Origin of the sequence: Actinomyces sp., assembly GCF_030530635.1 — a bacterium.
In the GTDB taxonomy this organism is placed as follows: Bacteria; Actinomycetota; Actinomycetes; order Actinomycetales; family Actinomycetaceae; genus Actinomyces.
The window spans coordinates 1-44,885 of record NZ_JAUMUL010000023.1 but is presented as its reverse complement, the minus strand read 5'-3'; the positions used below and the strand labels follow the sequence as shown (position 1 = coordinate 44,885).

The following is a 44,885-nucleotide window of genomic DNA, read 5'->3' as shown; positions in this document are numbered from 1 at the left end:
TCGTGGGTCTCCTTCGTGAATCTTTGGACGGATGAACAACGGGCTCCCACGATGCCCCCCTACCAGAGGAAACCACCGCGGGAATTGCCACCACACTACGAGACCCACCCGCCAGGCGGGTTCTGCCCGCAAAGGCGACATCAACCGCGCCAAGTACATAGGACAGGAGCGCACTTCATGACCTCGCCCGACAACGCCAACTCTCCCGCACCGCGCGGCTCTATGCGGCGCATCGACTGGGAGACCTTTCGTCGCGTCGCAGCCGACGCCGGCACTACCCTGCCGATCGAACAGACGGCGGTCTGGGACGCCTTCGATGCCGCTATGGAGGATCGCGAGCCGTGGGGCCGCCTGGTTTATGAGAGTGCCGCCGGTACACCGCGCGCCCTGATCGCCCTGACACGCACGACAGTGCGCGGATTCCCCTACCTGTGGGCGCGTCATGCCCCGGTATGGCTCGGCGCTGCCCCGACCCCCGCCGAAGAGGCCGAGTTGCGCGAGTTGGTAGTCGAGGGAGTGCGTTTCCACGACCCCGCCGTCGTATTCGTCCGCCTACACTTCAACCACCCGGCTCCGCAGCTGCACGAGTTACTGCAGACCATGGCGTATGACCGGACCGTGATTCTTAACGTGGACCGTGAGGACGACGAGGCCTTCCTAGCCTCCTTCAAGCCGCGCGGACGTCGCGACGTGCGCAAGGCGCTGCGCAATGTTGAACTGACCTATCACGACGAGACCGATCATGCCGAGGAAGTCTTCGCAGAACTGTACGCAATCCTCATCGAGACCGGAGAACGTGACGGCTTCCACGCCGCACCGGAGGAGACCTACCGGACAATGCTGCGCACTCTCGGCCCGGAGCACTGCCGACTGTATGTGGCTCGTCGTGCCGGTGGCGAGGCGCTGGCCTGGAGCATAGACACCGTGTGGGGCGACGGTGCCGGCCGCTACTATGCCGCCTCAACCGCTGAGGGGCGCCGCGTGCGGGCCGCCGATGCACTGCTGTACAAGGAGGGCTGCTGGCTACGTGAACGCGGTGTGCGCACCTGGGACCTGATGGGATCCGGCTCCGAACGCACCCCCGAACTCAGCGGCGTCGGCTCCTTCAAGGCCAAGTTCACCCCGGACGGCGCGGTGGATATCGCCGGTCCCTGGGATGTGCCCGTGCGACCCCACGTCTACCGTGCCCTGGTGCGTGCCCTCGAACTCAAACACCGGGTGGAGACCCGTTCCGCCTCCTTACGCCAGCGCCTCGGCTCACTGCATCGCGGTCAGGACGACGACCCTGGGACCGCCGCCGACGGGGGGCACGCAGCAGTAGCTGCTCTCGCCCCCGAAGGGCGGCGTCCTTCACAGGCTTAGGTCGCGCGGGCGGGCTAGGACGGCGACCGACTCGTCCCCGACGACCTCGGCTAGAAGCCGGGTGCCGCCGTCGATTCCGGCGCCGGTGAGAACGTTGGTCCAAGTACCCTGCGGCAGCACGATCGTGTGGCCGGCCCAGCCGCCGAGCCGCTCGAGGCGGCGACCAAGGCGTCGCACTACCACGGCCACATCCGGTTCGCCGTCACACAGACGGGCGTAGGCGAAGGCACAGGCCGTGGTGGTCGGTAGCGGTTGGTAACCGGAGCGGTCGCCCACGAAGGTGTCGGGACGCTCGGCGCGCAGGCGACACAACCGAGAAGTCAGAGCGAGCTTCGCCTCGTCCAAGGTCATCTTGGTGTCGGAAGGCATCTGGGACACCCGTCCCAGGGCGGCACGCAGTCCGGAAACGCCGGTGTAGGCGACCGGGCGGCGGTTGTCCGGATCCACCAGCGATGTGCGCGTCACCTCGCTGCCCTGATAGACGTCGGCGACTCCGAGCCAGGTCAGCGTCATAGCCTTCTTCGCCAGAATCGTGTCCGTCACGGCGCGGGAGGTCAGCGCGGCGAACTCGTTGAGTTCCTCGGCCACGTCTGCGCGCGCCAACAGGCTGGACGCGTAATCGGCCAGTTGGCTCTCGCGCTCGGTGTCCGGGTCCGTCCAGGTGGTCCACGACTTCTGTTCCCGGGACGCCTTGATGAGATAGGCGGCGAGTCGTGCGCTGTCGAGCGGGTCGCCTGAGGCAGGTGCCCAGGCGCCCCACAGGGTCTGCCACAACAGGTTCTCGGTGACTCCATCCAGGTCGGCGGGGCGCACGTCGGCGGTCAGGTCGCGCAGCCGATGGACGAGCTCCACCCACTCGGCGCTGTAGGAGGCGAGCACGTCGATGCGGGCCCGTACGTCCTCACTACGCTTGGTGTCGTGGGTGGTGGAGGTGACCATGGTGGCGGGCCAGCTGTGCTGGACGCGCTGAGCCCAGGCGTGCGCCTCGTCAGCCGGCAAAGCGAAGCCTCCGGGGTCGCCGCCCACCTCGGTCAGGCTGGTCAGGTGCGTCCACCGGTAGAAGGTGGTGTCCTCCACGCCCTTGGCCGTCACCGCGCCGCACACCTGCTGGAAGCGAGTGATGATCTCGGCCCGCTCAGGTGAGTCGGAGGGTTCACCGGCGCCGACCTGCTCGCCCAGAAGAATCGCCACGACCAGGTCGAGTGTGGGGTACTGGTCGGCGGTGAGCCGTTCGCGCGCCTGCTGGGCGGTGGCCCGTAGCACCGCGGCCTGTTCAGCTTCCGCCTTCTGCCCCGGCAGCATGTATGCCCGGTAGCGGTCGGCGGCTACCAATAGCTCAACGACGCAGGCGCGCAGGTCCCGGAAAGTGTGATCGGACAGATACAGGTCCCGGGAGGTGATCGCGTGCAGCAGCTCCACCAGCCGGTTCACCTCCGCGGCCAGCGAGCCGGCGATGATCTCCCGCTTGGCGTCACCACAGACACGGTCATAGTCAATGGGAACGTTGCCGGTTAGTTCCCGCATCAACGAGCCGAGGGTGCGTGCACCGGCCGGATCGACCTGCAGCTGGTCGATCCGCCAAGAGGCGTCATAACCGGTGGTGCCGGCCGCATGCCACGAGGTCGGTAGTAGCTCGTCGGGGGCGAGAATCTTCTCGGCCGCGATCCAAGCCCCACCGGTGGCGTGCGATAGGCGTGCGAAATAACCCTCGGGGTCGGCGAGCCCGTCTGGGTGGTCCACGCGCAGCGCGTCAATAGTGCCGGACTCGAGCAGTTCAAGTATGAGTGCGTGGGAGCCGGCGAACACCTCCGGATCCTCCACCCGCACGGCCGCCAGCGTGGCGATGTCGAAGAAGCGCCGGTAGTTGAGCTCCTCGTCGCCGACCCGCCAGTAGGCGAGTCGGTAATGCTGCCGCTGCAGCAGTTCGGGCAACGTAAGGCTCTGCGTGCCCGCGGCCAGTGGAAAGACATGGTCGTAGTAGCGAAGCACCCACTGCTCGCCCCGTTCCGACTCGGTGGGAACGAGCATGCGCTCCACGGTGAACTCGCCGTCGGTCAGCGCCTGTCCGATGCGCTTACCGAGCACCGGCATCAGCAGCCTCTCGCCACGGGGCGCGTCGAACCAGTTCGCGTATGGTGAATCCGTCCCGTTGCGCAAGACGGACCAGAGCGGCGGGTTGTGCCACAGTGGAGTCGGCACTGACATGTGGTTGGGCACGATGTCCAACACGATGCCCATGCCCGCTGCGTGAGCATCCCGAGCCAGGCTCTCCAAGCCGTCCCTGCCGCCCATAACGCTACTGATGCGGGTGTGGTCGACGACGTCGTAGCCGTGGGTCGAGCCCGGGCTCGCCTCCAGGACGGGCGACAGGTACAGGTCGGTTACTCCCAGTTCACGCAGGTAGGGCAGTTGGGCACGGGCGTCGTCGAAGGTGAAGGATGCTCCCAGCTGCAGCCGATAGGTGGTGATCGGCAGGTGTCGCCCCGCTCTGGGTAGGTGCGTGTTCGGAGAGTGCATGGGGGCAGTGAAGTCTCGGTTCCGTTCGGCGTTGTTCATGCAACTCCTCCCTGCGGCTGTTCGGTCCCCGGGTGCGCGAGCGGGGGCGTGGATGGGGTCGGGCCCGGTTCAGGGACCGGGGGGACGGCGTCCTCGGACAGCGCGGAGTGGTTGCCGCGGTCGGGACCGGGCCGGTCGGGCTCGGGAATCGAAATGAGGAACAGCATGGAGTGGGCCTCGACGGTCACGTCCTGTCCGGCCTCCCGCTCCTCGCCGTATCCGGTCGCGACCTGCTCGGGACGTGGGGAGGCAGTCGGGGCGGTGTCGAGCACGGTGCGCCAACGGGGGGAGTGGTCTGGACCGGGCAGGGTGAAGACGATGTCCTCTCCTGAGGCATTGAACAGAGCGAGGAATGAGTCGTCGGTGATGCGCTGACCGCGTTCGTCCGGTTCATGAATTGCGTCACCGTTCAGAAAGACCGTCATGGCGCGGGCATACCAGGTGTCCCAGTCCTCGTCGGTCATACGGCCGCCCGATGGACTGAGCCACTCGATCTCACCGAGCTCGGATTCTCCTCCGTGGCCGGCCTCTCCCGTGAAGAAGCGGCGCCGACGCAGCACCGGATGCTCCTTGCGCATGCGGATCATGTTGCGGGTGAACCTCAACAGGTCCTCCTGCTCCTCGGTCAGGTCCCAGTTGACCCAGGTGGTCGCGTTGTCCTGGCAGTAGCCGTTGTTGTTGCCGCCCTGGGTGCGTCCCATCTCGTCCCCGTGGCAGAGCATGGGCACGCCCTGGCTGAACATCAAGGTGGCGATGAAGTTGCGCACCTGTCGGCCCCGCAACGTGAGCACCCCCGGATCGTCAGTGGGCCCCTCGGCTCCGCAGTTCCAGGAACGGTTGTCCGAGGCGCCGTCGGCGTTGTTCTCCCCGTTGGGCTCGTTGTGCTTCTCGTTGTAGGAGACCAGGTCGCTCAAGGTGAAGCCGTCATGCGCCGTGACGAAATTGATGGAGGACACCGGGGTGCGGCCCGAACGCTGGTACAGGTCCGAGGAGCCGGTGATACGGGCGGCGAACTCTCCCAGGGTGGACGGCTCGCCCCGCCAGAAGTCGCGTACTGTGTCCCGATACTTGCCGTTCCACTCGCTCCACAGGGCAGGGAACTCGCCGACGTTGTAGCCGCCCTCACCCACATCCCACGGCTCAGCAATGAGCTTGACCTGGGACAGGATCGGATCCTGGTGGATGATCTCGAAGAAGGCGGAGAGCTTGTCGACCTCGTGGAACTGGCGCGCCAGCGTGGAGGCCAGGTCGAAACGGAAGCCGTCCACATGCATCTCTGTGACCCAGTAGCGCAGCGAGTCCATGATCAGTTGCAGCACTGCCGGGGATCGCATGAGCAGTGAGTTGCCGGTGCCCGTGGTATCGAAGTAATGGGCCTGGTCTCCATCCACCAGCCGGTAGTAGGCGGCGTTATCAATTCCCCGGAAGGACAGGGTCGGGCCGAGATGGTTGCCCTCGGCGGTGTGGTTGTACACCACGTCCAGAAGAACCTCGATGTCGGCCTCGTGGAGGGCCTTGACCATAGCCTTGAACTCTTGCACCTGCTGGCCGTCGGTGCCGTGCGCCGCGTAGCCGTTGTGCGGAGCGAAGTAGCCGATGGTGTTGTATCCCCAATAATTCGATAGCCCCTTGTCCTGCAGGAAGGCGTCGTTTACGAACTGATGCACGGGCATCAGCTCGATCGCGGTGATGCCCAGCTTGCTGAGATGGTCGATGACGGCGGGTTCGGCCAGGCCCGCGTAGGTGCCGCGCAGGTGCTCCGGGATGCGTTGATTGAGTTCGGTCAGGCCCTTGACGTGAGCCTCATAGATGATCGTGTTGTGGTATTCGTGCCCCGGTGGCCGGTCCCTTCCCCAGTCGAAGTAGGGGGAGACCACCACCGAGCGCATGGTGACGGATGCGGAATCCTCCTGGTTGCGCGCCGCCGGGTCGTTGAAGTCGTAGGAGTACAACGCCGGCGAACCGGTCACCTGACCGGAGATGGCCTTGGCATAGGGATCCAGCAGCAGTTTGGACGGGTCGCAGCGGTGCCCCCTCGCCGGATCGTAGGGGCCGTGCACGCGGTAGCCGTAATGCTGCCCGGGCTGTACCGACGGCAGGTATGCGTGCCATACATCCGCGTCTTCCTCGGTCAAACGGATGCGGGTCTCCCGGCCGGCGTCGTCGAACAGGCACAGGTCAACGGCCTCGGCAGCCGAAGAGTACAGGGCGAAGTTGGTACCGGAGCCATCGTAGTTGGCGCCCAACGGGTACGGCCGCCCCGGCCAGACCGACTGGCCGGGGCGCTCCTGCTCCTCCACGAGCGGCGCTCCCGGTGACTGGGCACTGGCTGTTGGTGCGGGCTGCGCGGATTGCTCCGATGATTCGCCGGAGGCGATTGCGGGACTGTGCATGGGCCCAACTGTGCCACGGATTGATGCCGCCGCGCGGGATGCCGCCGCGGCGATCTCGGGGGTGGGGGTGACCGGGGGTGGTCTCCACGGGGTCTAGACGGCTGTGAGGCAGGTGAGTCCCGCCCTGTGGTGGATTTGTCAGCGTCCGGGCCGCTCTGCTAACTTCTGTTCCGTGCCTCCTGCGGGAGGCCGGACATGCGGATGTGGCTCAGTTGGTAGAGCATCACCTTGCCAAGGTGAGGGTCGCGGGTTCGAGTCCCGTCATCCGCTCGGGCGATTGGCGCAGCGGGAGCGCGCTTCCCTGACACGGAAGAGGTCACTGGTTCGATCCCAGTATCGCCCACGGGTGTGGCCTCGGACCGGTCTGGTTCGGGGCCTTCCTCGTTGACACGCCCCGATACCGGGTACACCAGCAGGAGGTTGTTTTGACCGACGCGCAGCTCTACCCACGCAACCGACCAGAACTGCTGCCGGTCGTGATCGGTGGAGACATCGGTGCCTACGCCCTGGCTCGCCAGCTTCATGAGGCCACCGGCCAGCGGGTGAAGCTCATCTCGACCCAGCCGATTCAGGCCATCGTGTTGTCCACGTACATCGACGTGATCCCTCAGGCGCTCGAGAGTACGGCCCTGATCGCCCGTTTGAAGCAACTGGCCGCCGGACGTGCCCCACGTAGCGCCGTTGTCATGGCGAACCAGGACGCGGTGGCCCATACGCTCGCCTCCCATCGGAAGGAGCTCGAGCCGGTCTATGTCGTGCCATTCCCTTCCGTGCAGGCGATGGAACGCCTGAGCAACAAGGTCGGCTTCAGTGCGGCGTGTGAATCTGTGGGACTGCGTACGCCCCGCCAGGTGGTGGTCACCGGGGCCGACTTGGCCTCAGGAGACCCGAAGATCAACATCCCCTTCCCGTTGGTGGGCAAGCCCGCCGTCGGTGCCGACTGGGACGAGGTGAAATTCGAGGGGAAGCGAAAGATCTACTTCCTGGAGGGCCCCGAGCAGTTGCACGCACTGTGGGAGGACTTGCGGCGGGCGGGTTTTACCTCCACCTTCCTGATACAAGAGCGCATTCCGGGCGACGACGACGCCATGCGCTCGGTCACCGCCTACGTCGCCTCCACTGGTGAGACCACCGTGATCGGTTCGGCGAGGGTGCTGCTGGAGGACCATGTCCCGTCACTGATCGGCAACCCTGTGGCCATGATCACCGAGCCCTACCCGGAGCTGTGGGAAGCCACTGAGCGGCTCCTGTCCCAGGTCGACTACCGCGGCTTCGCCAACCTCGACATCAAGATCGACCCCCGAGACGGGCGCGCCGTGTTCTTCGAGGTCAACCCCCGCATCGGCCGGAACTCCTTCTACATGAGCGCCGCGGGTATCAACCCGATGGTGCCCATGATCTCCGACCTGGTGGACGGCCGCCCCGGTCCGCGCCGGGAGGCTCGGCGTGAAGCGCTCTACAGCCTGCTGCCGCACCACCTGTTGCTGCACCAGCTCGACGACCCGGAATTGCGCCGGAGGGTATTGCGGCTGGTGCCGCGTGCCGTCGATCCGCTCCTGGATCCCGCCGAGCGTTCATTGCGTCGCCGCCTGCTGGTCGCCGTCCAGAAGCTCAACCACGACCGCAAGTTCCACCGCTATCACCCCAAACCGTTGCTGCGCCGGCGCCGTTGAGAACCGAGGTCCTGCACCCGAAGGAGTGTGGGGTAATCTTTCTGAGGAGGAGGCGGGGTGATCGATCATCCCCCCGAAGGATGCCGCGCCGATACCTCAGGGCAGTATCATGGTGAAAACACAGTTTTCACTTAGGAGTGTGCTCATATGGCCGTAGTGCCGTCATCCGTCCGCGGCCGCCTGGCCGCCCTCGACGCGCGCCAGATGCGCCTCGCGATCGGGGGCACGCCCGCGCCCCTGGAGCAGTTGGAGCCGTGGGAGGCCTTTGAGCGCAGCCAAGGAAGGCCGTTGTTCGGCCGCTACGCATACGAGGTGGACTCCAAGAAGGTGGCGGTGATCGCCCTGTACCGCTACTCGATGGGGGGATGGACCTTCTTGTGGGCCAAGCACGGGCCGGTATGGCTCGGCGAGCAGACCCCGGACCGCGAGGCCGAGCTGCGTAGGCTGCTTGTACGCGAAGTACTGCGCCGCGACCGGCGTATTGCGTTCATCCGTATGCACGCCCGTTTCTGTGCCCGCGACACCCTGCCGCTAATGAGTTCCATCACCTATGACCGCACCTATGTGATCGACCTGCGCCCCGGTACTCCCGAGGCCATTCGGGCGGCAATGCCCAAGGACGGGCGCCGTGGCGTGCGACGGGCCGAGCGCGTGGCCCGCGAGGCCGGCTGCACCATCGCCGAGGAGACCGGTCTTGATCGGGAGGAGTTCGAGAGCGTCTACCAAGTGCTTGTCGCCACCGCCGAGCGTGACGGTTTCCGGCCCCACCCCTCCCAGGTCTACTGGGACATGCTCACCACGCTGGGACCGCAGCACGCGCGGCTGTTCGTGCTGCGACGTGACGGCGTGCCGCACTGCTGGGACCTGGTGACCGTTTCCGGAAAGGATGCGGCGACCTACTATGGCGCGTCCTCCAATGCGTCACGCAGCTTCCGCGGAGCCGAGGCACTGGACTGGGCGGTGGCGTGCAGCCTCGCCGAGGAGGGACTGCGTAGCCTGGACCTGATGGGGGCCGAGTCCACTCGGGTCCCGGAACTGTACGGCGTGGGCCGCTACAAGCGCCGTTTCGCCCAGCATCCCACTGAGGTCGACGGCGCCTGGGATGTGCCCACTCGTCCGCTGGTGTACCGCGCCCTGGGGATGGCACGGCGTACGCGTCACCTGGTGCGCAAGCGGCTCGGTCGCTGACACTGAGGGCGCCGTTATGCGCGGTGGCGTTACCACTGCCGCGCGTGACGGCGGCGCTACTCGGTATGATCCGGTGCGGGCGAGCACCAGTACAGCTCGCCGCGAGCTGATCAATTGATCAAATAAGGAGCCTCCGTGTCCGACCAGTCCACCATCGACATCATCCTCGACGGCGTCAGCAGCAGCCTTGAGGAGGGCACCACGGGCGCCGACCTGTTCGCCGGGCGGATCAAGGCCGATGGTGTTGTGGCCATGCGGGTCGACGGCGATCTCTGGGACCTGGATCGGGTGCTCCCTGCGGGCGCCGTCGTCGAGCCCATCACCGTCGACAGTGAGGACGGCTTGAATATTCTGCGGCACTCCGCCACCCACGTCATGGCGCAGGCCGTCCAGGAGCTCTTTCCCGATGTCGACCTCGGCATCGGTCCCTTCATCACCGACGGCTTCTACTACGACTTCGGGGGCATCGACGCCGTCACCCCCGAGCTGCTGCGTGAGATCGAGAAGCGCATGAAGCGCATCGTCAAGGAGAACCAGACCTTCCGGCGGCGCGACATCACCGAGGCCGAAGGGCGTGTGGAACTGTCCGACCAGCCCTACAAGCTGGAGTTGATCAGCACCAAGGGCGCCGGCGCTGAGGCCGCCTCCGTGGAGGTCGGTGCAGGCGGCCTGACCATGTATGACAACGTCCGCCGCGACGGCACCGTAGCCTGGAAGGACCTGTGCCGCGGTCCGCACCTGCCCTCTACGAGATTCATCGGCAATGGTTTTGCGTTGACCCGCTCCTCGGCCGCGTACTGGAAGGGCGACCAGAACGGCGATTCTCTCCAGCGCATCTACGGCACCGCCTGGGCCACCAAGGAGGACCTGAAGGCCTACCAGACCCGCATGGCCGAGGCCGCCCGCCGAGACCACCGCCGAGTCGGCGCTGAACTGGACCTGTTCTCTTTCCCCGAGGAGATCGGCCCCGGGCTGGTCGTCTTCCACCCCAAGGGAGGCATCCTGCGCCACGAGATCGAGCAGTACGTTATCGATCGCCACATCGAGGCCGGCTACGACCTGGTCCACACCCCGGAGATCTCCAAAGGTGGCCTGTTCCACACCTCCGGCCACTTGCCCTACTACGCGGACACCATGTTCCCGCCTATGCTCGCCGACGAGGAACTCGACGCCGCCGGCAATGTCACCAAGGCCGGCCAGGAGTACTACCTCAAGGCCATGAACTGCCCCATGCACAACCTGATCTTCCGCTCCCGCGGACGCTCCTACCGGGAGCTGCCGCTGAAGTTCTTCGAGATGGGCCGCGACTACCGCTACGAGAAGAGCGGCGTGGTGCACGGACTGACCCGTATGCGCGGCTTCACCCAGGACGACTCCCACACCTACTGCACCCCCGAGCAGGCGGGGGAGGAGATCCGTCGGCAGATCGAATTCTTCCTGTCCATCCTCAAGGCCTTCGGCCTGGACGACTTCTACCTGGAACTGTCCACCCGCGACGAGGACGGCGCCAAGAAGGACAAGTTCATCGGCTCCGACGCCGACTGGGAGTCCGCCACCCGCACCCTTGAAGAGGTGTGCACCTCCACCGGGCTGGAACTGGTGCCCGATCCGGGCGGTGCCGCCTTCTACGGCCCCAAGGTATCCGTGCAGGTCAAGGACGCCATCGGCCGCACCTGGCAGATGTCCACCATCCAGTACGACTTCAACCAGCCCGAGCGCTTCGACCTGGAGTACACCGCCGCCGACGGCACCCGCCGCCGCCCCATCATGATCCATGCCGCCAAGCTCGGCAGCGTGGAGCGCTTCATCGGCGTGCTCACCGAGCACTACGCCGGCGCCTTCCCCGCCTGGCTCGCCCCCGTGCAGGTGCGCCTGGTGCCGGTGGCCGAGGCCTTCGACGCCTACGTCGACGAGGTCGCCGCCAAGTTGCGGGCCCGGGGCGTGCGCGTGGAGGTGGACCACTCCGACGACCGCTTCGGCAAGAAGATCCGCAACGCCTCCAAGGAGAAGGTCCCCTTCACGCTGATCGCCGGCGGGGAGGACGCCGACGCCGAGGCCGTCTCCTTCCGTTTCCGCGACGGCGCCCAGACCAACGGCGTGCCGGTGGACCAGGCCGTAGCCCACATCACCCGCGTCATCGCCGAGCGCATCAACGACCCGGCAGGGGAGAGGCTTGCCAATGACTGATCCTGCCGAGTCCGAGTGGCGCGGAACCGATACGGACGCCGTCCGTCCGCTCACGGAACTCCGGGGCCTGGAGGGCATGGTCGTTGACGGCGTACGCATTGAAGTTCCGTTTCAACCCGCCGACACCCCCGACCCCTTCGGGCGACTGTGGACCCCGCATCGCATGGTCTATATCGGCGGGCAGGACAGGCCGACCGACGACTCCGCCGCCCAGTGCCCCTTCTGCGCCGCCCCCGGCCGAGACGACCATGAGGCGTTGATCGTTCATCGCGGCGAGGCCGCCTATGTGCTGATGAACCTGTACCCCTACAACACCGGCCACTTGCTGATCTGCCCCTACCGGCACGTCTCGGACTGGACCGAGGCCACCGCCTCCGAACGCGCCGAGATCGGTGACCTTACCGCCCGCGCCATGGAGGTGGTGCGCGCCGTCTCCAACCCTCACGGCTTCAACCTGGGCATGAACCAGGGGCAGGTGGCGGGTGCCGGAATCGCGGCCCACTTGCATCAGCATGTGGTACCGCGCTGGACCGGGGATGCCAACTTCATGCCGATCATCGGTAAGACCAAGCCGGTGCCCCAGCTACTGGGTGATCAGCGGAACCGGTTGGCCGCAGCTTGGGATATGGCGCCAACCGGCTCGGAAACCGACGGCCCCACCGGTCGAGGTCACTGAGGAGCCCACCATGCTCGGACAACACGGAAGGGGGGTGACGCGGGCCCTGTTCACCGCCCCCGCCAGGGGGCTGGCCCGGATCGGTGTCACCCCCAATATGCTCACTGTCGCCGGCACGGTGGCGACCATAACCGTAGCGGTGCTGACCCTGCCGCAGGGGCGGTTCATCCTCGGTCCCATCCTGCTGGCGGTCGTGCTGATCGGGGACTCCTTCGACGGCATCCTCGCCCGCCTGACCGGCACGAGTTCCGCATTCGGGGCGTTCTTGGACTCCACCATGGACCGCCTGGCCGACGGCGCCGTTTTCGGCTCTTTGGCCGTATGGGCCGCCCTGCACCTCCAAGCCGGGCCGCTGCGCACCTGGACGGTTGCCATCGCCGTAACCACCTTGGTGCTGGCCGCCGCCGTCCCCTACGCGCGTGCCCGCGCCGAATCCGTGGGCGCCACCGCCGCAGTCGGCATTGCCGAGCGCACCGACCGGCTGGTCCTCACCGCCGTCGGGGTCCTCGCCGTCGGCCTGGGTGCGCCCGCATGGGTGCTCACCGCTGCCCTGGCGCTGGTGGCCGTCGGCTCGCTGATCACCGTGATTCAGCGGGTGAGTACCGTCCACCGGCAACTGACCCGGCCGGCCGCGGAGGCGAGCGCATGAGCATCGGCATTGAGGACCTGTACCGCTTCGCCTGGCGGCATGTGCGCAAGCTGCCAGCGCCCGTCGGCTACGGGCTGTCGGTGCTCGGGGCGGATGCGGCCTGGGCCCTGCACCGCCTGCGGGGCGGAGACAAGGGCGTCGGGCAATTGGAGAAGAACCTCGCCCGCTTGCTACCCGACGCCACCGCCCGTCAGCTGCGCCGTGCGTCCCGCGCCGGCATGCGCTCCTACATGCGCTATTTCTATGAGGCCTTCGCTCTGCCTGCGATGAGCCAGGAGCAGATTCATGCTCGCGTGCGCCCGGACATCGATCCTCAGGTCTATGCGGACATCTCCCGCGGCTCTATCGTCCTCGCCCTGCCACATATGGGCAACTGGGACCTCGCCGGCGCCTGGGCCAGCCGGGAGCTCGCCCAAGTGCTCACCGTCGCCGAAAGGCTCGAGCCGGCTGATCTGTTTGAACAGTTCGTTGACTTCCGCCAGGGTTTGGGCATGAAGGTGATCGGCCAGGGCCGCGGTGAGAGGGTGTTCGACCGGCTCCTGCGCACGGCCCGCGAGGGACACTACGTGGTCGCCCTGCTCGCGGACCGCGACCTGTCCAGTTCAGGCATCCTCACCGATCTGAACGGTCATCCGGCACGAGTGGCTGCAGGACCGGCCGCCTTGGCGGTCCGGCTCGGAGTGCCCCTCTACAACGCGTCCCTGCATTATGAGCGTCTGGAGGGACGGCGTCGCCGTCGAGCCGGTTCGCCGTGGGGCATAGTACTGACCATCCGTCCCGTCGCCGTGCCCGCGGGCCTGGAGGGACGCGAGCAGACGGTCGCCTGGACACGCGCATGGGTGGCCGATCTGTCTCCGCGTCTGGTCGCGCACGCCACCGACTGGCATATGCTGCAGCCGGTCTTCGATGCCGATCTGGACCCGGCACGGCTCGCCCGCCGCCACGCCGCCGAGACCATGGGTTCGGGCGGCGAGGGTGAAACTGGGAGTGGCGCATGAGAATCGGGATCGTCTGCCCCTACTCCTTGGATGCCCACGGGGGCGTGCAGGTACACGTCATGGACCTGGCCCGGGAACTGATGCACCGCGGGCATGAGGTTCGGGTACTGGCTCCCGCATCTCCGGAATTGGAACTGCCCGACTGGGTCGACAGCGCCGGCGATGCCATCGCCATCCCTTACAACGGGTCGGTCGCCCGCCTCAACTTCGGTACCGCGGTGGCTCGCCGCGCCAACCGGTGGCTCGCGGCGGGGGAATTCGATCTGCTGCACATTCACGAGCCCATTACCCCCTCTGTAGGCATGCTTGCCCTCCAGGCCACCACCGGTCCGGTTGTGGGCACCTTCCACGCAGCGATGGACCGCTCGCTGGCTCGGGAACTGCTGTCTCCGGTGGCCGTGCCACTGATGGAGAAGCTGTCCGCCCGTATCGCCGTCTCGGAGGAGGCCCGCCGCACCCTGATCCAATACCACGGCGGTGACGCGGTGGTGATCCCCAACGGCGTCAACGTGGCTCCTTTCGCGCGCGCCCCGAAGGATGATCCGCGTTTCGTCGGCACCATCGACGCACCCACAATCTCCTTCTTAGGCAGACTGGACGAGCCCCGGAAAGGCTTGCAGGTACTGGCTCGCGCCATCCCGACTGTCCTGGCTCATATTCCCGGAGCCCGTTTTCTGATCGCCGGCCGCGGCGACGCCGGTGAGGAACGGGCGGCGTTGGCCCGCTACGGCGATCGGGTGGTCTTCCTCGGTGGCGTCTCCGACTCCGATAAGGCCGCCATGCTCGCCTCGTGTTCCTGCTACGTGGCCCCACAGACCGGTGGGGAGTCTTTTGGCATTGTGCTGGTGGAGGCGATGGCGGCCGGCACCCATGTGGTCGCCTCCGACCTGACCGCCTTCTCCGACGTGCTCGGTGCCGGCGCCTACGGAGCCCTGTTCCGGACCGGCGACGGCGATGATTTGGCCCGGGCCGTCGTTAATACCCTCACCGACGCAGCTGCTGCCGATCTCCGGCGCAAGGCCGCAGCGGCTATTGTGGACCGATACGACTGGTCGGCCGTGACCGATGCTGTTCTGGACGTATACGACATGGCCCTGTCCACCGCCCACACCCGCGTCACCGTCGCACCCGGCTCACGCACCATGGTGGGCCGACTGCGTGACGCCTTTGAGGACTGACCTGAGGAGACCATGCTGCCTAACCCGTCCGCCCATACGTGGCCGCCACTTCCAGTCTCAACACTTGCCCTGTCTGGGGACTCACCGGCATGGTTGGGTACCGCTGTAATCGTCCTCGCTGCGGCGCTCGTGGTACTTGCCGTAGCGTGGTCCCTGTACGCAAAGGCGCTGCGGGTGGACCGCTTGCACCGCCAGGTACTGGGCTCGCGCGCCACTCTCGAGGCGCAACTGGTGCACCGCGCACAGGCGGCCGCCGATTTGGCAGCCTCCGGTCTGCTCGACCCGGCGTCGGCGCTGCTGCTGTCCCGAGCCGCCCACGACGCCCTCGATGCTGATGGACAACTGGTGGACGACGGGCTGGATGTGGACGCCTCGGGTCGGCGAGGTGCTGACAGCGGCGGTCCCCGCAGCCGGGCCCGTATCGAGTCCGACCTGTCTCGTGTGATCCGCACCGTCGTAGGCTTGCAGGCGCGTGCAGCCCTCGGCGCCGAGCCGCTGGGGAGGGAGTTGTTGGCGAGGCTCGACAAGGCCGCCTACCGGCTGGTGTTGGCCCGGCGCTTCCACAATACGCATGTTGCCGAGGCCCAGCGGCAGCGTCGGACGTTGGATGTGCGCGTGTTGCACTTGGCCGGACACGCCCCCCTGCCGCAGACCTTCGACATCGACGATGCCACCACGGCGGAGCCCGACACCGGGAGTACGGAGACCACATCATGACCGGACCGCCCACATTCTCCGGCCCCGGGAGCTCATGGGCACCCCGCCAGGGATACCGCCGCAGTGCATACCCGTCCGCAGGCGTAACCGGGTCCGCCCCGACCCCGACATGGACCCCACAGGCGATGGTGCATCGGCGGCGCGGGGCCGTGATCAGTGTCGCCATGGCCTGCGCTGGGCTGGTCGGGCTGGCGTTGACCTTGTGGATCATCTACGCATCCACCGCCGCAGGGGCATCCGAACTGTTGGTACCGATTTTGTTGGCGCTAGTTCCGCTGACCATCGTGCTGGGGACAGTCCGCTGGATTGATCGCTGGGAACCCGAGCCGCCCGCCGTGCTGGCGACCGCCTTCCTGTGGGGGGCGGGAGTCGCCACCGTGATCTCCCTGTTGGTCAACACCTCCGCATCTCTGCTGGTCCTCGACGCCACCGGCTCGGTGAGTGGGGGGCAGTTCGTCTCCGCGGTCGTCACTGCACCCATCGTTGAGGAGACCACCAAGGGGCTGGGCGTGCTCATTATCTTCCTGGTATGGCGCCGTAACTTCAACGGTGCCGTCGACGGCATCGTCTATGCGGCTGTGGTCGCCGCCGGTTTCGCCTTCGCAGAGAACATTTTGTACTTCGTCCGGTTCTCCGACACGCTGCTGGTCACCTTCTTCGTGCGGGGGATCGCCTCTCCCTTCGCCCACGTCATCTTCACCTGCTGCACCGGGCTGGCGATCGGTGCGAGTGCGCGCATGCGCTCGCCCCTGGCGTGGATGTGGACGACCCCGCTGGGGCTGTCATGCGCGATCGTGCTGCACGCATTCTGGAATGGAATGCTCAACGCCTACCTGTACTTTTACGTGGCGATGCCTTTCTTCCTCGCCGCGATCGGCCTGGTGGCATGGCTGCGGTGGAGCGAGCGCATGACCATGCGGCAGCGGTTGGCCGACTATCAGCGCGCTGGCTGGTTTGCGCCCGCCGAGGTCACCATGATTACAACCGGCGCCGGCCGTGCAGCCGCCCGTCGCTGGGCCAAAAGCCGTGGGCCTGCTGCGGCCCGCGCGATGCGCGAGTTCCTGGCCACCGCCTCCGCGCTGGCGCAGCTGCGGCAGCGTGCGATCGATGGGCATGCGGACGCCGATTTCGCCGTGCAGGAGTCGGCGCTCCTGGACGCCATAGTGAAGAACCGCCATGTCTTCACCCGATGACTCCGCCGCCTCCAGCCCGGCTGTTTCCCCTCTGACTGCGGACGGACGAGATCCGCGGCGTGTGCCGGCCAACTGGACGGAACTGCTCGACCCCCAGGAGTGGCGCCTGAATGCCGCCGGACTGCCTTTCAGGCGGGCCGCCCGTGTCATTGCGCTGCGGCAGATTCCATGCCCGGCCATCCTATTGGTGATCGGGCACGATTTCGGCGATACCTCCCACTCGTGGGCCTTCACTCCGGGCGGAGGCATCATGCCGGAGGAGACTCCGCTAAGTGGGGCCCGCCGGGAGCTGGCGGAGGAGACCGGCATTAGCGTGACAGAAGGGCAGTTGCTTGGTCCGGTGGTAGAGCGGAGGGCCCTGTTCAACTTCAACCGGGTCACCTGTCGTCAGGACGAGCTGTTCTACCTGACGCACCTCGACGCCACCGCGGCGGTCGACCTCTCGGGTTGGACCGCCACGGAGAAGGAGCTGCTGGATTCGCTGCGCTGGTGGGATCTGGACGAGTTGGATGCCGCCGTCGCGGGTGGCATGTCCGTCTACCCTCGTATCCTGCCGGCGCTCGCCCGTCAGCTGCTGGATGGCTGGGACGGCAGGGTTCGTCACGTCGTCGAGTGCTAGCCGATCTTCTCGCGGGGATCTGGTCCCTTCTAGCCTCCTGGCTCTCTCGCTCGCTGCTTCTATGTTGCTTGTCTGATCTCTGGCTGTGACATACAGGGCCTCGCTGGTGCCCTTCCATCCCTTTGAGAGGCTCCCTGGTGTCTTCGTCCTTCTTGGCGGGTCCGGGATCGTCGTCGCGTGATTCGTTGCTCGGGGCCCGTGTGTAGTGGTGGGAGGTGCGGCGGGATCGGGTGAGCGGTAGCGGCCGGTTCGGGCGGCTGTGCCGTTCAGGCTGCGCGTAGGCCGGGAGGAGGCGGCCCGCGTTGGTTCTGGACGCCGTGCCGCAGCGCTGGTGGGTGTGGCGGCTGGCCGGGGTGGTGGGGCGGCCAGTGGCATGGGTGAGCAGGCCGCCCGCGGTGCTCGCTGGGCGTCCCGGCAGGCCGCCGGCCAGGCCCGCTCCGAGTACTGGCTGTGGCGTAACGACCGGGCCGCCTGGCGCAATTACGTCAAGGACCGCAACCGAGCCGTGCGCAACTACCTGGCCGATGAGACCGGTGGGGTAAAGCCCGGTTTGTTCGATCCGCGTGCCGGCAAGCACTACCCCGGCGTGCGCAAGCCCGTGCGCGGGTCCAGTGAGGGCGGGGTGGGCACCTGGGGCAAGGGCAGGAACAGCTCCCCCTCCTGGCGCTCGGCGACCTATGAGGAGCAGGTCACCGGCGTGCGCGTGGACGACTCCTACTACGTGGGCGGCAAGGAGTTCGACGGCTTCAAGGACGGCGTACTCATCGAGGCCAAGGGCGAGGGCCTGGCCAACCTCATGAACAAGCCCTGGGGCAAACACGTTGTCGACGATGCGGTTGACCGGGCCTGGAAACAGGTCGCGGCGGTGCGTGCCACCGGCGCCAACACCCCCACGCACTGGCACATCGCCGAACAAGAACTATACGAACGACTTCTCGAACTCCAGAAAGGTGGAGACTTCCCCTCAACCATCAAGCTCTTCTTCACCCACCCAAATACTACTAAATGCTAATCACAACCAACAATAGGATGCCAGCATGAAAGGAAAGACATCATGAAATGGCGCCTTTCATTCAAGAATCAACGCCCGGGCCTTGACCAGCATATGGATGAGTCGATTGCCAAGGCGTGGGAGTTCATGCAAGCCATCAAGCCATATGACCCCAGCTTCCACCGGTGGCGGGAGACCGCGCACACCAAGGTCCAGGCCGAGGCCAACCCCAACATCGAAACCCTCGACCAACTCCGCCAGGCCCTCTACGCCAGCGCCGACCCGGAACTCCCCGGCGTCATCAGATCCTTCTTCAGCGGCGACATCGACACCGACGGCAGCAGCCTAAGCATCCAGCTGGGCATGCCCAGTCCCGATACCCACTTCATAAGCCTGCACAGAGGCCACGGCCTGGGGGCGCGTATTGACACCGACGAGGACTTCGCCGACTGGCTCATGCACACCGCAGCCCGCATTATCAACCCCACCATCGGCGCGCTGACCCGTGAAGATTACAAGCCCCGCAACATCAACATCGAAGGCCCCGAACCGTACGACTACGTGCCCGGCTGGAAGATGTTCTTCCACCGTGACTCACCCCATTGGGCCCAGGCCCACGCCCTGGCCAGCAAGGCCGTGCCCGTGGCCGAAGGAGCCATCCTCACCTACGGCACCCCCGACACCTACACACAAACCCTCAACCAATGGCCCCACAACACCCGCTAACCCCTGTACCTGCACGAACGGGTGTAGGCAGCCTGTCACCGGGAAGGTTTGGACCGATCCTCTAGACTTGAAGCGGGTATGTTCGCAAGCGCCCTCCCGACCGGTGCCAGGCGGGAGGCACGGAAGACTGCAAGGAGAGCACATGTCGGGTCACTCCAAATGGGCCACCACCAAGCACAAGAAGGCGGCCCTCGACGCCAAGCGCGGCAAGCTGTTCGCCCGCCTGATCAAGAACATTGAGGTGGCCGCCCGTACCGGCGGCGGTGACCCGAGCGGCAACCCGACCCTGTACGACGCCATTCAGAAGGCCAAGAAGAACTCCGTCCCAGCCGACAACATCACCCGCGCCGTCAAGCGCGGCAGCGGCGAGGAGGCCGGTGGCGCCGACTGGCAGACCATCATGTATGAGGGCTACGGCCCCGAGGGCGTGGCCTTCCTGGTCGAGTGCTTGACCGACAACCGCAACCGCGCCGCCTCGGATGTGCGCGTCGCCTTCACCCGCACCGGCGGCTCCCTGGCCGACCCCGGCTCAGTCGCCTACAACTTCACGCGCAAGGGCGTGGTGGAGGTCGCCAAGGGCAACGGTATCGACGAGGACACGATCCTCATGGCCGTGCTCGATGCCGGTGCGGAGGAGGTCGTCGAAGGAGCCGAGTCCTTCGAGATCATCTCCGAGCCCGGCGACCTGGTGGCCGTGCGTACAGCGGTCACCGAGGCCGGCATGGACTACGAGTCGGCCGAGTCCCAGTTCGTGGCCGGAACCACTGTGACCGTCGACGTTGACGGTGCCCGCAAGGTCATGCGCCTCATCGATGCCCTGGAGGACCTGGACGATGTTCAGAACGTCTACACCTCCGTTGACATCACCCCCGCGGTTGCGGCCGAGTTGGGTACGGACGACGAATAGTCGGTACCCACTCCGGGAGATCGGCTAATGACCGAGCCGTCACCGCTGGCCACCGAGCGGATCGCCGTCAAGGCCGGAAGGCGCCGCGGCACCGTCGTCGAGCAGCGCGTGCTCGGCATAGACCCGGGCATGACCCGTTGCGGGCTGGGGTGCGTGGACGTAGATCCGCGTCGACGTGCGCGCCTGGTCGAGGTCGGAGTCGTGCATACGCCCGCCTCGGCCAGCCCCGAGTTGCGGCTGCTGACCATCGCCGATGCCCTCGACGACTGGATCGCCAGGCTGGGGCCCACCGCCCTTTCGGTGGAGCGGGTCTTCGCCCAAGACAATCTGCGCTCGGTGATCTCCGTGGCCCAGGTGATCGGTGTGGTCATGGTGGCCGGGGCCCGTGCCGGGCTGGAGGTGGCACAGCACACGCCCAGTGAAGCAAAGGCGGCCGTCACCGGCTCCGGCACCGCCGGCAAGGCGCAGGTACAGGCGATGGTCCAGCGCATACTCGGCCTGGACGCCCCACCGCGTCCAGCGGACGCCGCCGACGCCCTCGCCCAGGCAATCTGCCACGGCTGGCGCGGGGGTGGAACCGGTGTGGACGGCGGTACCGATATGGTCTCCGCCGGCGGCTCCATTCGGGCCAGCGCCCGTACCCCCGCACAACAGGCGTGGGCCGCCGCTCAAGCGCGGGCACGCCGCACCGGCGCCGTCGACCCGCGCCGTCGGGCGCGCTAGAGTCAGCACCATGCTGAACAGGTGTTCGATGCTCGCAACCCAAGGAGCCCCCACCGCATGATCTCCTCACTGCGCGGAACCGTCATTGATGTCTCCCTCGCAGCCGCGACCATTGAAGTCGGCGGCGTGGGCATGAGCTTCCAGGCCACACCCACCACCTTGGCCGGACTGCGCGTCGGCGAGGAGGGCTTCGTCCACACCGAACTGATTGTGCGTGAGGACGCGCTCACCCTGTACGGCTTCGCCGACGCCGACGAGCGTCGCTGCTTCCAAGTGCTGCTTGGCGCCAAGGGGGTGGGGGCCAAGCTCGCCCTGGCAATCCTGGCCGTGCACACGCCCGACGCGCTGCGGCGAGCGGTCGCCGCCGACGACGTCGCCGCCCTCAAGCGCGTGCCCGGACTGGGCCCCAAGGGGGCTCAGCGGGTCATAATCGACGTCGCCGACAAGCTCGGTCCCCCCAGCGGCGCCGGCCCCGTTCCCGAGCCTGCCGCCCCGACTGGCGAGCCCAATCCAGACGTTGTGGCGGCTCTGGTCCAGTTGGGCTGGAACGAGGCCGCCGCCGCCCGCGCGGTCAGTGCGGTAGAGGCCGACCATGCAGACTCAGATCCGCAGGCGCCGTTGTCAGTGCCCGAGTTGCTACGAGCCGCCCTGCGGCGTCTGGGAGGAGGCGCCCGTGGCTGACTACCCCACCCAGCACCATGGTCCGGATGGCGCCGGCCGTATTGTCGGAGGCGGAGCCGACGATGCCGAGCGCGCGGCCGAGGCCGCCCTACGTCCCAAACGGCTGGAGGACTTCGTAGGCCAGCAGGTGGTGCGTGGGCAGTTGTCCGTGGTGCTGCGCGCGGCGCTGGCTCGCGGGGCCGTACCCGACCACGTGCTGCTGTCCGGCCCGCCCGGCCTGGGCAAGACCACCCTGGCCATGATCATTGCCAACGAGGTCGAGGGCTCGCTGCGCATAACCTCCGGACCGGCCATCCAACACGCCGGAGACCTGGCCGCCATCCTGTCCTCCCTGGAGGAGGGCGATGTGCTGTTCATAGACGAGATCCACCGCCTTGCCCGCACCGCCGAGGAGATGCTCTATTTGGCTATGGAGGATTACCGGGTGGATGTAGTGGTCGGCAAGGGACCGGGCGCCACCTCCATCCCGCTGACCCTGCCCCCCTTCACCGTGGTCGGCGCCACCACGCGCGCCGGTCTGCTGCCCGCACCGCTGCGCGACCGCTTCGGATTCACCGGCCACCTCGACTACTACGGGCCGAGTGACCTGACCCGCATCGTCACCCGTTCCGCAGGCCTGCTGGGAGTCAGCATCGAACCGGAGGCCGCCGGTGAGCTGGCCCGCCGCTCCCGCGGCACACCGCGCATTGCTAACCGGCTGCTGCGGCGCGTCCAGGACTGGGCGCAGGTACACGGCACTCCCGGGCAGCTGGACCTGGATGCCGCCCGCGGGGCTTTGAAGGTATTCGAGGTAGATGAGCTCGGCCTCGACCGACTGGACCGTTCCGTGCTCAAAACCCTGTGCACTCGCTTTGCCGGGGTGCCCGTAGGGCTCACCACTCTGGCCGTCAGCGTGGGGGAGGAGCCCGAAACCATCGAGACGGTCGCCGAACCCTACCTGTTCCGCGAAGGGCTGCTGATCCGCACACCGCGGGGACGCATGGCCACTTCCGCCGCCTACACCCATCTGGGCATGCGTCCGCCCGACGACGGCGCCCTGTTCACTTGACTCGAAGCAGGACGCCAATACGGATAAGGGGCGCGTGTCACACCGGCGCACACCGACCGGCCGGGCCGGACCGCGCCACGGTGGCCTAGACTCGCTGACGCCGTCGCCGATGCGACGCAGGTCTTCCTCACGAACGGAGTCACTAGTATGGACCCCATACTTCTCATGCTGATCGTCATGCTGCTGGCCTTCTGGCTCATGTCGAGATTCGCTCGCAGGCAGCAGCAGCGGATGATGGATGAGCAGAAGCGTCGCACCGAGGAGGCGCTGGTGCCCGACACCTGGGTGCGCACTCGCGCCGGCTTCTACGGCAAGGTCGTCGAGGTGGACGGAGACGTGGTTACGTTGGCCACTCCTCTGGGAGACGAGTCGCTCTGGGCGACGAGCGCGATTGTCGGTGCGGAGGAGCCGCCCTTCGCCTCCGTTGACGAAGACATCAATGTGGCGCCGGACGAGGCGGGCGAAGAGGTGGCCGCGGCCGTCTCGGATACTGACGACGTCAGCGAGGCCACCGAACCGGAGGAGCCGGCCGAGCCACAGTCCCAGGCCTGAGATCCTTAGCCGCGCCGGACCCGGCGGGTCGGCGACGCACACCGCACTTCCCGAGCCTTCCCCGAGGAGAGGACCGCTTGTCAACCAACAAACTTAAGCATCCCGGTCGGCGCCTGCTGGTGCTGCTACTGGTCATCGCGCTGGGATACGCCGCCCTGGCGGTCGGTGCCGCCACCGGTCGGACCCAGATGACTCCGGGGCTCGCCCTCGACCTGGAGGGCGGCACCCAGATCATCCTCACCCCCACGACCTCCGACGGTTCGCAGATCACCGACGAGGACCTGAATCAGGCCATTGAGATCATCCGGCAGCGAGTGGATGCCACCGGCGTCTCCGAGGCCCAGATATCCCGACAGGGGGGTAACAACATCGTCGTCTCCCTGCCCGGTACGCCCAGCGAGGAGACACTCGACCTCGTACGCACTTCGGCCGTGCTCTACTTCCGCCCCGTGATCCGGATCCTGCGGGCGGGTGCCGCCGCCTACGCGCAGGCGCAGAACAATTACGTCTCCAGCCGAGCCAGTGCCACCCCCACGGAGGCCGCTCCCCAAGATTCAACGGATGAGAACCCGGACCCCGCTGCCACCGCCGAGGCCGAATCTGGGGGCGACGCGGGGACCGACACTGCAACCGAAGGTCCAGCTGACGCCCTGCCGACGGCGACGGTGACCACAGAAGAGATAGCCACCAGGCTGGCGGACGTCAACGGTGACGGAACCATAAGTGCCGATCCGCTGGAATCCACCAGCGACGACAACTCCTCCGACGCCTGGATCTCCGAGCAGCTCATCTACGACGCGTACATGACCGACTGCACCACCGCCGAGTCGCTGACCGGTGAGGCGCAGGACCCCGATTCCGCGGTCATTTCCTGTGCCCGCGATGGCAGCGGCACGATCTACATACTCGGTCCCGCGGATATAGCCGGCACGAATATCGCGTCGGCGGCCTCCGGTCTGGAGACCACCAGCCAGGGCACCACCACCAATAACTGGGTGGTCAGCCTGGAGTTCGACGAGGAGGGCGCCAAGCAGTTCGCCGACGTGTCCGGGCGGCTGCTCGCCTACCGCGACAGTGCCTCAGCGGCGGCCGACACCAACTCGTCGGCCTCCCAGAAGGCGCAATTCGCCATCGTGCTGGACGGTCTGACCATTATGGCCTCCGGATTCAACCCCGACGTGACCACTCCCATCACCGACGGCAGGGTGCAGATCTCCGGCGGCTTCACCCAGGCGCAGGCCAATACGCTCGCCAACCAGTTGTCCTTCGGCTCTCTGCCGCTGTCATTCACCGTGCAGTCCGAACAACACATCTCGGCGACACTCGGCATTGAGCAGCTGCGCAACGGACTGATTGCCGGCCTGATCGGTTTCGCGCTGATCGTGCTGTACCTGGGCTGGCAGTACCGGGGACTGGGAGTTGTGGCCGTGGCCTCTCTGCTGGTCGCCGCCGCCGGCACTTACCTGGTGATCGCCCTGCTCAGCTGGAGTATCGGCTACCGCCTGTCACTGGCGGGTGTGGCCGGGCTGATCATCGCTATCGGCATTACCATGGACTCCTTCATCGTCTACTTCGAGCGCGTGCGCGACGAGGTCCGCAATGGCCGCTCCCTGGTGGTCGCCGTCGACGAGGGCTGGCGACACGCCCGCCGCACGATCATCGTCTCCGACTCGGTGAACCTGCTGGCGGCAATCGTCCTGTACTTCCTGGCCGTCGGCGGCGTGCAGGGTTTTGCTTTCACGCTGGGGGTGACCACAGTGGTGGACTTGGCGGTCATCATTCTGTTCACCCACCCGATGCTGGTATGGATCCTGCGATTCCGCTTCTTCGGCGAGGGACACCGCCTGTCCGGGCTCGATCCGGAGCATTTGGGTGCCCGTTCGCGCGCGGCTTACCGGGGCGGTCTACTCGCCGGCGCAGCGGCCACGGGGGGCTCGCTGGCACGGCGCCGGGCTGAGGCCCGCCGCGCACAGGAGCGGACCGACGACTCCGATGACTCCGACGCTTCCGAAAACAGCATCGAGTCCAGCAGCGAAAAGGAGGACGAGCAGGCATGAAGTCTCTCGCCCGGCTCGGTAACGAGCTCTACTCGGGGAAGACCTCATTCCCCTTCGTCGGCCGGCGCCGCCTGTGGTACGCGATAGCGGGCGCCGTAGTGGTTGCATCCATTGTTCTGATCGCCACGGTCGGGCTGACACCCGGCATCGATTTCCGAGGTGGATCGGAGATCACCGTCAGCGCCCTGACGGACCCCGACGTCGGTCCCGCCAATCGCGTCCTGGCCGAGGAGGGGCTCTCCTCAGGGGCCTCGGTTACGACCATGGGCTCATCCTCGGTGCGTGTGCAGACCAACGAGTTGAGCAATGATCAGCTCAATACTCTGTCCTCCGCCCTGACCCAGGCCTATGGCGTCACCGACGCCGATGTCTCCGCCACCACCATCGGCCCGACCTGGTCTTCGGATGTGACGAACAAGGGCATACGGGGCCTGGTGATCTTCTTCGTGCTGGTCGGCGCCCTCATCTGGGTCTACTTCCGCACCTGGAAGATGGCGGTGGCGGCGTTGGCCGCCCTGTGTCATGACATTCTGATCACCGTGGGCGTCTATGCTGCCAGTGGCTTCGAGGTGACTCCCGCGACCATCATCGGTGTGCTGACAATTCTCGGCTACTCCTTGTACGACACCGTCGTCGTGTTCGACAAGGTCCGGGAGAACACCGAGGGCTTCGAGACCCAGACCCGCTCGACCTACGGTGAACTGGCCAATCTGGCCGTGAACCAGTCGCTTATCCGCTCGCTCAACACCTCGGTGGTCGGAGTGCTGCCAGTGGCGTCTTTGCTGGTGGTCGGCGCCCTCATCCTGGGGGCGGGCACACTGCGCGACATTGCCCTTACCCTGTTCATCGGCATGATCGCTGGTACCGTGTCCTCCCTGTTCCTGGCCACCCCGATCCTCGTCGATCTGCGTGGTCGCGAACGCGAGGTGAAGGAGCAGGCCGCCAGAGTTGCCGAGGCGAGGGAACGACGCCTCGCGGAAGCCGGCGATGACCCGGAGGCACTGGCCGCCATTGCCGCCACGCCCGCGGCGGCCCCGGTCACTGCCGGCCGCCATCTCGGAGTCTCCGCACAGCCCAAGAGGAAGAGGAAGCGGTCATGACCACCCCATCAGAGTTGCCCCGTGAACTGACCCGGCTCGTCTTAGACAATCTCCGGGAGATCCCGGACTTCCCGGAGCCGGGAGTGCTGTTCCGAGACATCACCCCACTGCTGTCCAACGGGGAGGCCTTCGCCAACCTGATTGACGGCCTGGCGGCGCACTATCGGGGGCATATCGACGCCGTCGCCGGTCTGGAGTCCCGCGGCTTCATTCTCGCCGCACCACTGGCGGTTCACCTCGGTATCGGCATGGTGATCGTACGTAAGGCCGGCAAGCTCCCCGGCCCGGTTCTCGGGGTCGACTATGACTTGGAGTACGGCACCGCCCGTATGGAACTGCGGCCCGAGACGGTGGAGAAGGGATCGCGTATCCTGGTGATTGATGATGTGCTCGCCACCGGCGGAACGGCGGCGGCCTCTATCAGCCTGTTGGAACAGGCCGGTGCCAAAGTGGAGTCGATCTGTATGCTGCTGGAGCTGGCCGGGCTCGGCGGGCGTGAGAGGCTCGCCGGGCGGAGTATCGACTCCGTCGTGGTGTTCGAATCCTCCTGAGCATGCCCGGCGCGCCTCGTGCTGTGGTCAACCCGGCTATTATCCGGGTATGACGACGGACACGCGTGGTAGCACTGACACGGCCGACGAGACGGTCGTGCCCGGTTCGCGTGTGCGCAGCCGGCTGGCCTGGTTCGGGGCCCGCGGTCATTCCACTCCGCCCGCCATTGAACCGCTCATGCGTGCGCTGCGCGCCAACCATCCTAAGGCGGACACCAGTCTTATCGTGCGCGCCTACCGGGTGGCTGAGAAGGCGCACGCCGGCCAGAAGCGCAAGTCGGGGGAGCCCTACATCACTCATCCGGTGGCGGTGGCGACGATCCTCGCCGAGTTGGGTATGACGCCGCAGACGCTGGCCGCCGCCCTACTGCATGACACGGTCGAGGACACCGACTACACGCTTCAGCGGCTGCGTGCCGACTTCGGTGATGAGATAGCGCTGCTGGTCGACGGTGTCACCAAGCTTGACAAGGTCCAGTACGGTGACGCCGCCCAGGCGGAGACGGTCCGCAAGATGATAGTGGCGATGTCCAAGGACATCCGGGTGCTTCTTATCAAGCTGGGGGACAGGTTGCACAATGCCCGCACCTGGAAGTACGTGCCCGAGCAGACGGCGGCCCGCAAGGCCAAGGAAACCCTGGAGATCTATGCCCCGTTGGCACACCGGTTGGGCATGAACACCATCAAATGGGAATTGGAGGACCGCTCCTTCAAGGCCCTGTACCCCGGTGTGTACACCGAGATCGAGCATCTGGTGGCGGAGCGCGCCCCCGCCCGCGAGGAGTACCTGCGCCAGGTGCGCCTACAAATTGAGGAGGATCTGCGGGTCAACAAGATCAAGGGCATTGTCACCGGCAGGCCCAAGCACTACTACTCGATCTACCAGAAGATGATCGTTAGGGGAAAGGACTTCGACGACATCTACGATCTGGTGGCGGTGCGCGTGATCGTCGACAGTGTCCAGGACTGTTACGCGGTATTGGGGGCGCTGCACTCACGCTGGACCCCGATGTCCGGACGCTTCAAGGACTACATCGCGGTCCCCAAGTTCAACCTCTACCAGTCTTTGCACACCACGGTGATCGGCCCGGGCGGCAAACCGGTGGAGATCCAGATCCGCACCCATGAGATGCACCGAATGGCCGAGTACGGGGTCGCGGCCCACTGGAAGTACAAGGAGAACCCCAATGCCACCGGCCCCAGCCCGCTGGGCGGTGCACCAGGGGAGTCCGAGGCCGCGGAACTGGGATGGCTGCGCCAACTGGTCGATTGGCAGAAGGAGACCCAGGACCCCGCCGAGTTTCTGGACTCCCTGCGCTATGAGATGTCCGGTGGGCAGGTGTACGTGTTCACGCCCAAGGGGGATGTGCTGTCCCTCCCGAGCGGATCCACACCGGTGGACTTCGCCTACGCCGTGCACACAGAAGTAGGCCACCGCACCGTCGGCGCCCGCGTGAACGGGCGGCTGGTGCCGCTGGACACGAAGTTGGAGAACGGTGACACCGTGGAGGTGTTCACCTCCAAGGCCCAGGGCGCCGGGCCGAGCCGTGACTGGCTTAACTTCGTGGGCTCCACACGTGCCCGTAACAAGATCAAGGCCTGGTTCTCCAAGGAGCGTCGTGAGGAGGCCATCGAGGCGGGCAAGGGCGCCATCGCCCGTGCCATGCGCAAGAAGGACCTGCCGATTCAACGACTCATGAGCCACGACTCGCTCACTGCTGTCGCCGAGACGCTCAACAAGCAGGATATCGACGGCCTGTACGCAGCGGTCGGTGAAGGACATGTCTCCGCCCAGCACGTCGTCGACACATTGGTCGCATCCATGGGCGGGGAGGCCGGTGCCGAGGAGACCTTGGCGGAGGGGGTACTGCCGACCCGGGCGGCCCCCACCGGGCAGCGCAGCCGCGCCGGGGGTGACCAGGGCATAGTCGTTGAGGGCATGGATGAGGGTGATGTTTACGTCAAGCTCGCCCGCTGCTGCACACCGATGCCCGGGGATGAGATCATCGGCTTCGTCACACGTGGCTCCGGGCTGTCAGTGCACCGAACGGACTGCCAGAACGTCGAGCAGCTCAGACAGCAGCCCGAACGCATCCTAAAGGTCCGCTGGGCCAAGCACGCGCAGAGCGCCTACTTAGTGCAGTTGGAAGTCGAGGCACTGGACCGGGGCGGCCTGTTGGCTGATATCACCCGCGTCCTGGCGGACAACCATGTCAACCTGATCAGCGCCAACGTGGGGACCTCCCGGGATCGTGTTGTGGTCGGTAGGTTCGTAGTCGAACTGGCGGAGGCGTCTCACCTGGACCACACACTCGCTTCCCTGCGCCGCATCGACGGAGTATTCGAGGCGCGACGCCTGACCTCCTCATCCAGTCGGCATCAGCCGCGACCCCGTAAGGCGCACGGAGGCGAGTAAGTCCCGACGTCACCGTGCGATCGGGGTGCGTACAGGTCATCAATCAGGCGGCGCGCCCGCCTGAGACCCCGCATGCCGCCGCCACGGCGGGCCAGTAGGGCGGCCTCCAACTCCCTCCGGGTCACGCCGGCACGGCGGGCGCGCAGCACCGCGTCGGTCGCGGTGCTCGGCGGCGCGATACGCGCTAGGTCGACAACGGCCCGCGTCAGCCGCAGGCAGGTCACACCGGCAAGGATCACCACATCGTTGGTGTCCGCGGTGCGCAGTAGCTCCGGAGCCGCCGGCGGCTCACCCCCGGTGTGCACCCACAGGGCGGTGCGACCGGAAACGACCCAGCCCTCAGGCAGCTGCGGCGCAAGCGCGGCTGCTCGGCCCGGCGGAGCGCCGAGAGTATCGGCAGGTATCGCCCTTCCCAACACGTCCACCAGCACGCGCTCATCCAGGCCGTGGCAGCGCAGTATGGTGAGTTCCGGCGGCTCGGGCGCCTCCAGTAGCGGCTGCACCGGGCCGGGCAATAGATGGGCCAGCACCGCCCGGGCGGGGACTGCGTGGATCATGGTTCCCGGGGTGTATCCGGGCGGCGACTCCGGCAGTGATGTCCGGGGAGGGTGTGCGACCATGCACTCATCCTCGCCCGCATCCAGGCGGGTCCGCCAGTGCCGGGCCAGAGCCTGTGGATAACCCCGATGCGGCATAGACTCGCCGCACACGGATCGACGACCAGGAAGGATGTGACGATGCCCGGGATAACGACTGCGGATGAAAATGAGGGCACCTGCGGGAGCGATGTTCTTACCGACAGAGCCGCACCGGCGGCCCAGAGGATCGCCGACCTGGCCAAGGTGTCCGGACGCCCCAGCAAGTCGCTACTTGTTGAGGACCCCGAGACGCTGCTGAATGCGCTGCGGGCCGGCCTGCGCTTCAGTTCCGTTTACCTGCTCGACTCGGCTGAACCGCCTCAGGAGGTGCTCGACGAATGCGCCAAGCAGGGTGTCCCCGTCACTGTCATGGCCGCGTCTCTGGCAACTGAGCTGTTCCGCTCTGACAAGCGCCCGGAGGTGTTCGGAGTGGCCCGTGTGCCCGCCCCGGTCGATCCGGCGCAGTTGGTCGCCGGGGATGGCGACCTGCTCATCCTTGACGGGGTGCGCATCGTTGGGAATATCGGAGCGATCGCTCGCAGTGCCTACGCCTTCGGCGCTGCCGGTATCGTGCTGGTGGACTCGGGGCTGGCCTCAGTCGCGGACCGCCGCCTTATCCGGGCAAGCCGAGGATACGTGTTCTCACTGCCGGTCGCGCTGATGGACTGGCCGCAGGTGCACGCCCTAGCGGCCGACTTCGTCCGCTCAGGTGGTCATGTAGCCGCCCTGGACGCAGGTGCCACGGGTTCGCTGGACCGACTGGCCGCCTGGGAGGGGCGGCTCGCCCTCATAGTGGGCGCCGAGACCAGCGGGCTGACGCCCCGGGCCCGTGCTTTGGCTCAGGCGACAGTCAGCATTCCGATGAATCCTGCAGTGGAGTCTCTGAATGTGTCGGTGGCCGCCGGCGTGCTGCTGCATCGCCGTGCGTGGCGCAACCTGAGTGCGGCCGCAAAGTGACCGCATAGGACGACGGGCCGAATACGGCGGAGGCCCCCGGATACCTAGAAAGTGGGGACCCCCGCCGTACTTCAGGACACGCGATATGCGGTTCAGGCGCGCGTGGTGCGTCGTACCTGGTCCAGCCAGGCACGACGAGCGGTCAGTGCGGCCTCGGCCTGTGCCTGTGCCTTGGCGTCGCCGGAGGCCTTGGCGGCGTCCAGTTCGGTCTCAAGTTCGGTGATGGACTCCTCCAGCTGGCTGGCCAATCCCTGTGCGCGTGCCATGGTCTCCGGGTCGGAACGCCGCCACTCGGCCTGCTCGGCCCTCCGCAGCGCATCCTCGACGGCGCGCATACGGGACTCCAGGCGCCTTACGGCGTTGCGGGGCACGCGACCGGCCTCGTCCCACGCCTCCTGAATGGGGCGCAGGGCCTTTCGCGCTGCCTTCGGATCCTTGATCGGCAACAGCGCCTCGGCCTTGGCCGCCAGTTGTTCCTTGACCTTCAGGTTACCGGCGTACTCGGCATCGGCTGCCTGGTCCTTGGCACGACGAGCATCGTAGAAGACCTGCTGGGCGGCGTGGAAGCGCTCCCATAGGGCGTCATCCTCCTTGCGGGAGGCGCGTCCGGCCTTCTTCCACTCGGCCATGAGTTCGCGGTAACGGGCGGAGGTGCCCGCCCAGTCCGTCGAATGCGACAGCTCCTCGGCCCGTTTTATCAAGGCCTCCTTGGCAGCCTTCACCTTGGCCTGTTTGGCGTCCAACTCGCTGAAGTACTGGCGCCGGTGACGGTCGAAGGTGGTGCGGGCGTGGCTGAAGCGCTTCCACAGACCGTCCTCGGAGGGGCGGTCCAGGCGCGGTCCGCGACGCTGGGCCTCCTTCCACTGTTCCAAAAGGGTCCGCAGCTCGGCGCCGGATGCCTTCCACTGGGTACGCGCCGGATCCTGCGCGGCCAGAGCCTCGGCACGCTCCACGATCGCAGTGCGGTCCTTCAGGGCCTGCTCCTTGGCGGCGGCACGCTCTGCCGCGACTGCCTGGCGGCGTTCCAGCGCCACGGACTTCAATGCCGTGAACCGGGCGCGTAGGGCCTCCAGGTCGCCGACGGCGGCCGGTTCCTTGAGGGACTCTTCAAGGTTCTTGATGGTGGAGTCGATTTCGCGGACCGACAGGTGCGGCAGCCGGGCCGCGAACAGGTCGATGTTCGCACTCAAATCGAGGTAGCGGCGCACGTAGTAGGCCATGGCCTCGGCGATCGGTACGCCCGGGAACTGGCCCACTTCGCGCTCCGAGTCGCCCTCCTGCACATAGACCCGGCCTTCGCCGTCCACGCGGCCCCACTTGGCCGCATCCATGGCGGCCTCGGGATCGACCTGAGGCTCTGCCGGCGCGGACGCCTCGCGCGGCGCCTGCGCCGAAGAGGACTGTTCCGACGGCGCGGGTTCGGTGGCCTCTGCGGGCTGTTGGCCGTCCGCACCGGAGGCCGGTTCGGAGGACTGTGCGGTAGATTCCGCGGATTCGGCGTCGGCTGTAGCATCATTCTGTGCGGCCGGGGTGTCGGCCGCTGCCGGTGCCTGGCCCCCGACCTGGTTCTCCGCGGGAGGCTGCTCCTGGGAGTCTGCCTGCTCCGCGGTATCGGTCACGGTGGGCTGGTCGGTTTCGTGGCGTTCCTGCTCGACGGCTTCAGGGTTCGTCGGCGTGGTCTTGGTAGCAGCCTGCCCGGTGGCGGCCGTGGGTTCCACCGGGGTGGTGGCGTCGGCCTGGGGCTGCGTCTGCTCGGTCATTGCGCTCCTTCACGGATCTGACGGGGTGGGGGCGGGCGATTCCGTTCCGCTCCGTTCCGTTCACGTCCGACACGGGGTCGGACGACGACACGCCGCCGGAGGGCGGCAGTTGGGTTAGAGCCTACCCGTCGACCGGGCGGGGCGGAACCGTTGGGGTCGACCGCGAATCGCCTGGGAGCGGACAACCCGCTGGAACTCTGCTCGACTACTATGCCGCCATGCTCATCGAGCGCACCCTCGCAGCTGTATTCGGGGCCAACTGCTACGTCCTGGCCGCCGAGCCGGGCGGCGTTGCTCTGGTCGTTGATCCGGGCGCCGGTGCGGCTCGCGGGGCCATGGCCCTGCTGCGCTCCAACAACCTCTCGCTCGGCGCCGTGCTGCTCACCCACGGTCACGCCGACCACGTCTGGGACGTGCAACGGCTGATTGATGCGGCCGTGACTGAAGGACGTCTTGCTGTTGGCCCGCCCGGGACAGGGGATCCGACGCGCGTCCCGGTCTACATCCCCGGGCCTGACCTGTACCGGCTCGAGGACCCGGCCGCCACGACCGGTATCTCGGTGGACGGCATGTCCTTCGCCGACCTGGCCGGCAGCCAGTGGCTGCGCCCGGTGGATTTGCGTCCCTTCCCACAGGAGGGCTTCACCGCGGCCGTCGAGCTAGTCCCCGGTCTGCCTCTGCGGGCCGTGCCCGCACCCGGGCATTCGGAGGGGTCCACCTTGTTCTTCCTCAACGCTCACTTGGGTGACAACCAGCTGCTGTTCGAAGCGGAGGTCCTGGACGATCCGACTGACATTCCGGCGCGGGACTACCTGGTGGCGCTGGACGGGGACGTGATCTTCAAGGGCAGTGTGGGGCGCACCGATCTGCCTGGTGGGGACCAGTATCAGATGTGGGCGACGCTGCGGCTGCTGGCCAGTGCCGTGGATCCCGATACGGTGCTGCTGCCCGGCCATGGTGCCGCCACGACCATGGCGCATGAGCACCGTGCCAACCCCTACCTGGCCGAGGCCAAGGTGCGCGGCGGCGAGACCGGTGCGTAAGCACCGGTCGGGGCGGGCACGGCGCACAACCCAGGGTGACCGGTGCGTAAGTGCCAGTCCGCCACGCGACGAGATGCTCCTGGGGGACCTGGCCGGCTACTACTTTCGACGCATGAAGGTCCAGCATTGGCCGGCGAGGTTGATCCCGATACACATACGGTCTTGATCCTGCGCATTTGGACTCACTACGAGTGAGCGATGACCGTCCCGGGTAGGCGGCATGACACAATGCGGCCCATGGCTCCAGCACAGGTCCGACAGGCGCAGTCCTCCCTCTCCGGCTTCCCCGAGTGGCTCCCCGCCGCCCGCATCATCGAGCAGGAGTTCATCGACACGCTGCGGCGCACCTTCGAACTGCACGGGTTCAGCGGGATCGAGACGCGTGCCGTGGAGCCGCTGTCCGAGCTGACCCGCAAGGGCGAGACCAGCAAGGAGGTTTATCTGCTGTCTCGCCTGCAGGCGGATCCCGGTGAGGGGGCCGCCGACACCGCTAAGCAGCTCGGGCTCCACTTCGATCTGACGGTACCTTTTGCCCGCTACGTGGTGGACAATGCCGGCACCCTGCACTTCCCGTTCAAGCGTTACCAGATCCAGAAGGTCTGGCGCGGTGAGCGGCCCCAGGAGGGTCGTTTCCGCGAGTTCGTGCAGGCGGACATCGACGTCGTCGGTGATGGCTCCCTGCCCCTGTACCACGACGTCGAGATGCCCCTGATCATGCACGAGGCACTCTCGGCGCTGCCGATCCCGGCCGTGACTATTCACGTATCCAACCGGAAGGTGGCCCAGGGCTTCTACCAGTCTCTCGGAATCGCCGAGGAGCGGCTCCCCGAGGTGCTGCGCGTGGTAGACAAGCTCGACAAGATCGGCGCTGGCCGGATTGCCACGGAGCTGGTCGACGGCGTCGGTGTGACCGAGGCGCAGGCCGAGGCTGCGCTGCGGCTGGCCCGTATCACGGGTACCGACCCCGAGCAGGTGCGTGCCGAGGTTCTGACAGCTCTCGACGGCGCTGCACCTGCCGCGCTGTTGGAGCAGGGGTTGGAGGAGCTGGGGCAGCTGCTGCGTGCCGCGGGCCGACGGCGCCCCGGCGCCATCATCGCCGACCTTAAGATCGCCCGCGGTTTGGACTACTACACCGGCACCGTTTACGAGTCGTTCATGACCGGCCACGAGGATCTGGGCTCGGTGTGCTCCGGTGGCCGTTACGACTCGCTCGCCTCCGACGGCAAGCGCACTTTCCCGGGAGTGGGTATCTCCATCGGGTTGTCGCGGCTGCTCGCCCGGGTGATCGGCGGCGGGATGCTGGAGGTGACGCGCGCAGTGCCCACCGCGGTGTTGGTCGCAGTCACCGATGAGGCGCACCGCGGTGCGTCTGACGCCATTGCCGATGTACTGCGCGCCCGCGGCATCGCCACGGACGTGTCGCCTACAGCGGCTAAGTACGGCAAGCAGATTCGCTTCGCGGATAAGCGCTCCATCCCCTTCGTCTGGTTCCCCGGCGCCGACGGCGAACCCGATTCGGTCAAGGACATACGCTCCGGCGAGCAGGTCTCGGCTAACGCCGGCTCCTGGGTTCCCAAGGACGAGGCCGATCTCGCCCCGCGTCTGCGGACGCCGTCAGCCCACAAGGCGGTGTCGTGATTGCGCGCTGCATGGAGTGATGGCTGCATGGAGTGATGCGTGCCCCTGTGTGACCCTGTGGGATTCCGCGGGATCCCGACTCGGGCACTATCAGGGTCGTTCACCAAGGCCCGCACTCACCGGTCCCGGTGGAATCGTCACGGCGTCCGCAAGGGCGGCGCCGACGCCCTGGTACACATTGATGATGGTGTCGACGCCTCGCTGGTGCATTTCGATCGCCTCGTCGTCAAAACGGGCTACGGCAACTACCTCGCCGGCAAAGTTGTGACGCTCGATCCAGTCGAGCACCTTCAGGTTCGCTCCCGGCTCCGCCATGGCGAGCACCGCGGTACGCGCCTCCCCAGCGCCCAGGCGCAGCCAGAAGTCGGTGTCAGTGGCGTCGCCCTCAATGATATTGATTCCCATCGCGGCCAGACGTTCGACCTTGTCCGCATCTGAATCGACGCCTAGTACGGGAGACGGGGCGTTCTCGTCGCGACGAGGAATCCGGGAGACGAGTCGGCGGTAGGTGCTGCGTCCAACCCTTCCCATGCCGAAGACGACGACCTCAACACCGCTTAAGTCGACCGGGGCCTCGGCGGGGTGCAACGCATCAGCCCGATGGTCGGGCAGCGCATGGGAGATCGCCTGGACGAGGCGCCCGGCTCTTTGGTTCACGACGCTGACCAGTACGAAGGAACCGGCGACGCCGATGGACAGTGCCTGAAGCCATTCGGAGCCGAGTATCCCTTGGCTGACCCCAACACCGGCAACGACGAGCGCGAGCTCGGAGTATGAGCCGACGGCCAGTCCCGTGAGCACGGAACTGCGGTGCCGTAGGCGCATCGTCCACAGTACGGCTGTATAGATAGCCGAGCGCAGCGGTACAAGGGCGAGGAGTGCGAGCCCCATGACGAGCGCGCCTGTCCCCGGCAGGCCGGAGGCACCGACGGATACGAAGAAGGCGACGAGGAAGAGTTCCTGTACGGGGCGGAAGGATTCGGCCAGGTCAAGTGCGCTTGTGTGCTGGGCAAGCAGGGCACCTACAACTAACGAGCCGAGGGTGCCGGGAAGACCGACGATTTCGAAGAGCTCGTAGCCTGGCAGGAGTGCTACGGTGATGCCGAATAGCGTGTACATCTCCCGGTGTGAGATTCGTGTGAGAACCCAGCCGGCCAAGTGCTTCGCGGGCCACAGGAGCACGAGCGTGAGCGCCCAGGGGCTCGGGGCTCGTCCGGAGATGAAGATGAGTAGAACGATAGAGACGGTGTCTTGCAGAATGGAGGTTCCGACGGCGATGCGTCCGTAGTGTGCGGAACCGTCGTCACGTTCCTCAAGGATCTTCATAATCACAATCGTGGACGAGGAGGCCAGGGCGAAGCCGAGTACTAGCGCCGCCCCCCACCCGTCCGTGTGGCCGACGCTCACCCCGACGACGATTACGAGCAAACCGATCACCAGCGCGTTCAGCGCGGTGAGGGCGACCATGGTTATGGCGGCCGTGCCGGAAATGACTCGGCGCGAGAGTGAACGCGGGTGGAGATCCAGGCCGATGGAGAACAACAGCAGCGCTGCTCCCAGATCTCCGACTGTGCTGATCCACTCGAGCTGGGGCAGATCCGTGGCCCCCAGTAGAAACCCCGCGGCGATATATCCCACGAGGGGTGGCAGACGGAGGAGAGCGGCGGCGAAGCCGAGCAGGACGACAGTCAGGAGGTAGGCGGCTGCGGCTGTCATGAATCCTTCCTGTGGTTGCTTAGCGGTCGGCAGTGGGGTGGTTCATCCAGTGGCGGGTTCACTTTCGGTAGTGGCGCCGGTACGGCTGGATACATCCTCGGAATCGAGGGACTCGGCTGCACGGGCCAGGGCCTCACCGGCGCCCTCATAAAGGTTGATCACGGCATCCACGCCCGCGGCGCGCATGGCGACGGCCTCGTCGTCGTAACGGGCTATGGCCAGGATGCGCCCGTCGAAATCGTTACGCCCCAGCCACTCCAGCACATGCACGTTGGCTCCCGGCTCGGACATGGCCAGTACCACCTTTGACACGTGCACGGCCTCCAGCCGCTCCCAGAATTGCCGGTCGGTGGCGTCGGCCTCAATGACGTTGAAGCCCTGCCGCGCCAGTTCCTCCACCTTGGTAGCGTCATTGTCGATACCGAGCACGCCCGCCTCGCCGTCGGCGTACAGGCGGGTGTAGGTCGACCGCCCGGCCCGGCCCATGCCGAAGACGACCGTGCACACGCCGTCGAGCTGCAGCGGCTGCTCATCGGGATGCAGCGAACTGGCCGGACGGCGGGGGAGGAGCTCGGACATCCACTCCACCAGCGCGGCGGGCTTGTGGTTGACGATCGCCGAGACCACAAAGGACAGTGCCAGGGCGAGAGAGATCGCTGCCGGCCAGTCCTCGCCGAGCAGTCCATGGTCGGTGGCGGTGTCGACGACGATCAGAGCGAACTCACTGTATGCCGTCAGCGCCATGCCTGTCAGCACCGAGGTACGGCTACGCATCCCCAGGGCTCGCACCACCGCGGTGTAGATCAGTGAACGCAACGGCAGCAGCACCAGCAGCGCGCCCGCCAGGACGAAGGCGGCGCTGCCGGGGACTCCGCCCAGACCGATGGTGACGAAGAACCCCACCAGCAGCAATTCCTTGATCGTGAACAGCGCTCCGGATAGTTCTTTGGCAGCGGGGTGGGAGGCAAACAGCGCCCCCATGATGAGCGCACCGAGATCGCCGTCGATCCCGGCCAGGTCGAACAGCAGATAGCCGGGCAGCAATGCCATGGACATGCCGAACAGGGCACGCATCTCCCGGTGGTCAATCCGATCCAACACCCCGCCCAGCAGCCGAGATAACGGCCACAGCAGCACCAAGGCGCCCGCCCACGGGCTGGGAAGACTACCCGAGGTCGCAGTCATGTAGACGACCGCGGCGATGTCCTGCAGGACCAGCACGCCGATGGCGATGCGCCCATACAGGGAGTTCGAATCGTCGCGATCCTCCAGGAGCTTGACCACCACCACCGTGGATGAGAAGGAGAGCGCGAAGCCCGCCGAGGCGACGCCGGCCGTAGTCGAAGTCCCCAGCTCCAGGCCAAGTGCGAGTAGGGCCGTCACCAGCCCCGTCCCGAGGACGGTCAGCACCACCATGACGATGACGGCGGTGCCGGCGACCTCCCTGCGGCGCAGCACCCGCAGATCGAGCTTCAGCCCGATGGTGAACAGGAGTACCGCCACCCCGAGGTCGCCGAGCACCTCGACGAATGCCAGATGCGGTAAAGGGGAGGAGCCCAGGATGAAGCCGGCCGCCAGGAACCCGACCAGTGGCGGTAGGCGCATTAGGGTGGCGGCGAAGCCGCACACCACCACCGCCAGCAGGTATATGGCCGGAATCATCTGGTCATCCTCCCCTCAGCGGCCTGGTTAGAGGCTGAAGCATCAGCGTCCGTCGCGGTTACCCCGGAAGCCGCTCTTGTGGCCGCGGCTACCCCAGCGTCCATTCCTGTCGTTGCTGTCACTACGACGGTTGTCGCGATCGAAGCGCCGCTTGAAGCCGCCGCGTTCATAACGTCGCGAACCGCGGTCGTTGTTCCGGCCACCGCGGAATCCTCCGGTACGGCGGCCGCGCTGATCGTCCCAGGAGCCGGAACCCGGTCCCTCGTCCAAACGAATCCGCAGCTCCCGCCCGGCGAAGGTGGCGTGCCGCATGCGCTCCAACTGCTCCTCATCCAGTGGAGTGTGGATTTCCACCAGGGAGAAGGACTGCAGAATGTCGATCTTGCCGATGTCGGAGCCGGAGATCGCGCCTTCATTAGCCAGGGCGCCGACGATCGCCCCCGGCAGCACGCGGTCCCGGTGGCCGACCTCGATCCGGTAGACGGTGCCGCTGCCGTCCTCGTAACGGCGACGACCGCCTCGGGATGCACCGGGCTTGCCGTCGATACGCTCCGCGCGGCGACCGCGGCGCTCGTCCCGGCCACCCTCGAAGGAGGCCGACACGAAGGTGCCGTCCTCATCGAGGTGCTCCTCCCGGTTGCCGCGGCGAGGGCGTTCGCCCTCGTTCCGACGGCGGGGTCCCTCATCACCGACGGCGAGTGCCAGCAGGGTGGCGGCGAGTTCATCGGCACCGATCCCGAGCTCCTCGCTCTTGGCGGACACCAGTCGGTCGTACATTTCCAGGCGGCCGCGTTCACGCCGGGCGGCAGCGCGTTCCAGCAACTTGCCCGCGCGGTGTTCGGATACGTCAGCGGGGGAGGGGAGGGTGATCTCCTCCAGGCGGGTGCCGGTCAGGCGCTCGATCTGACGGAGTTTGCCCTTCTCCTTCGGAGTCAGGAAGGTTACGGCCTCGCCGTGGCGGCCGGCACGCCCGGTACGGCCGATACGGTGCACGTAGGCCTCTGCCTCGCGAGGCACATCGAAGTTGACCACCAGCCCGATGCGGTCCACATCCAAACCGCGGGCGGCGACATCCGTGGCCACCAGCACGTCAAGCGTGCCGGCGCGCAGACGCTCGACCAAGCGCTCGCGCTCGCGCTGCGGCACGTCACCAGAGATGGCGGCGGCCTGAATGCCGCGGCCTGCCAACTCGATCGCGACATCCTCGGCCGTTGACTTGGTGCGGACGAACACCAGGGCGGCCTCGGCGTCCGTCACGGACAGCACCCGTGCGGCCGCCCCAATCTTGTGCCGGAAGGGCACCACCGCGTAGGTCTGGTGGACGGTGTCCACCGTGGATGCCTGTCGGGAGACCTCTACACGAACCGGATCGTCCAGGTGCTGGCGGGCGACCGCCTGAATGGCGGGCGGCATGGTGGCGGAGAACAGGGCGGTGCGGCGAGGGGAGGGCAGGGAGGCCGCAATTGTCTCTACGTCCTCCGCGAATCCCATGCGCAGCATCTCATCGGCCTCGTCCAGGACAAAGAACTTGACCTCCTCGAGTGACAGCGCGCCCTTCTCGATCAGGTCGATGATGCGTCCAGGCGTGCCCACAACCACCTGGGCGCCGTCTTTGAGTGCGCCGATCTGAGGGCCATAAGGAGCGCCTCCGTAAACGGCGACCACGTCGAGGCCGCGAGACCGACTAGCCATGTCGGTGATGGCCTCCGCGCTTTGGAGTGCCAGCTCGCGTGTGGGCGCGAGTACCAGTGCCTGCACTGCCCCGTCGTGGGCGTCGACGGCGTCGAGCAGTGGCAGTCCGAAAGCAGCCGTCTTCCCGGTGCCGGTCTGTGCGATGCCGACCACGTCGCGGCCGGACAGCAGCACCGGGATCGCCTCGCGTTGAATCGGGGTGGGGGTGGTGAAGCCCATGTCCTTGACGGCCTTGAGCAGGTCCGCGGGCAGCCCCAGATCGTCGAAGGTCGTGGCTTCGGGCCTTGCTGGGCCCTGGTCAGCCACATCGGTGAAGGCCTTGGACTCAGCGTCCGGCTCGGGTACTTCGGGGTCGGACTCCGGCAGGTTCAGGTCGACGTCGTCGGCCTCTTCCTCATGCTCCAGGTCCTCGGGGTCCTCCGGGGAGTCCGAAGACGCTGGGGTGGCGAAGTAGTCGGCCGTCTGCGGCGAGTCGGGCTTTGGGGCGTCGGGGGCGGCGTTGTGGGGGGCGGCCACGTCGTCCTCGGTCGCGTCGGTTGAGTCGGCGGAGGTTGAGTCATCGTCCGCGGGCGCCTCTTTCGCGGCGATCGCTTCGGTGGTGCCGGTGATCTCGGCGCTGAACAGGTCGTCTATGCCCAGGGCCGAGCCGAGTGTGGTCTCATCAGGAGTGCCGAAGGGCGCAGAGGCGCCAGTCGGGGTGGCTGTCATCGTCTTTTCCCGTATCTGGTTCCGCTTGGTGGAACCGGTCGCGGAGTGTGGGGGAGACCGGACGGCCGCCGCTCTTGCCGCGCCGCACCCACCACAGTCACCCGGCACCCGGTCAGATTCGACACTTACGGGGGCTCTCGGGCTTCACGCACTTCACTCACTGGGTCACGCTCGATGTCGCACAGGTCTGGCGGCAGAACGAGCCGCGAACGGGGCTCACAGCACGGATCACTCCGAATCCCATGGTACTCGCATGACGTGTCGGCGCCAGAGCCATTGGTCGGGTCGCGCAGCAGATCACACGTGAATCCGATCTCGTTTACTGAGTCAACCTCGTCCACTGAGTCAACTCAGTGCAGACGACCCGTATTGAGATCTTCGAAACGATAGTGAGACCTACGGTGTTGGAGCGGGCGTGGCGACCGCGTGCAGGTTAAAGTATTCCTTGCGATGGCGGGGATTGCGGGCGGTCAGCAAGGCGGTCGGAAAGACCGGCAACGGGGGCTCGGAGCAGGTGAGTCCGCCCACGCTGCCGACATTTCAGTGCCACCCAGGCAATTTCGACGATACCATCGAAAGGCGTCGGAGCCACCGGCGCGCACCCAGGCAATCCTGAGAAGGCTGACAGACGAGTTAAGAATCGATGACCCAATCCCCGCGCCACGCCAAGGCCTCCCGAGCGGCACGCAGACCAGCTCTGCGGGCCGCACTTGTATTGCCTACCGTTGTGGGCATCGTCCTCATCTCCTCCGCAGGTGGGGGCGCCCTTGCGGCGGTCGGTCGCCTGGCGCCCGAGGCGCTTGCGGTTGCCACACCGTCGGCTTCGCACTCGGCAGGGCGTATGGTGGAGATTACGGACGTCGTGACCGTACCGGATCGATCCGATCCGGGCTCTCCGGTTGATACTCCGGTCGATGGTCATGAGGACGCTGGGGCCACGGACGGAGACGAGTCAGGTGCTGCCGGCGCCTCGGAGACCGGTGGCGCGAAGGCCGCCGTCACTCCCGGGCCGGTTGTCGAGACGACCGCGGGGCCCACGGCGTCCGCCGAGCCAACGGCGACTTCCGCCCACACGGCCGTCACGGCACGGACCGAGAACCAGTCGGTTGCCGTGAAGAATCCCGGCGCAACCTATGTGTCCTCCTCCAGTACCGACCGCCCGCTGCTGACGTTCTCCGGGTGGAAGGATGACGCTGGACGACCGCTGGGATCCGACGGAACGGTCAACACCGCCGTGCAGGTGCGAATCGTCGATGAACGGGGCTCCGCGCAGTCGGCCACGATCTACCCCGCCTTCACCAATGGGCGCTCGGAGTACTCGCTGCCACTGTGGCCATTCACGCAGGCGATGTTGCCGCACGTGGGGACCTACACCATCGAGTGGCGGTTGTCGGGAGCTGACAACTGGCAGTTGGTCGACGTCATGACCATGGACGTGCGGTTGCCCGAGGCGACCGCCGGCTCCACGCTGAGTTACTCACAAGGGCTCCTGACCGGAACTGGCTGGGCATTCGATCGCAGCACCAACATCGGCGGCAGCTTCAACGTTCTTCTTAACGTGGCCGACGCCGAGGGGAATGCCAAAGCGGTGGTGGTCAGGGCGCGCTTCGCAGGCACCCGGTTCACGGTAACCGAGGCAGCGTTTGCCGCCGCGGGCGTGAACCTGGTTCGGGGCTCCACCATCTCCGCCACCCCGACTGGCGGTGAGACCGGGGCGGTATCGGTGACGATCTCGGAAGGCAGTGGCGCCCCCGCGCCGTCTACGCAACCAAGCGCTGCACCTTCTTCAACACCGTCGGCGCAGCCGTCCGCTGAACCGGAACCGTCACCGTCCCCTTCGGTCACCTCAGCCGCTCCCGCGACAACGCCGGCGTCCCCTACCCCACCTGGGACCGGCGCCCCTGAACCCACTCCGGCACCGTCGCCCGGAGACGATCCGAGTGATCCGGCGACCGAAGCCCCGCAGACTCCGGAGCCCACCGCCCAGCCAACGGCAACCATCACGCCTACTGAGGCGGTTCCGACCTCCCCCTCGCCCGAGTCGCCGACGGCCGCACCCACATCCGATGGCCAACAGCCTGGGCCCATCCCGACCCCATTTGAAGCCCTCAACGAGGGCGTAGATGTTGACCCGCTGATCGTGCGGGACCCGAGCAACGGTGACTCTCAGCTTACGCAGGCCCCAGCCACGCAGCAGGCCGAGTCTCCGACCCAGCAGGACATCGACTCCACGCAGACTGGGGGTGACGCCGCTGGGCGGCCCGAGCATGCCCCGACGTCACCCGTCAAGGACGCCGGTGAGCTTGGCCCCGACAACGCCGGGTCCCTCTCGGGTACCCGGCAGGGCGCGGTCATCACGTTGATGTTCCCGTCCGCGAAGGTGGCATCTGGAGAGTGGGTCGCCGTATTCGTGTTCCCCGGCGCCACCACCCCCGGCTGGGTTCAGGTCGACTCCGGCAACTCGGTTTCGATTGACATCTCTCCCCTCGAGCCGGGCAGCTACAAGATCGCCGTCGGCGACCGCAATTCGCGGTTGCTCGGATGGGCGCAACTGGAGATCGCACAGGCGGCGAGTTCCGGTGCCGACGCAACGGGCATTACACTGATAACCGGCGATGCGTTGGCGTCCAGCAGTCCGTTGGGTGCCGACGGCTGGAAGCTTGTCGGTGCCGGACTGCTGCTGATACTCGGTGGCGTCTCGTTCTTCGTGCTGGCTCGTCCCACATTGAATGGCTCACACGCGCGAAATCGGCGCCGATAACGTGTATGCTCGTTACAGACGCGTAACGAGAGGAGGAGGCGTGCCACAACCGTCGCGGATTCGAACGCCGCGGAGTGACGGCGATCACATAACTGGCGCAGCAGTGCTGTCGCAACGTGAAGGCGCACTCCTGCGGTGCCTGCTTGCTACGCTGCTCGCGGTGCTCGCCCTCCTGTTCCCCATGGCCGCAGCGCAGGCCGACCAGCTCTTGGGCAACTCGACTACTGGCACGGCCTCCACCGTCAGCCCATCGACGATCGCCGTCGGCGGAACGCTGACTTACACACTGTCGGGCTTTCCGCAGGGAGCCACCGTGGAGATCCTCATCGACGACGGCGACCTGGCTCCCGGTGGTGAGTCCGGCGTGGTCGATAAACTCACCGTAGGTGAAGACGGCACCCACTCCGGCGCGGTCGAACTGCCGTCCTACGTGGCCAAGGGCACTCACTGGCTGCGTTTTCGTGTGACGGCGGGCGAGGACATACCGACCAATACGGTGCGTACCCTGGACTACACGAACAAGAGCCCGTACTTCACCGTCGCAGACGTGACCATTATCGGTGGTGAGTCGCAGGCGAACCCGCCCCGTCCGCATGTGGCCGACAGTGAGACCACTGCAGGATTCGCCCAGCCCTCGCCCGAGGCCAAGGCAACGGCACCTATGGCCGCGGCGGATGGCGGTTCGGGAACCGCCACCTCCGGGAATAGCTGGGCATTTGCCTCACTGCCTGTGGTGGCCACGGTCGTGGTGGCGCTGACAGCGGTGCTGATAGTGCTGAGTGCAATCATGCTGATTGAGCGCCGTCGACTGCTCGCCTATGAGCGCCAGCTCGATTACGCGGCCAGGCGCTGACCAGTCGACTATCGGTTCCGAACCGAGGTGCACGCGCGCTAGCCTCGTGTTGTGGCAGACATCCGTATACACAGCTTGCTACCCACCCCCCTGGCGGAGGACGGCGCACCGAAGCGCTGCACTCCCGCGAGGTACCCACGGCCTCTCCCCGAGTGTTCTGTTTCATCTCAGCACCTTGACTGATGATCCGCTGACGCCAGATTCCCGGCGCTTGGTATTTGAGAGTGTGGCGGTTCGCCGGGTGGTGGTTGGCTTGTGCGGCTCAGTGGCGCGAGTGCCGAGTTCGGTAGAAGTTACGTGCCGAGTTCGGTAGTTG

General features: G+C 66.6%; 34 protein-coding genes and 2 tRNA genes. 29 read left to right on the top strand and 7 right to left on the bottom strand.

The window, feature by feature from the left end; genetic code table 11:
• Nucleotides 1-177: 177 nt before the first annotated feature.
• Nucleotides 178-1,362, top strand: coding sequence for a GNAT family N-acetyltransferase (locus Q4A20_RS07320; RefSeq protein ID WP_303121820.1), 1,185 nt, complete (start codon nucleotides 178-180; stop codon nucleotides 1,360-1,362).
• Here Q4A20_RS07320 and treY read toward each other — a convergent pair.
• Together treY and glgX are read right to left on the bottom strand one after the other, a co-directional pair.
• Nucleotides 1,351-3,879, bottom strand: coding sequence for a malto-oligosyltrehalose synthase (gene treY, locus Q4A20_RS07315; RefSeq protein WP_303121818.1), 2,529 nt, complete (start codon nucleotides 3,877-3,879; stop codon nucleotides 1,351-1,353). The genes Q4A20_RS07320 and treY overlap by 12 nt on opposite strands.
• A gap of 35 nt (nucleotides 3,880-3,914) precedes the next feature.
• Nucleotides 3,915-6,311 (bottom strand): glycogen debranching protein GlgX, encoded by a 2,397-nt coding sequence (gene glgX / locus Q4A20_RS07310; RefSeq protein WP_303121816.1) that lies wholly within the window; start codon nucleotides 6,309-6,311, stop codon nucleotides 3,915-3,917.
• 197 nt (nucleotides 6,312-6,508) lie between these two features.
• On the opposite strand from glgX, the gene Q4A20_RS07305 reads away from it, so the two are divergent.
• The 23 genes from Q4A20_RS07305 to Q4A20_RS07195 all read left to right on the top strand — a co-directional run bounded on the left by Q4A20_RS07305 (nucleotide 6,509) and on the right by Q4A20_RS07195 (nucleotide 29,141).
• Nucleotides 6,509-6,581: transfer RNA gene (locus tag Q4A20_RS07305), tRNA-Gly, on the top strand.
• A gap of 1 nt (nucleotide 6,582) precedes the next feature.
• A tRNA-Val gene (locus Q4A20_RS07300) sits at nucleotides 6,583-6,654 on the top strand.
• A gap of 82 nt (nucleotides 6,655-6,736) precedes the next feature.
• Nucleotides 6,737-7,984, top strand: a complete 1,248-nt coding sequence (locus tag Q4A20_RS07295; RefSeq protein ID WP_303121814.1) for a carboxylate--amine ligase — start codon at nucleotides 6,737-6,739, stop codon at nucleotides 7,982-7,984.
• A gap of 147 nt (nucleotides 7,985-8,131) precedes the next feature.
• On the top strand, nucleotides 8,132-9,172 hold the full coding sequence (locus Q4A20_RS07290; protein ID WP_303121812.1) for a GNAT family N-acetyltransferase: 1,041 nt from the start codon (nucleotides 8,132-8,134) through the stop codon (nucleotides 9,170-9,172).
• Between the two features lie 135 nt (nucleotides 9,173-9,307).
• Entirely contained in the window at nucleotides 9,308-11,359 is a 2,052-nt protein-coding gene (gene thrS / locus Q4A20_RS07285; RefSeq protein WP_303121810.1) for a threonine--tRNA ligase, read from the top strand.
• Nucleotides 11,360-11,435: 76 nt separating this feature from the next.
• Complete coding sequence (locus tag Q4A20_RS07280; protein ID WP_303121826.1) at nucleotides 11,436-12,035, top strand: HIT domain-containing protein; 600 nt, start codon at nucleotides 11,436-11,438, stop codon at nucleotides 12,033-12,035.
• A gap of 10 nt (nucleotides 12,036-12,045) precedes the next feature.
• Nucleotides 12,046-12,684, top strand: a complete 639-nt coding sequence (gene pgsA, locus Q4A20_RS07275; protein WP_303121808.1) for a phosphatidylinositol phosphate synthase — start codon at nucleotides 12,046-12,048, stop codon at nucleotides 12,682-12,684.
• Nucleotides 12,681-13,682: a phosphatidylinositol mannoside acyltransferase gene (locus tag Q4A20_RS07270; protein ID WP_303121806.1), complete on the top strand. Its 1,002-nt coding sequence runs from the start codon at nucleotides 12,681-12,683 to the stop codon at nucleotides 13,680-13,682. Before pgsA ends, Q4A20_RS07270 begins: the two co-directional genes overlap by 4 nt.
• Nucleotides 13,679-14,860, top strand: coding sequence for a glycosyltransferase family 4 protein (locus tag Q4A20_RS07265; protein ID WP_303121804.1), 1,182 nt, complete (start codon nucleotides 13,679-13,681; stop codon nucleotides 14,858-14,860). Before Q4A20_RS07270 ends, Q4A20_RS07265 begins: the two co-directional genes overlap by 4 nt.
• A 93-nt stretch (nucleotides 14,861-14,953) precedes the next feature.
• Nucleotides 14,954-15,577, top strand: a complete 624-nt coding sequence (locus Q4A20_RS07260) for a hypothetical protein (RefSeq protein ID WP_303121824.1) — start codon at nucleotides 14,954-14,956, stop codon at nucleotides 15,575-15,577.
• Between the two features lie 149 nt (nucleotides 15,578-15,726).
• Entirely contained in the window at nucleotides 15,727-16,770 is a 1,044-nt protein-coding gene (locus Q4A20_RS07255) for a PrsW family intramembrane metalloprotease (protein WP_303121802.1), read from the top strand.
• Nucleotides 16,754-17,389 carry an NUDIX hydrolase gene (locus Q4A20_RS07250; protein WP_303121801.1) on the top strand — a complete coding sequence of 212 codons (636 nt, stop codon included), beginning with the start codon at nucleotides 16,754-16,756 and terminating at the stop codon, nucleotides 17,387-17,389. Before Q4A20_RS07255 ends, Q4A20_RS07250 begins: the two co-directional genes overlap by 17 nt.
• Before the next feature lie 259 nt (nucleotides 17,390-17,648).
• Nucleotides 17,649-18,401, top strand: coding sequence for a Tox-REase-5 domain-containing protein (locus Q4A20_RS07245; protein ID WP_303121800.1), 753 nt, complete (start codon nucleotides 17,649-17,651; stop codon nucleotides 18,399-18,401).
• A gap of 42 nt (nucleotides 18,402-18,443) precedes the next feature.
• On the top strand, nucleotides 18,444-19,106 hold the full coding sequence (locus tag Q4A20_RS07240) for an Imm52 family immunity protein (RefSeq protein ID WP_303121798.1): 663 nt from the start codon (nucleotides 18,444-18,446) through the stop codon (nucleotides 19,104-19,106).
• Between the two features lie 142 nt (nucleotides 19,107-19,248).
• Entirely contained in the window at nucleotides 19,249-20,013 is a 765-nt protein-coding gene (locus Q4A20_RS07235) for a YebC/PmpR family DNA-binding transcriptional regulator (protein WP_303121796.1), read from the top strand.
• Between the two features lie 108 nt (nucleotides 20,014-20,121).
• On the top strand, nucleotides 20,122-20,736 hold the full coding sequence (locus Q4A20_RS07230; protein ID WP_303121822.1) for a crossover junction endodeoxyribonuclease RuvC: 615 nt from the start codon (nucleotides 20,122-20,124) through the stop codon (nucleotides 20,734-20,736).
• 57 nt (nucleotides 20,737-20,793) lie between these two features.
• The gene (gene ruvA / locus Q4A20_RS07225) at nucleotides 20,794-21,417 is read left to right on the top strand and encodes a Holliday junction branch migration protein RuvA (protein ID WP_303121794.1); all 624 of its coding nucleotides are present in this window, start codon (nucleotides 20,794-20,796) and stop codon (nucleotides 21,415-21,417) included.
• Nucleotides 21,410-22,465: a Holliday junction branch migration DNA helicase RuvB gene (gene ruvB / locus Q4A20_RS07220; RefSeq protein ID WP_303121792.1), complete on the top strand. Its 1,056-nt coding sequence runs from the start codon at nucleotides 21,410-21,412 to the stop codon at nucleotides 22,463-22,465. The genes ruvA and ruvB overlap by 8 nt, the downstream gene beginning before the upstream one ends.
• Nucleotides 22,466-22,612: 147 nt before the next feature.
• Nucleotides 22,613-23,017, top strand: coding sequence for a preprotein translocase subunit YajC (locus Q4A20_RS07215; RefSeq protein ID WP_303121790.1), 405 nt, complete (start codon nucleotides 22,613-22,615; stop codon nucleotides 23,015-23,017).
• A gap of 77 nt (nucleotides 23,018-23,094) precedes the next feature.
• On the top strand, nucleotides 23,095-25,074 hold the full coding sequence (gene secD, locus Q4A20_RS07210; RefSeq protein ID WP_303121788.1) for a protein translocase subunit SecD: 1,980 nt from the start codon (nucleotides 23,095-23,097) through the stop codon (nucleotides 25,072-25,074).
• The gene (gene secF / locus Q4A20_RS07205; protein ID WP_303121787.1) at nucleotides 25,071-26,174 is read left to right on the top strand and encodes a protein translocase subunit SecF; all 1,104 of its coding nucleotides are present in this window, start codon (nucleotides 25,071-25,073) and stop codon (nucleotides 26,172-26,174) included. The genes secD and secF overlap by 4 nt, the downstream gene beginning before the upstream one ends.
• Nucleotides 26,171-26,725: an adenine phosphoribosyltransferase gene (locus Q4A20_RS07200; protein WP_303121785.1), complete on the top strand. Its 555-nt coding sequence runs from the start codon at nucleotides 26,171-26,173 to the stop codon at nucleotides 26,723-26,725. Before secF ends, Q4A20_RS07200 begins: the two co-directional genes overlap by 4 nt.
• A 49-nt stretch (nucleotides 26,726-26,774) precedes the next feature.
• Nucleotides 26,775-29,141, top strand: a complete 2,367-nt coding sequence (locus Q4A20_RS07195; RefSeq protein WP_303121783.1) for a bifunctional (p)ppGpp synthetase/guanosine-3',5'-bis(diphosphate) 3'-pyrophosphohydrolase — start codon at nucleotides 26,775-26,777, stop codon at nucleotides 29,139-29,141.
• Here the strand turns inward: Q4A20_RS07195 and Q4A20_RS07190 are convergent.
• Nucleotides 29,105-29,761, bottom strand: a complete 657-nt coding sequence (locus tag Q4A20_RS07190; RefSeq protein ID WP_303121781.1) for a hypothetical protein — start codon at nucleotides 29,759-29,761, stop codon at nucleotides 29,105-29,107. The genes Q4A20_RS07195 and Q4A20_RS07190 overlap by 37 nt on opposite strands.
• Nucleotides 29,762-29,878: 117 nt before the next feature.
• Between Q4A20_RS07190 and Q4A20_RS07185 the strand changes: the two genes are divergently transcribed.
• Entirely contained in the window at nucleotides 29,879-30,736 is an 858-nt protein-coding gene (locus Q4A20_RS07185) for an RNA methyltransferase (protein WP_303121779.1), read from the top strand.
• 92 nt (nucleotides 30,737-30,828) lie between these two features.
• Here Q4A20_RS07185 and Q4A20_RS07180 read toward each other — a convergent pair whose 3' ends face one another.
• A complete protein-coding gene (locus Q4A20_RS07180) occupies nucleotides 30,829-32,496 on the bottom strand; it encodes a DUF349 domain-containing protein (RefSeq protein ID WP_303121777.1) in 1,668 nt (555 codons plus the stop codon).
• A gap of 218 nt (nucleotides 32,497-32,714) precedes the next feature.
• Here Q4A20_RS07180 and Q4A20_RS07175 point away from each other — a divergent pair, with 218 nt between their 5' ends.
• Together Q4A20_RS07175 and hisS are read left to right on the top strand one after the other, a co-directional pair.
• Nucleotides 32,715-33,539 (top strand): MBL fold metallo-hydrolase, encoded by an 825-nt coding sequence (locus Q4A20_RS07175; RefSeq protein ID WP_303121775.1) that lies wholly within the window; start codon nucleotides 32,715-32,717, stop codon nucleotides 33,537-33,539.
• A gap of 228 nt (nucleotides 33,540-33,767) precedes the next feature.
• On the top strand, nucleotides 33,768-35,177 hold the full coding sequence (hisS, locus tag Q4A20_RS07170; RefSeq protein ID WP_303121773.1) for a histidine--tRNA ligase: 1,410 nt from the start codon (nucleotides 33,768-33,770) through the stop codon (nucleotides 35,175-35,177).
• Nucleotides 35,178-35,267: 90 nt separating this feature from the next.
• On the opposite strand, the gene Q4A20_RS07165 is transcribed toward hisS, so the two are convergent.
• Genes Q4A20_RS07165 through Q4A20_RS07155 form a run of 3 tightly spaced genes read right to left on the bottom strand, consistent with a single transcriptional unit; the run spans nucleotide 35,268 to nucleotide 40,955 of the window.
• A complete protein-coding gene (locus Q4A20_RS07165; protein ID WP_303121771.1) occupies nucleotides 35,268-36,893 on the bottom strand; it encodes a cation:proton antiporter family protein in 1,626 nt (541 codons plus the stop codon).
• 42 nt (nucleotides 36,894-36,935) lie between these two features.
• On the bottom strand, nucleotides 36,936-38,555 hold the full coding sequence (locus Q4A20_RS07160; protein ID WP_303121769.1) for a cation:proton antiporter family protein: 1,620 nt from the start codon (nucleotides 38,553-38,555) through the stop codon (nucleotides 36,936-36,938).
• Nucleotides 38,556-38,597: 42 nt separating this feature from the next.
• Nucleotides 38,598-40,955, bottom strand: a complete 2,358-nt coding sequence (locus tag Q4A20_RS07155) for a DEAD/DEAH box helicase (protein ID WP_303121767.1) — start codon at nucleotides 40,953-40,955, stop codon at nucleotides 38,598-38,600.
• A gap of 643 nt (nucleotides 40,956-41,598) precedes the next feature.
• On the opposite strand from Q4A20_RS07155, the gene Q4A20_RS07150 reads away from it, so the two are divergent.
• Both Q4A20_RS07150 and Q4A20_RS07145 read left to right on the top strand, forming a co-directional pair.
• Complete coding sequence (locus Q4A20_RS07150) at nucleotides 41,599-43,716, top strand: hypothetical protein (RefSeq protein ID WP_303121765.1); 2,118 nt, start codon at nucleotides 41,599-41,601, stop codon at nucleotides 43,714-43,716.
• A gap of 160 nt (nucleotides 43,717-43,876) precedes the next feature.
• Nucleotides 43,877-44,569: a hypothetical protein gene (locus tag Q4A20_RS07145; RefSeq protein ID WP_303121763.1), complete on the top strand. Its 693-nt coding sequence runs from the start codon at nucleotides 43,877-43,879 to the stop codon at nucleotides 44,567-44,569.
• Nucleotides 44,570-44,885: the final 316 nt, after the last annotated feature.

Excerpts from the sequence above, each read along its gene's own strand:
- Q4A20_RS07320 (WP_303121820.1), top strand. The coding sequence starts at position 178 with ATGACCTCGCCCGACAACGCCAACTCTCCCGCACCGCGCGGCTCTATG.
- treY (WP_303121818.1), bottom strand. The coding sequence starts at position 3,879 with ATGCACTCTCCGAACACGCACCTACCCAGAGCGGGGCGACACCTGCCG.
- glgX (WP_303121816.1), bottom strand. The coding sequence starts at position 6,311 with ATGCACAGTCCCGCAATCGCCTCCGGCGAATCATCGGAGCAATCCGCG.
- Q4A20_RS07290 (WP_303121812.1), top strand. The coding sequence starts at position 8,132 with ATGGCCGTAGTGCCGTCATCCGTCCGCGGCCGCCTGGCCGCCCTCGAC.
- Q4A20_RS07280 (WP_303121826.1), top strand. The coding sequence starts at position 11,436 with ATGGTCGTTGACGGCGTACGCATTGAAGTTCCGTTTCAACCCGCCGAC.
- pgsA (WP_303121808.1), top strand. The coding sequence starts at position 12,046 with ATGCTCGGACAACACGGAAGGGGGGTGACGCGGGCCCTGTTCACCGCC.
- Q4A20_RS07270 (WP_303121806.1), top strand. The coding sequence starts at position 12,681 with ATGAGCATCGGCATTGAGGACCTGTACCGCTTCGCCTGGCGGCATGTG.
- Q4A20_RS07265 (WP_303121804.1), top strand. The coding sequence starts at position 13,679 with ATGAGAATCGGGATCGTCTGCCCCTACTCCTTGGATGCCCACGGGGGC.
- Q4A20_RS07250 (WP_303121801.1), top strand. The coding sequence starts at position 16,754 with ATGTCTTCACCCGATGACTCCGCCGCCTCCAGCCCGGCTGTTTCCCCT.
- Q4A20_RS07240 (WP_303121798.1), top strand. The coding sequence starts at position 18,444 with ATGAAATGGCGCCTTTCATTCAAGAATCAACGCCCGGGCCTTGACCAG.
- Q4A20_RS07235 (WP_303121796.1), top strand. The coding sequence starts at position 19,249 with ATGTCGGGTCACTCCAAATGGGCCACCACCAAGCACAAGAAGGCGGCC.
- ruvA (WP_303121794.1), top strand. The coding sequence starts at position 20,794 with ATGATCTCCTCACTGCGCGGAACCGTCATTGATGTCTCCCTCGCAGCC.
- Q4A20_RS07215 (WP_303121790.1), top strand. The coding sequence starts at position 22,613 with ATGGACCCCATACTTCTCATGCTGATCGTCATGCTGCTGGCCTTCTGG.
- secF (WP_303121787.1), top strand. The coding sequence starts at position 25,071 with ATGAAGTCTCTCGCCCGGCTCGGTAACGAGCTCTACTCGGGGAAGACC.
- Q4A20_RS07200 (WP_303121785.1), top strand. The coding sequence starts at position 26,171 with ATGACCACCCCATCAGAGTTGCCCCGTGAACTGACCCGGCTCGTCTTA.
- Q4A20_RS07195 (WP_303121783.1), top strand. The coding sequence starts at position 26,775 with ATGACGACGGACACGCGTGGTAGCACTGACACGGCCGACGAGACGGTC.
- Q4A20_RS07190 (WP_303121781.1), bottom strand. The coding sequence starts at position 29,761 with ATGGTCGCACACCCTCCCCGGACATCACTGCCGGAGTCGCCGCCCGGA.
- Q4A20_RS07185 (WP_303121779.1), top strand. The coding sequence starts at position 29,879 with ATGCCCGGGATAACGACTGCGGATGAAAATGAGGGCACCTGCGGGAGC.
- Q4A20_RS07180 (WP_303121777.1), bottom strand. The coding sequence starts at position 32,496 with ATGACCGAGCAGACGCAGCCCCAGGCCGACGCCACCACCCCGGTGGAA.
- Q4A20_RS07175 (WP_303121775.1), top strand. The coding sequence starts at position 32,715 with ATGCTCATCGAGCGCACCCTCGCAGCTGTATTCGGGGCCAACTGCTAC.
- hisS (WP_303121773.1), top strand. The coding sequence starts at position 33,768 with ATGCGGCCCATGGCTCCAGCACAGGTCCGACAGGCGCAGTCCTCCCTC.
- Q4A20_RS07165 (WP_303121771.1), bottom strand. The coding sequence starts at position 36,893 with ATGACAGCCGCAGCCGCCTACCTCCTGACTGTCGTCCTGCTCGGCTTC.
- Q4A20_RS07160 (WP_303121769.1), bottom strand. The coding sequence starts at position 38,555 with ATGATTCCGGCCATATACCTGCTGGCGGTGGTGGTGTGCGGCTTCGCC.
- Q4A20_RS07155 (WP_303121767.1), bottom strand. The coding sequence starts at position 40,955 with ATGACAGCCACCCCGACTGGCGCCTCTGCGCCCTTCGGCACTCCTGAT.
- Q4A20_RS07150 (WP_303121765.1), top strand. The coding sequence starts at position 41,599 with ATGACCCAATCCCCGCGCCACGCCAAGGCCTCCCGAGCGGCACGCAGA.